This window comes from Flavobacterium akiainvivens, from assembly GCF_001278115.1.
Lineage (GTDB): Bacteria > Bacteroidota > Bacteroidia > Flavobacteriales > Flavobacteriaceae > Flavobacterium > Flavobacterium akiainvivens.
The window spans coordinates 1,060,551-1,118,221 of sequence record NZ_LIYD01000005.1 but is presented as its reverse complement, the minus strand read 5'-3'; the positions used below and the strand labels follow the sequence as shown (position 1 = coordinate 1,118,221).

General features: G+C 43.7%; 52 protein-coding genes and 1 pseudogene (1 of these 53 only partly in view). 29 read left to right on the top strand and 24 right to left on the bottom strand.

The window, feature by feature from the left end; genetic code table 11:
• A protein-coding gene (locus tag AM279_RS05100; protein WP_054406672.1) for a hypothetical protein crosses the window boundary here: on the bottom strand, window positions 1-263 show its beginning. 265 nt of this gene lie to the left of the window's left edge; 263 of the gene's 528 nt are visible here — the first part of the coding sequence; the start codon lies at window positions 261-263; its stop codon lies beyond the left edge, outside the window.
• A gap of 281 nt (window positions 264-544) precedes the next feature.
• Between AM279_RS05100 and AM279_RS05095 the strand changes: the two genes are divergently transcribed.
• Entirely contained in the window at window positions 545-2,362 is a 1,818-nt protein-coding gene (locus AM279_RS05095) for an acyltransferase family protein (RefSeq protein ID WP_160316431.1), read from the top strand.
• Between the two features lie 4 nt (window positions 2,363-2,366).
• Here the strand turns inward: AM279_RS05095 and AM279_RS05090 are convergent, their stop codons facing one another.
• From AM279_RS05090 to fahA, 6 genes are all read right to left on the bottom strand, one after another.
• A complete protein-coding gene (locus tag AM279_RS05090) occupies window positions 2,367-3,509 on the bottom strand; it encodes an aspartate aminotransferase family protein (RefSeq protein ID WP_054406670.1) in 1,143 nt (380 codons plus the stop codon).
• Between the two features lie 87 nt (window positions 3,510-3,596).
• Entirely contained in the window at window positions 3,597-4,574 is a 978-nt protein-coding gene (gene argC, locus AM279_RS05085; RefSeq protein ID WP_054406669.1) for an N-acetyl-gamma-glutamyl-phosphate reductase, read from the bottom strand.
• Window positions 4,567-5,763 carry an argininosuccinate synthase gene (locus tag AM279_RS05080; protein WP_054406668.1) on the bottom strand — a complete coding sequence of 399 codons (1,197 nt, stop codon included), beginning with the start codon at window positions 5,761-5,763 and terminating at the stop codon, window positions 4,567-4,569. The genes argC and AM279_RS05080 overlap by 8 nt, the downstream gene beginning before the upstream one ends.
• A gap of 21 nt (window positions 5,764-5,784) precedes the next feature.
• Window positions 5,785-6,879: a DUF4738 domain-containing protein gene (locus tag AM279_RS05075; protein ID WP_054406667.1), complete on the bottom strand. Its 1,095-nt coding sequence runs from the start codon at window positions 6,877-6,879 to the stop codon at window positions 5,785-5,787.
• A 1-nt stretch (window position 6,880) separates the two neighbouring features.
• Complete coding sequence (locus tag AM279_RS05070) at window positions 6,881-7,576, bottom strand: GNAT family N-acetyltransferase (protein ID WP_074961431.1); 696 nt, start codon at window positions 7,574-7,576, stop codon at window positions 6,881-6,883.
• A gap of 652 nt (window positions 7,577-8,228) precedes the next feature.
• Window positions 8,229-9,512, bottom strand: a complete 1,284-nt coding sequence (gene fahA, locus AM279_RS05060; protein WP_054406665.1) for a fumarylacetoacetase — start codon at window positions 9,510-9,512, stop codon at window positions 8,229-8,231.
• Between the two features lie 122 nt (window positions 9,513-9,634).
• Here fahA and glyA point away from each other — a divergent pair, with 122 nt between their 5' ends.
• The 4 genes from glyA to AM279_RS05040 all read left to right on the top strand — a co-directional run bounded on the left by glyA (window position 9,635) and on the right by AM279_RS05040 (window position 13,343).
• On the top strand, window positions 9,635-10,909 hold the full coding sequence (gene glyA / locus AM279_RS05055; RefSeq protein WP_054406664.1) for a serine hydroxymethyltransferase: 1,275 nt from the start codon (window positions 9,635-9,637) through the stop codon (window positions 10,907-10,909).
• 202 nt (window positions 10,910-11,111) lie between these two features.
• On the top strand, window positions 11,112-11,684 hold the full coding sequence (locus AM279_RS05050) for a TetR/AcrR family transcriptional regulator (RefSeq protein WP_054406663.1): 573 nt from the start codon (window positions 11,112-11,114) through the stop codon (window positions 11,682-11,684).
• Window positions 11,685-11,728: 44 nt separating this feature from the next.
• The gene (locus AM279_RS05045; protein ID WP_054406662.1) at window positions 11,729-12,472 is read left to right on the top strand and encodes a putative quinol monooxygenase; all 744 of its coding nucleotides are present in this window, start codon (window positions 11,729-11,731) and stop codon (window positions 12,470-12,472) included.
• 13 nt (window positions 12,473-12,485) lie between these two features.
• Window positions 12,486-13,343 (top strand): aldo/keto reductase, encoded by an 858-nt coding sequence (locus tag AM279_RS05040; protein WP_054406661.1) that lies wholly within the window; start codon window positions 12,486-12,488, stop codon window positions 13,341-13,343.
• A gap of 237 nt (window positions 13,344-13,580) precedes the next feature.
• Here AM279_RS05040 and AM279_RS05035 read toward each other — a convergent pair whose 3' ends face one another.
• From AM279_RS05035 to AM279_RS05025, 3 genes are all read right to left on the bottom strand, one after another.
• A complete protein-coding gene (locus AM279_RS05035) occupies window positions 13,581-14,012 on the bottom strand; it encodes a leucine-rich repeat domain-containing protein (RefSeq protein ID WP_054406660.1) in 432 nt (143 codons plus the stop codon).
• 54 nt (window positions 14,013-14,066) lie between these two features.
• Window positions 14,067-16,496, bottom strand: a complete 2,430-nt coding sequence (gene pheT / locus AM279_RS05030) for a phenylalanine--tRNA ligase subunit beta (protein ID WP_054406659.1) — start codon at window positions 16,494-16,496, stop codon at window positions 14,067-14,069.
• Between the two features lie 90 nt (window positions 16,497-16,586).
• Window positions 16,587-17,645, bottom strand: coding sequence for an NAD(P)H-dependent flavin oxidoreductase (locus tag AM279_RS05025; RefSeq protein ID WP_074961451.1), 1,059 nt, complete (start codon window positions 17,643-17,645; stop codon window positions 16,587-16,589).
• A gap of 94 nt (window positions 17,646-17,739) precedes the next feature.
• Between AM279_RS05025 and AM279_RS05020 the strand changes: the two genes are divergently transcribed.
• Window positions 17,740-20,244: a M14 family zinc carboxypeptidase gene (locus AM279_RS05020; RefSeq protein WP_054406657.1), complete on the top strand. Its 2,505-nt coding sequence runs from the start codon at window positions 17,740-17,742 to the stop codon at window positions 20,242-20,244.
• A 3-nt stretch (window positions 20,245-20,247) separates the two neighbouring features.
• Here AM279_RS05020 and AM279_RS05015 read toward each other — a convergent pair whose 3' ends face one another.
• Window positions 20,248-21,024, bottom strand: a complete 777-nt coding sequence (locus AM279_RS05015) for a hypothetical protein (RefSeq protein WP_054406656.1) — start codon at window positions 21,022-21,024, stop codon at window positions 20,248-20,250.
• Between the two features lie 130 nt (window positions 21,025-21,154).
• On the opposite strand from AM279_RS05015, the gene dnaK reads away from it, so the two are divergent.
• From dnaK to AM279_RS04990, 5 genes are all read left to right on the top strand, one after another.
• A complete protein-coding gene (gene dnaK / locus AM279_RS05010) occupies window positions 21,155-23,050 on the top strand; it encodes a molecular chaperone DnaK (protein ID WP_054406655.1) in 1,896 nt (631 codons plus the stop codon).
• 313 nt (window positions 23,051-23,363) lie between these two features.
• Window positions 23,364-23,807 (top strand): helix-turn-helix domain-containing protein, encoded by a 444-nt coding sequence (locus tag AM279_RS05005; RefSeq protein ID WP_236688493.1) that lies wholly within the window; start codon window positions 23,364-23,366, stop codon window positions 23,805-23,807.
• Complete coding sequence (locus AM279_RS05000; protein ID WP_054406653.1) at window positions 23,804-25,063, top strand: site-specific integrase; 1,260 nt, start codon at window positions 23,804-23,806, stop codon at window positions 25,061-25,063. Before AM279_RS05005 ends, AM279_RS05000 begins: the two co-directional genes overlap by 4 nt.
• The gene (locus AM279_RS04995; RefSeq protein ID WP_054406652.1) at window positions 25,060-25,809 is read left to right on the top strand and encodes a hypothetical protein; all 750 of its coding nucleotides are present in this window, start codon (window positions 25,060-25,062) and stop codon (window positions 25,807-25,809) included. The genes AM279_RS05000 and AM279_RS04995 overlap by 4 nt, the downstream gene beginning before the upstream one ends.
• Before the next feature lie 107 nt (window positions 25,810-25,916).
• Window positions 25,917-26,273 carry a helix-turn-helix domain-containing protein gene (locus tag AM279_RS04990; RefSeq protein ID WP_054406651.1) on the top strand — a complete coding sequence of 119 codons (357 nt, stop codon included), beginning with the start codon at window positions 25,917-25,919 and terminating at the stop codon, window positions 26,271-26,273.
• 272 nt (window positions 26,274-26,545) lie between these two features.
• Here AM279_RS04990 and AM279_RS04985 read toward each other — a convergent pair whose 3' ends face one another.
• Together AM279_RS04985 and AM279_RS04980 are read right to left on the bottom strand one after the other, a co-directional pair.
• Window positions 26,546-27,229, bottom strand: a complete 684-nt coding sequence (locus tag AM279_RS04985; protein WP_054406650.1) for a DUF421 domain-containing protein — start codon at window positions 27,227-27,229, stop codon at window positions 26,546-26,548.
• Complete coding sequence (locus AM279_RS04980; protein WP_054406649.1) at window positions 27,226-28,956, bottom strand: FAD/NAD(P)-binding protein; 1,731 nt, start codon at window positions 28,954-28,956, stop codon at window positions 27,226-27,228. Before AM279_RS04980 ends, AM279_RS04985 begins: the two co-directional genes overlap by 4 nt.
• A gap of 192 nt (window positions 28,957-29,148) precedes the next feature.
• On the opposite strand from AM279_RS04980, the gene AM279_RS04975 reads away from it, so the two are divergent.
• From AM279_RS04975 to AM279_RS04915, 13 genes are all read left to right on the top strand, one after another.
• Window positions 29,149-30,690, top strand: coding sequence for a DEAD/DEAH box helicase (locus AM279_RS04975; protein ID WP_054406648.1), 1,542 nt, complete (start codon window positions 29,149-29,151; stop codon window positions 30,688-30,690).
• A gap of 8 nt (window positions 30,691-30,698) precedes the next feature.
• The gene (locus AM279_RS04970) at window positions 30,699-32,066 is read left to right on the top strand and encodes a DUF2252 domain-containing protein (RefSeq protein WP_054406647.1); all 1,368 of its coding nucleotides are present in this window, start codon (window positions 30,699-30,701) and stop codon (window positions 32,064-32,066) included.
• Between the two features lie 148 nt (window positions 32,067-32,214).
• Window positions 32,215-32,871 carry a DUF6766 family protein gene (locus AM279_RS04965; protein ID WP_054406646.1) on the top strand — a complete coding sequence of 219 codons (657 nt, stop codon included), beginning with the start codon at window positions 32,215-32,217 and terminating at the stop codon, window positions 32,869-32,871.
• Window positions 32,872-32,873: 2 nt separating this feature from the next.
• Window positions 32,874-33,377, top strand: coding sequence for a CinA family protein (locus tag AM279_RS04960; RefSeq protein WP_054406645.1), 504 nt, complete (start codon window positions 32,874-32,876; stop codon window positions 33,375-33,377).
• A gap of 92 nt (window positions 33,378-33,469) precedes the next feature.
• Entirely contained in the window at window positions 33,470-34,024 is a 555-nt protein-coding gene (locus tag AM279_RS04955) for a YciE/YciF ferroxidase family protein (protein WP_054406644.1), read from the top strand.
• 542 nt (window positions 34,025-34,566) lie between these two features.
• The gene (locus AM279_RS04950) at window positions 34,567-34,908 is read left to right on the top strand and encodes a hypothetical protein (RefSeq protein WP_201782531.1); all 342 of its coding nucleotides are present in this window, start codon (window positions 34,567-34,569) and stop codon (window positions 34,906-34,908) included.
• A 2-nt stretch (window positions 34,909-34,910) separates the two neighbouring features.
• Entirely contained in the window at window positions 34,911-36,047 is a 1,137-nt protein-coding gene (locus AM279_RS04945; protein ID WP_054406643.1) for an alpha/beta hydrolase, read from the top strand.
• Between the two features lie 177 nt (window positions 36,048-36,224).
• Complete coding sequence (locus tag AM279_RS04940; RefSeq protein WP_236688492.1) at window positions 36,225-37,271, top strand: PQQ-dependent sugar dehydrogenase; 1,047 nt, start codon at window positions 36,225-36,227, stop codon at window positions 37,269-37,271.
• 4 nt (window positions 37,272-37,275) lie between these two features.
• On the top strand, window positions 37,276-38,235 hold the full coding sequence (locus AM279_RS04935; RefSeq protein ID WP_054410143.1) for a beta-propeller domain-containing protein: 960 nt from the start codon (window positions 37,276-37,278) through the stop codon (window positions 38,233-38,235).
• Window positions 38,236-38,251: 16 nt separating this feature from the next.
• Window positions 38,252-38,704, top strand: coding sequence for a hypothetical protein (locus AM279_RS04930; protein WP_054406641.1), 453 nt, complete (start codon window positions 38,252-38,254; stop codon window positions 38,702-38,704).
• Between the two features lie 19 nt (window positions 38,705-38,723).
• Window positions 38,724-39,473 carry an SDR family oxidoreductase gene (locus AM279_RS04925; RefSeq protein ID WP_054406640.1) on the top strand — a complete coding sequence of 250 codons (750 nt, stop codon included), beginning with the start codon at window positions 38,724-38,726 and terminating at the stop codon, window positions 39,471-39,473.
• A 14-nt stretch (window positions 39,474-39,487) separates the two neighbouring features.
• Window positions 39,488-41,713, top strand: coding sequence for a hypothetical protein (locus tag AM279_RS04920; protein ID WP_054406639.1), 2,226 nt, complete (start codon window positions 39,488-39,490; stop codon window positions 41,711-41,713).
• 10 nt (window positions 41,714-41,723) lie between these two features.
• Window positions 41,724-42,452 (top strand): DUF72 domain-containing protein, encoded by a 729-nt coding sequence (locus AM279_RS04915; protein WP_054406638.1) that lies wholly within the window; start codon window positions 41,724-41,726, stop codon window positions 42,450-42,452.
• Window position 42,453: 1 nt separating this feature from the next.
• On the opposite strand, the gene AM279_RS04910 is transcribed toward AM279_RS04915, so the two are convergent.
• The 6 genes from AM279_RS04910 to AM279_RS04885 all read right to left on the bottom strand — a co-directional run bounded on the left by AM279_RS04910 (window position 42,454) and on the right by AM279_RS04885 (window position 48,348).
• Window positions 42,454-42,909 (bottom strand): hypothetical protein, encoded by a 456-nt coding sequence (locus tag AM279_RS04910; RefSeq protein ID WP_143090328.1) that lies wholly within the window; start codon window positions 42,907-42,909, stop codon window positions 42,454-42,456.
• Between the two features lie 48 nt (window positions 42,910-42,957).
• The gene (locus tag AM279_RS04905) at window positions 42,958-45,123 is read right to left on the bottom strand and encodes a catalase (RefSeq protein ID WP_054406636.1); all 2,166 of its coding nucleotides are present in this window, start codon (window positions 45,121-45,123) and stop codon (window positions 42,958-42,960) included.
• Between the two features lie 27 nt (window positions 45,124-45,150).
• Window positions 45,151-45,633, bottom strand: a complete 483-nt coding sequence (locus AM279_RS04900; protein WP_054406635.1) for an ankyrin repeat domain-containing protein — start codon at window positions 45,631-45,633, stop codon at window positions 45,151-45,153.
• A gap of 73 nt (window positions 45,634-45,706) precedes the next feature.
• A complete protein-coding gene (locus AM279_RS04895; RefSeq protein WP_054406634.1) occupies window positions 45,707-46,264 on the bottom strand; it encodes a 2'-5' RNA ligase family protein in 558 nt (185 codons plus the stop codon).
• Between the two features lie 69 nt (window positions 46,265-46,333).
• Window positions 46,334-47,128 carry an SDR family NAD(P)-dependent oxidoreductase gene (locus AM279_RS04890; RefSeq protein ID WP_054406633.1) on the bottom strand — a complete coding sequence of 265 codons (795 nt, stop codon included), beginning with the start codon at window positions 47,126-47,128 and terminating at the stop codon, window positions 46,334-46,336.
• A 50-nt stretch (window positions 47,129-47,178) separates the two neighbouring features.
• Entirely contained in the window at window positions 47,179-48,348 is a 1,170-nt protein-coding gene (locus AM279_RS04885; RefSeq protein ID WP_054406632.1) for a zinc-dependent alcohol dehydrogenase, read from the bottom strand.
• A gap of 264 nt (window positions 48,349-48,612) precedes the next feature.
• On the opposite strand from AM279_RS04885, the gene AM279_RS04880 reads away from it, so the two are divergent.
• Both AM279_RS04880 and AM279_RS04875 read left to right on the top strand, forming a co-directional pair.
• Entirely contained in the window at window positions 48,613-48,798 is a 186-nt protein-coding gene (locus tag AM279_RS04880) for a DUF3606 domain-containing protein (protein ID WP_054406631.1), read from the top strand.
• A 47-nt stretch (window positions 48,799-48,845) separates the two neighbouring features.
• Window positions 48,846-50,273 carry an MFS transporter gene (locus tag AM279_RS04875; protein WP_054406630.1) on the top strand — a complete coding sequence of 476 codons (1,428 nt, stop codon included), beginning with the start codon at window positions 48,846-48,848 and terminating at the stop codon, window positions 50,271-50,273.
• A 229-nt stretch (window positions 50,274-50,502) separates the two neighbouring features.
• On the opposite strand, the gene AM279_RS04865 is transcribed toward AM279_RS04875, so the two are convergent.
• Window positions 50,503-50,919, bottom strand: a complete 417-nt coding sequence (locus AM279_RS04865) for a DUF1810 domain-containing protein (RefSeq protein WP_054406628.1) — start codon at window positions 50,917-50,919, stop codon at window positions 50,503-50,505.
• 1 nt (window position 50,920) lies between these two features.
• Window positions 50,921-53,599: a DNA ligase D gene (gene ligD / locus AM279_RS04860; RefSeq protein ID WP_054406627.1), complete on the bottom strand. Its 2,679-nt coding sequence runs from the start codon at window positions 53,597-53,599 to the stop codon at window positions 50,921-50,923.
• A 102-nt stretch (window positions 53,600-53,701) separates the two neighbouring features.
• Here ligD and AM279_RS04855 point away from each other — a divergent pair, with 102 nt between their 5' ends.
• Both AM279_RS04855 and AM279_RS04850 read left to right on the top strand, forming a co-directional pair.
• Entirely contained in the window at window positions 53,702-54,100 is a 399-nt protein-coding gene (locus AM279_RS04855; protein ID WP_054406626.1) for a hypothetical protein, read from the top strand.
• A gap of 19 nt (window positions 54,101-54,119) precedes the next feature.
• Window positions 54,120-54,599 carry a DUF4385 domain-containing protein gene (locus AM279_RS04850; protein ID WP_054406625.1) on the top strand — a complete coding sequence of 160 codons (480 nt, stop codon included), beginning with the start codon at window positions 54,120-54,122 and terminating at the stop codon, window positions 54,597-54,599.
• Between the two features lie 33 nt (window positions 54,600-54,632).
• Here the strand turns inward: AM279_RS04850 and AM279_RS04845 are convergent, their stop codons facing one another.
• The 3 genes from AM279_RS04845 to AM279_RS04835 form a co-directional block, all read right to left on the bottom strand.
• Complete coding sequence (locus AM279_RS04845; RefSeq protein WP_054406624.1) at window positions 54,633-55,052, bottom strand: response regulator; 420 nt, start codon at window positions 55,050-55,052, stop codon at window positions 54,633-54,635.
• A 108-nt stretch (window positions 55,053-55,160) separates the two neighbouring features.
• A complete protein-coding gene (locus AM279_RS04840; protein WP_054406622.1) occupies window positions 55,161-55,778 on the bottom strand; it encodes an alpha-ketoglutarate-dependent dioxygenase AlkB family protein in 618 nt (205 codons plus the stop codon).
• Window positions 55,765-56,925 (bottom strand): exonuclease domain-containing protein, encoded by a 1,161-nt coding sequence (locus AM279_RS04835; protein ID WP_054406620.1) that lies wholly within the window; start codon window positions 56,923-56,925, stop codon window positions 55,765-55,767. Before AM279_RS04835 ends, AM279_RS04840 begins: the two co-directional genes overlap by 14 nt.
• A 244-nt stretch (window positions 56,926-57,169) precedes the next feature.
• Here AM279_RS04835 and AM279_RS20605 point away from each other — a divergent pair.
• Window positions 57,170-57,671, top strand: a pseudogene (locus AM279_RS20605) (hypothetical protein); the annotation flags it as partial.

The following is a 57,671-nucleotide window of genomic DNA, read 5'->3' as shown; positions in this document are numbered from 1 at the left end:
TTTTCCAGTTTGCCCGGTATAAATCCTTTTAAACGAATTACTTTTTCGGTAAAATCTTCTGGTTCTTCCCTAAAAATATCATCAATATTGCTGTTTCGAATTAAGATGTAACCATCAATTATATAATCTTGCGGGTTGTATTGCAACAGTATCCATTCTTCAGAATAATCCAAAAGAAACCCCGAAATACTACTCTCCCGGTCTTTAAACTCAATTGTTATTATTGAGTATAAGTACGTTTTAAGTATGTTGTTTAATTCCATTATTAGCCTTGGTTTAAAGCCCAAATCCTAACACCTTGTAGCTGTTTTTCAAAACGATGGTTACAAGGCCGTTAAAGCCTTTTAAATCATTTACCAAGGTGAAGTTTTTCATTGTGTTTTATACTGCAAAATTAGCATGCCAAATATACTTTGTTTTACGGGTATTTCCGCAGGTTTTTACCGATTAATTAGCCACATTAACCATAATTTATAACCTGTTTTTTGTTACCGGCAAAGCTGCACCAAATTGTGTAGCTTTGCCGGTAACAAAAAAATTACCCGTGGAGTACAGGAAAGATATACAGGGATTACGTGCCCTGGCTGTGATTTTTGTTTTGGTATTTCATATCAATCCGCTATGGCTGCCGGGCGGGTTTATAGGGGTAGATGTTTTTTTTGTAATATCGGGTTTCCTTGTTTCGTCGATTATCCTTAAAAAGCTTGAAGCGGGTACGTTTACCTTTACTGACTTCTATACCGGCAGGCTTAAAAGAATTGTACCGGCCTATTATTTTATGCTGCTTTTTACATGTATTGCCGGTGCGATGCTGCTTATAGGAGATAATGTAACTACCTTAAAAAGAGAGCTTGCACATGCCATGTTGTTTAACAGCAATTATGTTTATGCCCAACAGGATTCTTATTTCGGGATGTCGGTACAGCAGGACCCGCTGCTGCACACCTGGACCATTGCCATAGAAATGAAGGTTTACCTCCTGCTGCCATTATTGTTGTTTTGGGTAAAAAGGAAATTGTTGGTACCTGTTATTACCTGTGTTAGCATACTATTGCTGCTTTATGGCACTTACCTGATTGAAATAGATAATGCTTCTGCCCAGGCATATTATGCTTTGCTTGTGCGTATACCTGAATTTTGTGTGGGTGTGCTGCTGGCCTTGTTGCTAAAAGGCAGGGGTATTTCCGGGAGATTTAAAACATATTCCGGTATATGCGGACTGGCTATTTTGTTTTTGTGTGCTTTTTTGTTTAGTCATGAAACACATTTTCCAGGGTTGGCAGCCCTGTTGCCCTGTATAGGTGCAGTATTGCTACTATTGGCAAATGATGGGCCTGTGCACAAACTGTTGTGTACTAAGCCGCTGGAGTTTACAGGTACACTGTCTTACTCCCTATATTTATGGCACTGGCCCATTATTGCATTTGTAAGGTATTACTATGATGTAAATGAATTTCCTGTAATACAGACACTTCTTATAGTTGTGGCTACTTTTGCAGTCGCATGGGTTTCATACACTTTCGTAGAGCGTTTTTTTATGAAAAAAACGGCAGCGTTTTGGTATGGAATTATTGCACCCGGCATGGTGCTGACAGCATTGTACTTTTGCATGCCGGCCCTGAATAAAAGGATTTTAAATATTCCACAGGAATATACCGGCCCGGTAATAGGCCTGCCATCAAACAATTCGGTTTTTGTGGAAACTTTTGGCGATAAAAGTAAGCATCCCCAAATATTTTTGACGGGTAACAGCCACGCCCTGAGTATGAAACCGTATCTTGACTACCTGGGCAGGAAAAGGCATTTTTCGTTCAGGACACTTACATCATATTCGTATCCGCCTATTGAGGGTATAACCCGAAAAGATGCTTTGCAGGGTGGGAGGTATGTTGATTATATAGAATCACTGCCGTTAATACCGGTGGCCAATAAGGAGATTGAAAATGCAAAGATTATAATTATAGCGGTAAATGACTGGGATGTGGTGCCAACATTATGTACAGCTATAAAAAGTACGGCGCTTAAACTGAGGAAAGACCAGCACCTTATTTTGCTAACCCCATTTCCTGTTTTAGATAAAAATCCTTTACACGTTAACAGGAGTATAGTGAAGGATTATGATAAAGCACAGGATTACAAAGTTATATACCGCAAACCAACCCCATGGATTAGACAGCTGGCAGCCACTATGCCAAATGTGCACCTGCTGGACCTGGAAAAAAACAGCATTTTTAATGATGCGCCCTTTTATAACGATACCCTTATGTATTATGATAAAGTGCACCTAAACCACTATGGTGCAGAAGTTTTGGCAAAGCATACAGAAAAGCAGCTAATGGATTTGCTGGATGCTTTGCCGTAATAACTTATTCTATATCAATGGCATCTAATGCTTTTTTAAGCCCTGCAAAAAACACATCTGCATCGGCCTTTGTAATAGAAAGGGGAGGGAGGATGCGCAGCAGGTTCTTTTGGCTGGCGTTGCCGGTAAAGATATACTCGTCGTAAATAAGCTTTTTGCGAAGCTCGGTTACATCAAAATCAAACTCAAGGCCCAGCATAAGGCCACGGCCTTTTATGTTTTTGACCTGCGGAATTTCAGCTGCTTTTTCTTTAAAGTAAGCGCTTACTGTATTTACGTTATCAATAAGGTTTTCTTTTTTGATAATGTTAAGTACCGATAGTGCTGCCGCACATGCCAGGTGGTTGCCACCAAAGGTAGTGCCCAGCAGGCCGTACTTTGCCTCAAACTTAGGTGATATCAATATACCGCCGATAGGGAAACCGTTGCCCATGCCTTTAGCCAGCGAAATAACATCGGGCGTAATGCCGTGCCACTGGTGCGCAAAGAATTTACCCGAACGGCCGTAACCGCTTTGTATTTCGTCCAGTATCAGCACAATGTCATTATCATTACAGGCTTTTTCTATGGCTTTAAAGAAATTTGTTGTGCCCTCGTCAAGCCCGCCAACGCCCTGTATGCCTTCTATTATCACACAGCATACATCGCCTTTGGCAATCTCGGCGTTAAGCGCGGCTTCGTCGTTGAGGGGTAAAAATACCACTTCATGTCCTGCGTTAAGCGGAGCGACTATTGACGGGTTATCAGTAGCTGCAACGGCTGCCGAAGTACGCCCGTGGAAGGCTTTTTTAAAGGCTATAACCTTCTTTTTCCCGTTGTGGAACGATGCCAGCTTCAGCGCATTTTCATTGGCCTCAGCGCCCGAATTACACAAGAAAAGGGTAAAATCAGGGTAGCCCGACTGCTGTGGCAGCTTTACGCCCAGTTCTTCCTGCAATGGGTTTTGTATGGAATTAGAATAGAAACCTATTTTGGCCACCTGATCGCTTACGGCCTGTACATAATCAGGGTGCGAGTGCCCGGCAGAAATAACGCCGTGGCCCCCGTAAAAATCAAGGTATTGTTGCCCTTTATCGTCCCATACTTTTGCGCCCAGCGCATTTACCGGGGTTATGTTGTATATGGGGTATACGTTGAATAAACTCATACTTTTAAGTTTATGGTTTGTTGTTTATGGTTTATAGTTGCTTACTCCAACTCCCCCTTTGGGGGCTGGGGGGCTTGTTAGGGGGGCTTAGAACCCCGCTGCCTTTAGTTTCAACCCTGTTATTTCTTCAAGGCCAAACATCAGGTTCATGTTTTCAATCGCCTGTCCGCTTGCGCCTTTTACCAGGTTGTCTATAACCGATGTGATGAGCAGGTAGTTGCCGTGCTGCTCAAGGCCGATGAAGCAGTTGTTGGTTTGCAACACCAGCTTCATGTTTATGGCGCCGGTGGTGACTTTTACAAACGGTTCAGCCTTATAATAGTCTTCATACAGCTTTACAATGCTATCGAAATCAGCCGGTAGTTTTGTGTATAGCGTGGCGAAAATGCCGCGCGCAAAATCGCCGCGGTTGGGTATAAACAGTACTTCGTTATCAAAACCGGTTTGCAGTTGTTGCAGGCTTTGTACGATCTCGCCCAGGTGCTGGTGGTTAAACGCCTTGTAGTGGCTCATGTTGCCCATGCGCCAAGGGTGGTGCGACGTGCCCGACGGCATAACCCCTGCGCCCGTACTGCCTGTAGTGGCGTTTATGTGTACAGTATTGTTCAGCAGGCTGTTTTTTGCCAATGGCAGTAATGCCAGCTGTATAGCGGTGGCAAAACACCCGGGGTTGGCTATGTATTGTGCCGTTTTAATAGCGTCGCGGTTCAGTTCCGGAAGGCCGTAAACAAAGGCTTTACCGTTAAACTGTGCATCTGCCGTAAGGCGGAAATCATTGCCCAGATCGATTATTTTAGTCCCTTCTGAAAACACATTAGCCTGAAGGAATGCCAGCGATTTGCCGTGACCCAAACAAAGGAACACCACATCAACATCGGGGTTAACGGTATCGGTAAAATTAAGGTCGAGCTCGCCCAGCAAATCTTCGTGTACCGATGCAATGGGGCTGCCCGCATTTGTAGTGCTGTACACAAAGTTTATTTGCGCCTGTGGGTGGTTGGCCAGCAAACGCAAAAGTTCGCCAGCTGTATACCCTGAGCCGCCTATAATGCCTATTTTAATCATACTGCTCGTTGTTTACGTGTGCGTATATGTTTTGCGCGTTGCCCACAATTTTAATAAAGCCCTTGGCATCATCTGCCGTCCAGGCGTTGTTAACCTCGCCATACTGGCCAAAACCGCTGTTCATAAGGTCGTGTGCCGACTCAATGCCATCAAGCGAGAAGTGGTACGGCTTAAGGCTTACGGTAACGGTGCCGGTAACGGTTTTTTGTGTGTCTTCCAAAAACGTTTCTATGTTGCGCATTACCGGGTCAAGGTATTGCCCTTCGTGGAACAGCATGCCATACCAGTTGCCCAGCTGCTCTTTCCAGTACTGCTGCCATTTGCCCAGCGTGTGCTTTTCAAGCAGGTGGTGCGCCTTTATGATGATAAGCGGTGCAGCGGCCTCAAAGCCCACACGGCCTTTGATGCCTATAATGGTATCACCCACATGGATGTCGCGCCCAATGGCAAAGGCTGATGCCAAAGCCTCAAGCTTTTGTATGTTTGTGGCAGGCTTGTCAAACTCATTGTTTAAACCCACAAGCTCGCCTTTTTCAAAGTGAAGGGTTGCCTTTTCAGGCTCTGTTTTTTGCAGTTGCGACGGGTACGCCGAATCGGGCAGGGGCTGGCCTGATGTAAGGGTTTCCTTGCCGCCTACGCTGGTGCCCCAAATACCTTTGTTTATCGAGTATTGGGCTTTTTCCCAAGAATATTCCACGCCGTTTTTCTGAAGGTATTCTACCTCTTCCTGGCGGGTAAGCTTCAGGTCGCGTATTGGGGTAATGATTTCCATTTCAGGCGCTATGGTCTGGAACACCAGGTCAAACCTTATCTGGTCGTTACCGGCACCAGTACTGCCGTGAGAGATGGCTTCGGCACCCACTTTCTTGGCATAGCGCACGGTTTCCAATGCCTGGAATACACGCTCTGCACTAACCGAAAGGGGATAGGTATTGTTTTTAAGCACGTTGCCAAAAACCAGGTATTTAATGGCTTTTTCGTAGTACTTGTCTATAATATCAAGGTTAAGGTGGTTGGCACTGCCCAGTTCGTAGGCGCGCCTTTCTATGGCCTGCAACTCTTCTTCGCCAAAGCCACCGGTATTGATTAAAATGGTATGAACTTCATACCCCAGTTCGTTCTTCAGGTACTTAAGGCAGTAAGAGGTATCAAGACCCCCGCTGTATGCCAAAACCACTTTTTTACTCATGTCTGTATGTATTATAAAAATTTATTTTTGTTGCTTAACCAGGCGTATGGCCTTTGTAACGGTGTCCATTGCAAAGGTTTGTTCACTGGTTTCGGTATTAATGTCAAATGTAACCTCGTTATCGGGGTTTGTTTTTGCTTCCCGTAAGGTTGTAAACGGTACCGTAAAGATACCCAACGGATTGCCCCGAGGTATTACCGTTATGTTATCAAGCCGGTCGTCGAGCATGATGTAGGTGCGGGTGGTTTTTTCGGTGTATGATGGTACCACATAACCCAATAAGTCATAATAACCGGTGTACGTAAAGGCTTTAAGCACCTTACCCTGGCTGTCTATCAGGCGGGCGTTGTCTTTTGCGTCGCCTTCTTCCGGGTCGTATACCACTAATATGGTAGTATCGTTAATCAGTTTAACATGCGCCAGGGATTTACCTCCGTCAAACAGATCTACAGCCTTGCCATCGGTATTTAGTATTTTGGCACAGGTTAAAACAAAGGCATTGCTGGTGGGGACTTCAATTGTACCATCAGTCCCGCCGCCACCGTAATTATTGTTGAATGATTTTTCAATTACTTTACCATCCATGCCTATCATGATGAAACACTGGTCGCCAATATCAGATTCGGGAATCATAAAATCAAGGGTAAACATCAGCGCCTTAAAACCGGGGTGATACCCATGAAAATAAGGCAGGTCTGTCACACCCTGTAACAGTGCGTCTTTACCTATCTGGCCATCAAAGTCTTTTTTAGTAAAGTTTTTGGAAAACAGGGTTTTATTATCTTTACTTAAATTGATGGTATAGGTAATATCATATCCGGTATAGTCTGATTTACGTACTTTGTTATTTACCGTATCATGCCAAATGACCGTTTCCGAAAGCTTTTTAAGCGTGTCCATAACGGCACGGCATTCTATTTTATAAGCACTGCCATTTATGGTAATCAGCGTGTCTTTGCGTACTGAAAACGGCTCAAGATATGTAGCTACATTGTTGTCATAAACCGTATCTGCTTTTGTAGTGGTGTCGCTGCCAACAACAGCTGAAACAGCCTCCTTTTTACAGGCTGTAAGGCACGCAAGTATAAATAGGCTATATGTAACAATGCGTATCATCTTAGCCTTTGTTTTTAGCGTTTATAAACAAAAAGAGCTTCTTGTCTTCGCCTTTTTTAGGAGGCACATCGTCTTTATCTTTTTTAAGGAACAGCGCCTGTTTAATGCTCTTAAGGCGTGCCAGTACCTTTTTGTTGAATTCATACTGGGTTTCCTCTTCCTTCTTTTTACTTGCAGGGTCGTACAGCATACCGGTGCACAGGCACATTTTGTACTCTTTGCGCTGTAGTATGTCATAATTGTTACAGCCGCTGCACCCTTTCCAGAATGATGGGTCATCAGTCAGTTCGCTAAAAGGCACGGGTTTGTAGCCCAGCTCTGAGTTTATCTTCATAACGGCCAGGCCGGTAGTGATGCCGAATATCTTGGCGCCCGGGTATTTTTCCTGAGAGTAGTTAAATACCTTTTCCTTGATTTTTTTAGCAAGCCCGAAGTTGCGGAAGTCAGGATGCACAATAAGGCCGGAGTTTGCCACAAACTTGCCGTGGCTCCAGCTTTCTATATAACAAAAGCCTGCAAAGCGCCCATCGCCAATGGCAATAACAGCATCTTTGTGCTTCATTTTTTCTATGATGTACTCCGGTGTGCGCTTGGCTATGCCCGTGCCACGCTGAATGGCAGACTCATACATGGTGTCTACAATTTCCTGGGCAAACTTATAGTGCTCTTCTCCGGCAATTATAATAGATATATTCATTTCAGCTTAAGAAATAAAGTATATAAAATTCAATAAAATAATAGGATAGTTTCGTAGAGTACAGGCAGGACGGACCCACCCAAAGTATAAGCAGACCGTTACGGCCTGAAGCGCCTCGGGCTCAGGAAAGAATTAAGGTTGCTGATGTAAGCAAGGTCCCCAATTACAGACGATATAAAAACAGTTGTTGTTTTCAATTCAGTTTTCATACTTATTAATGGTTGCAAATGTAAAGTATTTGACAAAAAACATGCCCAATTTTTTGCTAAAGAATTACAGTTTTGCAAATACCCCACTAAAATGCCCGTGTGAGAATAAAATACAGAATATTTTTAATAAAAAACGCCCCAAAAATGGAGCGTTGATAATTTTTTATGTGAATTATTTTTTTGTTTCGCAAAGATGCGCAAAGAAGGCACAAAGCTTCGCAAAGGTTTTTGTGGAAACGGGCACGGCCTGTTTCACGTTATGTACGTATTTAAAAGATTGCCGCGCTCCGCAGGCTCCGCTCGCAATGACGGAACGTGAAGAAAACAATGTAAACTTCGAGAACCTTTGTGCCCTCTTTAAGAGATTCCTCAACTCCGCTGCGCTTCGTTCGGAATGACAAACCGCACCCCATAAAAAAGGCCCCCGTTAGGGAGCCTGTATTTTACTTCTTAGAAAATGGCGGTAATAATTTACTGCATACCTCGCCGAAGCCTATGCGGACCGTATCATTTTGACAATACCCTCTCATAATGACAGTATCGCCGTCGTTTATAAACTTGCGTTCGGTGCCGTCTTTAAGGGTAAGCGGGTTCTTGCCACCCCAGGTAAGCTCCAGCATTGAGCCAAAACTATCCTCAGTAGGGCCAGAGATGGTGCCGCTGCCCATTAGGTCGCCACTGTTTACACGGCAGCCGTTTATGGTGTGGTGCGCCAGCTGCTGCGCCATGCTCCAGTACATATATTTAAAATTACTGTTGCTTATTACGGTTTCCTCAGCTTCTTCAGGCTGTATGGCTACCTGAAGGTTAATATCAAAACTATGTGCGCCTTGTTGTTGCAGGTATTCCAACGGTTTAGGTTCCTGTGCAGGGCCTTCTACACGGAAAGGCTCTAACGCATCGAGCGTTACAATCCACGGTGATACAGACGATGCAAAGTTCTTGGCAAGGAATGGCCCCAGGGGCACGTATTCCCATTTTTGTATGTCGCGGGCGCTCCAGTCGTTAAACAGCACCAGGCCAAAAATGTGCTCCTCAGCTTCTTCAACAGAGATTGGCTCGCCCATAATGTTGGCATCGGTTGTAATAAAAGCCATTTCAAGCTCAAAGTCCACTAAACGAGACGGGCCGAAAACCGGCTGTGTTTCGCCGTTAGGCAGCGTTTGCCCCATTGGGCGGTGTACCGGTATGCCAGATGGAATTATGGTGCTTGAACGCCCGTGGTAGCCTACAGGAAGGTGCAGCCAGTTGGGCAGCAGTGCATTTTCCGGGTCGCGGAACATCTTGCCCACGTTTGTAGCGTGCTCTTTGCTGCTGTAAAAATCGGTATAATCGCCTATAAGCACCGGCAGCTGCATTTCTACATCTTCAATATTAAATATAACCACCTCGCAGTGTTCGGCGTTATTTTTAAGGGTGGTGTTCTTTTCGTCAAAAAGGTCGGCAATGCGGTTGCGCACCAGTCGCCATGTTTTTTTACCGTCAGATATAAAGTCGTTCAGCGTATCCTGCATAAACATATCATCGGTAAGCTCAATGCCCTCAAAGTAGTTTAGTTGTTGCAGGGCGCCCAGGTCTATGGCATAATCGCCTATGCGGGTACCTATGGTAACCACATCATCTTTAGTTATAAACACCCCAAACGGAATGTTTTGTATAGGGAAATCGCTGTCTTTGTTTACGTTAAGCCACGATTTGCGTGAAGGATCATTTGCAGTAAGAGGCATGGTTATAAGCTGTATATTGTAAATTAGTTAATTGTTTTATCGGTTTGCCAAATATACTTTTGTTAGCGTATTTACAAAACGTTTTTTGTACTTTTGGCAGCAAATTAACGAAAAATAATACAATGCAACGCGACGAACAAATTTTTGACTTAATCCTTGAAGAACAGGACAGGCAGATACACGGGCTTGAGCTTATAGCCTCTGAGAACTTTGTGAGCGACCAGGTAATGGAAGCCGCAGGAAGCGTACTGACCAACAAATATGCCGAGGGGTATCCCGGAAAGAGGTATTATGGCGGTTGTGAAGTGGTAGACGTTATAGAGCAAATAGCCATAGACAGGGCTAAGGCACTGTTCGGCGCTGAGTATGCAAACGTGCAGCCGCACAGCGGTTCTCAGGCAAATGCTTCGGTTTTCCATGCATGCCTAAAGCCGGGTGATAAAATTCTTGGTTTTGACCTTTCTCACGGTGGACACCTTACACACGGCAGCCCTGTAAACTTTTCGGGCCGCCTGTACAACCCTGTATTTTATGGTGTAGATAAAGAAACCGGCCGCCTTGATTATGATAAAATCCAGGAGATAGCTACAGCTGAGAAGCCACAAATGATTATAGCAGGTGCTTCGGCCTACAGCCGCGATATGGACTTTGCACGTTTCCGCCAGATAGCAGACAGCGTGGGCGCCATACTACTTGCAGATATATCGCACCCTGCCGGCCTTATAGCCAAAGGCCTTATGAGCGACCCAATACCACACTGCCACATTGTTACTACCACTACCCACAAAACCTTGCGCGGGCCAAGGGGCGGTCTTATACTTATGGGTAAAGATTTTGAAAACCCATGGGGCCACACCACGCCAAAAGGCGAAATCAGGATGATGTCGGCCCTGCTTGACCTTGCTGTTTTCCCGGGTAACCAGGGTGGGCCGCTGGAGCATATTATTGCTGCTAAAGCTGTTGCATTTGGCGAGGCGCTTAGCGATGAGTTTTTCCACTATGCCATGCAGCTGCAAAAGAACGCTAAAGTTATGGCTGAGGCATTTGTAAAGCGTGGTTACAACATTATTAGTGGTGGTACAGATAACCACATGATGCTTATTGACCTGCGTAACAAAAACATTACCGGTAAAGAGGCTGAAAATGCACTTGTTAAGGCCGAAATAACCGTTAATAAGAACATGGTTCCGTTTGATGATAAGAGCCCGTTTGTAACATCGGGTATCCGTGTGGGTACTGCGGCTATTACAACCCGTGGCCTTGTTGAAGAAGATATGGAAACCATTGTTGCCCTTATTGACAAGGTTATTACCAATTACACTAACGAGGAAATCCTTGAAGAAGTAGCAGACGAAGTAAACGAAATGATGAGCGAAAGGCCGATTTTTGTTTTTTAGTTTAAGGTTTAAAGTTTCAGGTTCAAAGTTGAGCTTCACTCGGAATCTTTAAGATATGAAATCCTCCTTCGGGAGGATTTTTTTATTGGAATAAAAATAGGGTAGGTGTGGTTGGTATTTTGAATAAAGTTGGAAAACTGAAAAATCAGAATATTACATTTTATTTTGGAACGAATGGTTTAATATGTATATTTGCACCGTTATGCCAAGAAACAAGGAATTTGATTATGACGAAAAGCTGGTAGCAGCGCGCAACCTTTTCTGGAAGAAGGGGTATAATGCCACGTCTATGAACGACCTTGTGGATACTATGAAAATTAACCGTAGTAGTATATATCTTACCTATGGCAACAAACACGACCTGTTTGTAAAATCGCTTGGCAATTATATGCAGAAGAAAGACAAGCAATACCGTGAGGCCGCCGCAAAAACCAACGACCCATTACAGGCCGTGCGCAATATTATCATGTCGGTTTGCAATGCAGCCATTGATGAAGGCAACTGCCTGTTTACCAATTCGGTTTTTGAGCTGGCGGGCAGCGATGAGCAGGTTGGCAAACTGGTTAAGCACCAAACGGAGGGCGCTGTGGTGCTGTTTGAATCGCTGTTGCAGCAGGCTAAGGAAAACGGAACCTATACATTGGCCAAGACCCCGGCGGAAATGGCGCTGTTTTTAGTTTCGGGGCTGGTATCTATCTACAACACACAGATTATTTTTTCGGATAAAAAACTGACAGAGCAGACAGCCGAAATTTTGATGGCTTCTTTTGACTGATATTTTTTTATCTTATTTTGGAACGAATGGTTTAAAATAAAAATATGATACAAATTAAAAAATGTAAACGAAAAAGGCTTGTTAACTGCTTATGGCTGATTGGAGTAGCTTTATGTATTGTGGGTTGTAATAACAGCAACACGCAAACCGAAAGGTCTGAAACTGCTAAAACAGATACTGTTGCGGAAGTCTATGTGGAGCTTGGATTCTTCGGGCCTGTAAAACCCGAAAAATGGGCGGTGCTGTTAGCGGCCGTGCAAAACAACGTTACCCATTCGCGCAGGGAGGCTGGAAACCTGGCGTTTAACTTATACCTACCGGAAAATGACACCTTGCAGCCCATTTGGTTCGAGCGCTTTCAAACATACAAAGCGCACACCCTGCACATGCAGCAGGATTATTTTAAAAAAGCCATAGCGGTCATAAAGCAGTCGTTAGCGGGGGAGGCGCTGTCTATAGCGCTTAAAGATGTAAAGGAAGTTCCTGCCGTGAATCCTAAAAATAGAACGGCAGCCCATAACAGCATTACCCTTTATACTGTAAAACCCGGCAGCCGGCAGCAGTTTGTAACTGCTATGGCCAATGCTGCAGCTAAATGCAGGGGTTTATCTAATAATGTGGAATACAACCTGTACCAATATAAAAATGAGCCTGAAAAATTTGTGCTTATTGAGGCTTGGTTAAATAAGCCAAAGAATGTGCAGGAGCCTGAAGCTGAATATTTTGCAGCTGAGCCTGTGAGGTATATGGTGAAGGATATATCTGAAAATAAAAACGTAAATCATTAATCTTTAAATAAATATGAAAACAGTTACATTAAACAACGGTGTAGAAATGCCGCTTTTGGGCCTGGGTGTTTTTCAGGTAAGCAACCCTGAAGAATGCGAGCAGGCGGTTATTGCGGCCATACAATCTGGCTACAGGCTTATAGACACGGCTTCTTTTTATTATAATGAGGCGGCTGTGGGCAATGCCATTAAAAAAAGCGGTGTGCCCAGGGAGGAGCTTTTTATTACTACCAAGCTGTGGGTTTCTGAGGGTGGTTATGAAAATACCAGGGCTGCCTTTGAGCGCTCGCTGCAAAAATTAGGGCTGGAATACCTTGACCTGTACCTTATACACCAGGCACTGGGCGATTATTACGGCTCATGGCGTGCTATGGAAGAGTTGTACAGGGAGGGAAAGATACGCGCCATAGGGGTAAGCAACTTTTTCCCTGACAGGATGATAGACCTTATTGCCCATAACCAGGTTGTTCCGGCAGTAAACCAGATAGAGGTAAACCCATTCTTTCAAAGGGAGGCGGAGCATGAGCTGTTACAGAAAAACGGTGTGGTAACCCAATCGTGGGCATCGTTTGCTGAGGGTAAGAATGATTTCTTTAACAACCCGGTACTTACTGCCATAGGGGCTAAGTACAATAAATCGGTTGCACAGGTTACGCTGCGCTGGCTTATACAGAGGGGGATAGCTGTTATACCGAAGTCGGTTCGCGAAGAGCGCATCGTTCAGAATAACGATGTTTGGGATTTTGAACTGACTGGCGAAGACATGGCTGCTATTGCCACGCTTGATACCGGCAAAAGCGCATTTTTTGACCACCGCGACCCGGAGACGGTTGAATGGTTAACCAACCTGAAAGTTGATATTACCAAATAACATTTTTAAAAATTGACTTAACTGTAAGTTGGCGTTTTAAACAAAGTCCAAAATGTAAAAATTCACGATATATCGTGAATTTTTTTTGCGCCATTAAGTGATGCGAAGAAAATCTGGCTATGATTTTTTAGATGTTGTAGTATTTTCTTTTAATCAAATTTTAAGGTCTCAGGCCTTGGTTTTTGAATTGAATCTTGAAGTCCAAAAGTGAAATATTAAGCATTTTTGGGTTATTTTTTAGTCTATCATCAGGCGGGTTTTGGGTAGCTTTTCTTTTACCGTTTGCTTTATATATTCAATATATTCATCGCTAAACAGGTTATCGCTTAAAATAAGCTCGGTAAGGTTGGTAAGTGTAAAAATTTCATCAGGAAGCACCTCAAGGCTATTACCTGCAAGGCTTAATGATTTGATTTTCTTTAAATTACCAATTTGCCTGGGGATTTCATAAAAGCCATAATCGGTAATGTACAGTTCTTCTATATTTCTCAGTTTGAATACATCTTTTGGAAATTCATCAAATTCTTCGCCACTCAAATTGCCGTTAACAGCCAGTGATTTAACCTGTTCGGGTGCTTTCAGTGCTTCAGATAAGGCTTCACACTTAATGCATTGTGCATTACTAACTGCAAAAAACAATAGTAAGGGAAGGATAAAACGTACTGTCATTATATGTAGAATTAAAAAGCCGGAGCATAATGTTCCGGCTTTGTGTTTTAAGTATTATCGAAGCGTAGCCCCGGTTTGTTTCTCAAGGTTTTGCTTAATCTTGGTTATAATCTTGTCAATTTGCTCATCTGTAAGCGTTTTAGAGCTGTCCTGCAGCACAAAGCTTACCGCATAAGACTTCTTACCCTCGGGCAGGTTTTTACCCTCATATACGTCAAAAAGGCTAATGTCTTTAAGCAAAGACTTCTCTGTTTGCCTGGCTATAGTGTAAATTTCCTCAAAACTTACATTGTTGTCTACAAGCAGGGCGAGGTCGCGCCTTACTTCCGGGAATTTAGATATCTCGGTATATTTTATCTTACCCGAAACCAGCTTGCTTATGGCGCCCCAGTTAAAGTCGGCAAAAAGCACATCCTGTTTAATATCAAAATGCTTCAGCACCGGTTTGCGTATGGCGCCTAACTCTGCAACAACCTCAGTGCCAATAGTATAGGTAATGCCTTCAGAAAACACATCATTTTCAAGCGGCTGTGTTTTTACTTTCTCTTCAAGCCCAAGCCTTGAAAGTACTGCAGTAACATAGCCCTTAAACATAAAAAAGTCAGAACCTTTTTGAGGTTGTGTCCAGCTTTCAGCCAGGCGGTTACCGGTTACAGTAAGTGTAAGGTGCTTTTTCTCCTCATAGCTGCCCGGTAGTTTATGGTAGCTTTTGCCAAACTCAAACAGCTTCAGGTCAGCACGGCGACGGTTTATGTTAAATGATACAGCTTCAAGTGCGCTAAACAGCAGGCTTTGCCTCATGGCGCTAAGGTCGCTGCTTAACGGGTTAAGCATTAGTACATTAAATTCTTCTTTCAGGTTTTCGCTAAGCGCAACATAATCAGGCGTTGTAAGGCTATTGGCCATCATTTCATTAAAGCCAAGTGCCGTTAATTGGGCAGCGGCAATATTTTGCAGCTTATGGTCGTCAGTACGGGCTGAATTGGCTATCGAAGCATTAAGCTTTTGTGTAAAGCCAATGTTGTTGTAGCCATACACACGCAGGATTTCTTCAATAACATCAATCTCGCGGTTAACATCTACACGATAAGCCGGGATTACAAGCCCAAGCCCTTTTTCAGACATTGAGTTTACCTTAATATCAAGCGATACCAGTATTTTTTTAATTGTTTCTTTTGGCAGTTCCTGGCCTATAACACGGGTAACGTTATCAAAGCTTACAAATACCGGGAAATCCTCAATTTTTTTAGGGTAAATATCTTCGGCATCGCTGGTAATTTCACCACCGGCGGTTTCCTGAATCAGTATGGCAGCACGCTTAAGGGCATATTGTGTAATGGTAGGGTCAATACCCCTTTCAAAGCGGAAAGAAGCATCGGTGCTTATACCATGCCTTTTAGCCGTTTTACGCACGCTAACCGGGTTAAAATAAGCACTTTCAAGAAAGATTGAAGATGTGGTTTCACTAACTCCTGAGTCTTTACCTCCAAGTACACCGGCTATGCACAGCGGGCCTTTTTCGTCACAAATCATCAGGTCTTCTTCATGCAGTGTGCGTTCCACATCGTCAAGCGTGGTAAATTTAGTACCGGCTTCAACAGTCTTTACTATAATTTTCTGGCCTTTTATTTTGGCACCATCAAAAGCATGTAGTGGCTGGCCAAGCTCGTGCATTACATAGTTGGTAACGTCTACAATGTTATTTTTTGGTGTGATGCCTATAGCTTTCAGTCTGTTTTGAAGCCATGCAGGAGACGGTTTTACCGTAACACCGCTTATGGTTACACCACAGTAGCGTGGTGCCAGCTTGTTGTCTTCAACTTTAATGTCTACCTTAAAAATACGCTTATCTACACGGAAGTTACTAACTGATGGTGTTATAAGCTCTGTATGAACATTTTTTTGTGTAAGCCCGGCACGCAGGTCGCGCGCTACACCCAGGTGGCTCATAGCATCGGCACGGTTTGGCGTAAGGCCTATTTCAAAAACCTCGTCATTTTCTATATTGAAAAGCTTGGCAGCCGGAGTGCCGGGAGCAAGGTCATCTTTAAGTACCATAATACCGTCATGGCTTTCGCCAAGGCCAAGCTCGTCTTCGGCGCAAATCATGCCGTGGCTTTCCTCACCGCGAATTTTTCCTTTTTTAATCTGGAAGGCATTGCCCTCTTTGTCATATAGCGTAGTGCCTATGGTTGCAACAGGCACTTTTTGGCCTGCAGCCACATTTGGCGCACCGCAAACAATTTGTACCGGAGGGTTTCCGTCACCCAGGTCTATTGTGGTAACGCTCAGCCTGTCGGCATTAGGGTGTTGTATGCGGGTAAGTACATGGCCCACAACTACGCCCTGAAGGCCGCCTTTAAGCGATTCATATTTATCTACACCTTCTACCTCAAGGCCCAGGTCGGTCAATAAGGCCGATGTTTCTTCAGATGTCCAGTCAAGTTTTATAAATTGTTTAAGCCAGTTGTAGGAAATGCGCATTTGTATCTATTTTAAGTAGCGCAAAGATAAAAATTGTGGAATAAAAACACCGACTAAATTATACTTAAAGCATAATGTTATAAACTACCGTTAGCCAAGGGATTCAAAACTGTGTACCATGTCTGTAAATATTTGGGTAGCGGGCTTTTGTTGTGCGCCACCGGCAGCCTGCCCTGCCCAGAGGTTAGTGTAATCAGCATTGTCCGCTTTTTGCGATGCTACCCTAAGCGGGGTAGTAAGGCTGTTCATAATAGGGTAAGGAGGGATTACAAGTCCTGAAAGGGTAATCTCATCCATCATTTTATTGCTAATACCGCGCGCCCATCGCCCGGAAAAAACTCGTGTTAACTGGGTTTCAGTATCAATAATGTTGGCAAGCCTGTTTTTGTAAGCCGGTATTGCCAGGCTTTCATTACAGGCTAAAAACACACTGCCTACCTGTACTGCCTGCGCCCCCAATACTAAAGCGGCCTTAATTGTCCTGCCGTCTTTAATAGCCCCTGATGCAATAACCGGAACTTTCACAGCATCTACAACCTGTGGAAGCAATGCCATTAAGCCAATCTGTGGCAATGGCTCGTTTATAAAACTGCCGCGGTGCCCTCCGGCTTCAATACCCTGAACGGAAATGGCATCAACGCCTGCTTTTTCTAATAGTATAGCTTCATTGACCGATGTGGCAGTACCAATTAAAAATACATTGTTAGCCTTAAGTGTATCAATACTTTCCCGGTCAGGTATGCCAAAAGTAAAGCTTATAATGCTTATATTTTCTTCCAAAAGAACGTCAATTTGTTCTTTATATGAATAGAATTTCAGGCTGTTTATATCGGGCTCATCAAAAACGAGGTTGTTTTGAGTGGAAAGATCTTTTAGGAAACTAAGCATGGATGTAGCTTCGGTTGTATTAACTTCCGGAATGTCATGAACAAAAAGATTAACCGCAAAGGGTTTATCAGTCAGCTGTTTGGTTTGTTGTATTAGCGCTTGTGTCTTTTCCGGAGAAAGCCCGCCTACAGGTAACGACCCCAGCCCGCCTGCATTGCTTATAGCTGCAACCATTTCAGGAGTTGTAATGCCCAGCATAGGCGCCTGTATTATAGGGTATTGAATCTTTAGTGGTTTTAATAAGGACGTTGGCCAGGTCATCTCAGCAGTATTTGTATCAAAATTACTTAAAAAATAGGGTAGGGCGGGGCTTAAAATCATAAAATCCTTACATTTGGTTTTTACTTAAATACTGATGAAGCATTTTTTTGCCAGCCTGTCACTGCTTATATCCTTAAGCATATCTGCACAACTTAAAAGCCCTGCCGAGTTTTTACCCGAATACGGAAAGCACGTTACTTACTACCACCAGCTTGAAGCTTATTTTGCACAATTACAGCAAAATACAGATATGATGCAGCACGTGGTGTATGGGCAAACCTATGAAGGGCGCGACCTGCATACATATATAATTTCGACTCCTGAGAATATAAAGGATATTGATAACATCAGGAAATACCACCTGCAACAGGCGGGTTTGGCATCAGGCACAGCTACGGCTACTAGAGGCAATAAGGCCATTGTATGGCTTAGCTTTAATGTGCACGGCAATGAACCGGCTGCTGCCGAAAGCGCTATGAACGTGGCCTACCAGCTTATAAATCCGGCAAATGCCGAAACTAAAGAATGGCTTAAAGATATTGTTATAATACTCGACCCATGCCTAAATCCTGATGGTTACTCGCGCTATGGCAACTGGCTGCACAGCATTACCGGCCAGCAGCTGCACCCCGGCCTGGCCGACAGGGAACACATGGAGCCGTGGCCCGGCGGTCGTGAAAATCACTACGCTTATGACCTTAACCGCGACTGGGCCTGGCAGATACAAAAAGAAAGCCAGCAGCGCATTGCCCTCTACAACCAGTGGATGCCTATGGTGCATGTAGATGTGCACGAAATGGGATATAATGAACCTTACTTTTTTCCACCGGCGGCAGAGCCTATGCACGATTTTATTACACAGGCACAAAAGGATTTCCACACGGCAATAGGCGAGGTTACTGCTAAAAAGTTTGACAATAAAGGCTGGAGTTACTATACCCGAGAGGTGTTTGATCTATTTTATCCAAGTTATGGCGATACATACCCCACATTTAACGGTGCTGTGGGCATGACATATGAGCAGGGCGGTATTGGTGCAGGCCGTGCCGTAGCCCGGGAAAATGGAACCGTACTCACACTTCAGGACAGGATAGACCACCATTCTACAGCTATATTGGCAGCCGTGGAAACAGCTGCATGGCAGCGTGAAAAGCTGGTTAAAAACTTCAGGTTGTATTTTAAAGATGCACGGGAGCATCCTAAAGGTAAATACGAGGCTTATGTAGTAAAATCGGGTGGTAAAACTGAAGAGTTGGCCGCTATGTTAACCCGTAACAATATTGCCTTTGCCTATGCCGATGAAACAAAAAAACTAAGTGGCTACAACTATCAAGCCGATAAGGATAAAGATTTTACACTTGAGCCTAATGACCTTATTATTAAAGCCAGGCAACCTAAAGGTGTTTTGGCGCAGGTGTTTTTTGAGCCGGAGCAACGCCTTAGTGACAGCCTGAGTTATGACATTACAGCCTGGGCATTGCCGCATGCTTTTGGTGTACAAAGCTATGCCCTGAAACGTGATATTTCGGTTAAAACCAAAACAAGCCCTAACTATAAAGGTAAGCTTGAAGTAGACAGGGTGTATGCCTTTTATATTCCCTGGAATGGCAGGCAATCGGTAAAAGTTTTGGCACAACTGCACAAAAACAAGATAAGGGTACGTAGTGCACACAAAGCGTCGTTTTACCGTGGGATTAATATTAAAACCGGCGACCTTATTGTTTTAAAAGGAGATAATACTCATATTGATAATTTTGAGCAAACCCTTAAGGTGTTGTTAGATAGCAAGCCTGACTACGAAGCAATTGAAAGCGGTTTTTCACTTACCGGAGCTGATTTGGGCAGTGAGGCCTATCCGCTGCTGGAAGAGCCTAAAGTATTGTTGCTGTCGGGCAGGGGCATTAGCTCAACCGATTTTGGTCAGGCATGGTTCTATTTTGATGACATGATAAATTATCCTGTTAGCATTGTGGACATTGCCAACCTTAGCAGGATTAGTTTTTCTGACTTTAATACCATTGTACTGGCAGAAGGCTGGTATGATCTTAACGATGCGCTAAAGGCACGTATTGACAGCTTTATAGACGGTGGCGGAAAAGTAATAGCCATTGGTAGTGCCCTTGACATATTTACTGATAGGGCCGGTTACAGCCTTACAAAATATGCCACCGAAACAAGCCGTACTGCTGAGCAGGAAGCTGAAGATGCTGCCGAGCTTGATGCCCGCTTTTATAATTATGAAAGCTATATAAGGCGCGAGCTGTCATCAAGTGTTTCGGGTGCTATTGTAGAAAATGTGCTTGATGCTTCGCATCCACTTAGTTATGGTCTTGGCGATAAGTACTTTAGTATGAAAACATCAACCACATATTACCAGCTTTTAAAAGGGGCCAGCAATGTAATTTATGTGCCACAGGGCTATAAAAGTTTTGGTTTTATTGGTAGCAGCCTTAAAAAGAAACTGGGTAATACGGTAACCTTTGCAGTAGAGCAAAAGGGCAGTGGCAGTATTATTTACATGGCAGATAACCCTCTTTTCCGTGGTTTTTGGGAAAATGGCAACCTGCTTTTTGGCAATGCTGTTTTTCAGGTGAACTAAATTTTATTCAGTTTCATGGTTAATTACGGTTACTTTTTCATTTTTAAGCACAAAAGTACCGTTGCGGTAGGTAAAGGTACCATGGCGTAGGGTGTCTATATCTTTGCCGTACCCGTATGCGTAGTTGTTTGCGTAGCAGTATTCAAGTTCTTCGGTTTTACTGTTAAACCTAATGTATGGAGTGTCTTCTTCCGGAAAACTCTCAAAAACACCATTTTCCTGGCAAAATTGAAAGTTACTGTTATGATAGGGTATATCTGTCACAGTTAAAGAATCGCCTGAAAAGGCTACCATTTTTGCTGACATACATTCAACAGTAAGTACCGATGCCGGTCGTCCCCAGCTGTTGTCAGTTACAAGGTAATTATTATCAGCTATTTTGTGTATAGATGTAACTGTATTAATATTAGCCGGATAGCTCTTCATTTTGCCATTAGCATTGTACCGTATCCATGAATACCAGCTGGCGTTGCAGTAAGCGCCGCAGGATTCGGCCTCAAGGGTAAAAATTCTGAATTTGCCGTCGGGTGCACTTGCCACGGTTTCATAAACATCGCGTATGCCCAACTCCTGCATCAGGCTGTCAGTGTTCAGAGAATAGTCAATAGAATCTGTATTTTCGTGTAGCATCTCATACACATATGATTTTACAATCAGCGAGTCATGCAAATCTTCAACCCGGATATTGTGCAGTTTTTTTTCAGTACATCCTGTCAGTAATAAGGTTGTTGCAAGTAGCAAAAGGCAGCGGGCAAAAGGCATGGTTTTATATTTTGTCACTAATTTATAATTTATTAAAATCTTAAAATGTCATCTTGTCATATTTTCGCTGTCATTAGCCTGTTGGCACAATCATTGACTATATGTGTGCAAACATAATATTCAAAAACGAAAATAAACTATAAACAAGATGAGTAAAATAATCGGAATTGACTTAGGAACTACTAACTCGTGCGTGGCTGTAATGGAAGGCGGCGAGCCTGTAGTTATTGCTAACGCCGAAGGTAAAAGGACTACGCCATCGGTTATCGCATTTGTAGAAGGTGGAGAGATTAAAGTGGGCGACCCTGCAAAAAGGCAGGCGGTTACTAACCCTACCAAAACTATAGCTTCTGTTAAACGTTTTATGGGTAACAAATACTCAGAAAGCGCTAAAGAAGCATCTAACGTGGCCTATAAAGTAGTAAAAGGCGATAACGACACCCCGCGTGTAGATATCGACGGACGCCTTTATACTCCACAGGAACTGAGCGCCATGACGCTTCAGAAAATGAAAAAGACAGCCGAGGACTACCTTGGACAAACTGTAACTGAGGCAGTTATTACTGTACCGGCTTATTTTAACGATGCGCAGCGTCAGGCTACTAAAGAAGCCGGTGAAATTGCAGGCCTTAAAGTAAGGAGGATTATCAATGAGCCTACTGCGGCCGCTCTTGCCTATGGCCTTGATAAAGGTGGTAAAGACCAGAAAATTGCAGTATATGACCTTGGTGGTGGTACATTTGATATCTCTATCCTTGAGCTTGGTGATGGTGTGTTTGAAGTACTTTCTACTAATGGTGATACACACCTTGGTGGTGATGACTTTGACCAGGTAATCATTGACTGGCTTGCTAATGAGTTTAACAGCGAAGAAGGTGTAGACCTGCGTAAAGACCCAATGGCACTTCAGCGTTTAAAAGAAGCTGCTGAAAAGGCTAAAATTGAACTTTCTGCTTCTGCACAAACTGAAATTAACCTTCCATACATAACTGCTACGGCTTCAGGGCCTAAGCACTTGGTTAAGCCGCTTAGCCGTGCTAAATTTGAGCAATTGGCAGATGAGCTTGTAAGGCGTTCTATGATTCCTTGCGAAAAAGCACTTAAAGATGCAGGTATCAGCAAAAGCGATATAGACGAGGTTATCCTTGTAGGTGGTTCTACACGTATCCCACGTATACAGGAAGAAGTTGAGAAATTCTTTGGCAAAAAGCCTTCTAAAGGTGTTAACCCTGACGAGGTTGTAGCTATTGGTGCTGCAATTCAGGGTGGTGTACTTACTGGAGATGTTAAAGATGTACTACTTCTTGACGTAACCCCACTTTCTCTTGGTATTGAAACTATGGGCGGTGTACTAACCAAGCTTATTGAGTCTAACACAACCATCCCTACCAAGAAATCTCAGGTATTCTCTACAGCAGGAGACAACCAGCCAAGCGTGGAAATCCACGTGCTACAGGGCGAAAGGCCAATGGCTACCGATAACAAAACTATAGGCCGTTTCCACCTTGATGGTATTCCACCTGCACCAAGGGGTGTACCTCAAATTGAAGTTACTTTTGATATTGATGCTAATGGTATCATCAAAGTATCGGCTACAGATAAAGGTACCGGGAAGTCACACGACATCCGTATAGAGGCTTCTTCTGGCCTTACACAGGAAGAAATTGACAGGATGCGCCAGGAGGCTGAGGCTAATGCTGAGGCTGACAAAGCTACAAGGGAAAGGGTTGACAAGCTTAACGAAGCTGATGCCATGATTTTCCAGACTGAAAAACAATTGAGTGAATTTGGCGATAAATTGTCTCAGACTAACAAAGATAACATTGGTGTTGCCCTTACTGAGCTTAAAATGGCTTACGAAGCTAAAGATGTAGCTTTAGTGCAACCGGCCCTTGACAAGATAAATGAGGCATGGAAAAATGCTTCGGAAGAAATGTACAAGGCACAGGCAGAAGGTGGTGCACAAGGTGCCCCACAAGGCGAGCCACAGGCTCAACCTGAAGGAGACAATGTTCAGGATGTAGATTTTGAAGAAGTCAAATAATGACTGATTAACATCAGTTAATAATAAGTATTAAACCGCTGTAAACGAAATGTTTACAGCGGTTTTTCTTTTTTGTCATTTTTTGTTTCTGCTGTTTTTTAATCATTTTTTACCATATATTTGTACCATATTTGTACCGGCACTTAAATGGAGACAAAGTGGCACTTATGTCTACTTATAGTACCTTAATGAGGAGACAAAGATGATAAAACGAATAAATAAACAATGTTTTAACTGTGGGGAGGAATTTCTGCCTAAGACCGTGGCTTCTGTTTACTGCTCGCATATATGCAGCAAAAAAGCATACAAACAGATGAAGCGGCTTAAAAATGAAGCGGAGATCAAAGGGATGGCCGATAAAATACCCGAGAGCAGGGCATTTCTTTCTGTCCCTGAGGCTGGCATGCTTTTTGGCATTTCAAAAAGAACCCTCTATAGGCTTGTCGAGCAGGGAAAAATTCCTTCAGTAAATCTTGGAACCCGCCTTGTAAGGATCGACCGCAGCGTTATGGAAGGGATATTCGGCCCAGCACGCAATCTGCGGCAGTCTGAGAGCGTACCGAAGAAAAAATTATACAGCCTTGAAAAGGAAGACTGTTATACCATTGGCGAAATAGCCGAGAAATTTCAAATATCTGAAAGTTCAGTTAACACCCATATCAGGAAATATTCAATCCCCACCAGACAGATCGGAAAATATGTATATGCTCCAAAAAGCGAAATTGATAACTTGTATAACGGAAATAATTTTATATGAAACAATTAGCAAAAACCAAGGTGACTGTACGTCTTCGAAAAGCAGAAGACCGAAAGGAATGGTATGTTTACATAGAAAGTTATCCTGTCCAAGTTTTCGGAAAGGATTCTCCGCAAAGGGTCCGTGAATATTTAAACAGATCAGTAACAACTGTGGAGTGGGACAAAAAAAGAACTGCCCGTACAGATGCAGGGGGCATTAAATCCTATAAGCCAAGACGCAGCGACAACGGAATAATCATGTGTAGAAGCGAAAGCGACCGCGAGATAATGCTGTATGCTGAAGGAGTGCGTAAAATACGGCAGAAAGAATACGACAACATAGATTTGTTCAGTGACTCTGAGGCTCTATTGGCTGAACAGAAAGAAAAAGGCAAAGAGGATTTTATTAAATACTTAGCTGATACTGCGGCTAAAAGGCATGCGCGAAGTTCAAAATCTATTCAGATTAATTGGAATCGGACCAAAGAGATTATAAAAAGCTATTCATCAGGCAGTCTCGTGTTTTCCCAGATTAACAGCAGAATGGCGGAAGATTTTAAACTGTTTTTGCTGGCTGCACCGCTCGGAGGAGGCAAAAAGGGAACCATTTCGCGCAACACTGCGGCAACATATTTTTCTATATTTAAAGCGGCTTTGAAGCAGGCCTTTATCGACGGATATTTAACCGTTGATTTAGCTTCAAAAATAAAGGGCATCCCGGAGCAGGAATCAAGACGCGAATATCTTACAATAGAAGAATTGAACGGGTTGGCATCAACGCCGTGTGAAAAGGATGTCCTTAAAAGGGCAGCGCTTTTCTCAGCGCTTACAGGTTTGAGGCATTCGGACATTCAGAAGCTACGCTGGAAAGAGATTAGTGTGGAAAACGGTATGGCTAAACTGCATTTCACTCAGAAAAAGACAAAGGGAGTCGAATATATGCCTATTTCTGAGCAGGCTTTTCAGCTCTGTGGAGAACCACGACATCCCGACCAGCTTGTTTTTGAGGATCTTACAGACCCATCGTGGATTTCAAGGCCTCTTAAAAAATGGGTGGAGTCTGCAGGTATTAAAAAAAATATTACCTTCCACTGTTTCCGCCACACGTTTGCAACATTGCAGTTGTCGAGTGGAACAGACATTTATACAGTCAGTAAAATGCTGGGTCATACCAATGTAAAGACTACCCAAATCTATGCAAAAGTGATAGATGAGAAGAAAAACAGAGCTTCGCAGGCAATTCAGTTGGAATCTTTAAAGAAGAAAGCGCCATGAAAATAAAATACTTCGAATATATTACAGTTTATCTGTCTGTTTTTTTGGTCTGTATTTTTATAGGCGTGATGGTAAGATCTGTGCTGATTGAAATAGGTGTAGATGAGTACACAGCAGGTGTGTTCTTCTGGATCAGCAGTGGATTTGGAATATTAATATTTGCAATTCTAAGTTTATTATTTAACGATTTGGCCGAGAGATTACTGAAGCGTTTTTTAAAGGCTAAAAAAAACGAATCGCCAGTAAACCCAATTCCGAGTGAAGGCTTTGAGAAATTACAAGTGAAGCGGCTGGATGCTTTGGTTGAACCCGAATTGGCTGAAAATAAAAATTCAGACATCGATATTGAACTGATAAGGGAGGAGCAGCAAAATATAGTCAAAAATCAAAGACTAGCGAGAATTGATAGTGCCATCCGTTATGCACAAAAGCAATTTGCACTATATACTTCGGACGATGATTTGAAACAATTGTGTGAGAATCTGATAATATATGCTGAGAACTTAAATTTCGAAAAGATTAAACCGGTAAAGGTAAAAGATTTGTCCAATCTCGATTTGTATCATTTTGGTTGGAATATCTGGAATTTTTTTAAAGTCAGCAGGCAGGAAAGAGCCGCAAAATTTTTAAAACTGAGTTTTGCTAACGCATTAAAAGATGTTGAAGAGAACAGTATCAAAACACATCTGAAAGACGATGAACAGAAGGGGCTTATAAAGATACTAGCAGATTTTAGAGATTTTTAAAAGCAAATCATTGTGAAGCACCGTGTTTTTCAAGTGTTTCCGCTGTGATGGAATACACAGATGAAACACTTTTTTCATTTGCACCTTAACTATTAAAAACGATAGGTATGGACGTAAATGAAATCTCTTTTGAGAACCTGCCCAAAGCAGTAGCACACTTAGTGAAAGAAATTGGCGAGATTAAACTTCTGATTCAGAATGTTCAGGTATATGAATCTAAAGAATTAAGTATTCCTATTGGTATTGAAGAAGCAAGCCGGCTGATAGGAAAGGCAAAACCTACAATTTACGCTCTTGTAAGGCAGAGAAAAATTCCCTCCTATAAATATGGCAAAAAACTGTATTTTTTTAAAGAAGAACTTTTAGAATGGATTTCGAAAGGAAAAAAGAAAACAATTCAGGAAATTGAATCTGAAGTATTGAAATATAATCATAATCGAAATAAAGATTATGGCCGAAAATAATAGTTATAGCATTAAATTACAGCATGCTTTAAATGTTCCTTTGCCTTGAAAAATTTCAACCGTTTGCACTTTAATACCTATAATTTCTCTACCAATATTACTACATATTTCTTTGACCAGGTTTTGTTAAGAACAAATGTAAAAACTTCATACCAGGAAATACATTCAAAAAAAGCAATGAAACTTTACTTCGCTTGCACTGCACAATGTGTTATCGCGTTTCGATGGATAATTTTCCTTATCAAAATCCAGTTAACTGGGTGTATACATGGCTATGTAATCCTTAGTTTATCAATTGCCGGCACCCATTCCTTTTGGCCACAGCGGCTGCATTTGCTACTTTGCGCCAACTCCTCGCAATTCCCACAGTTAGTACAGGCATACTTTCCATGGCTGGTAATATCCTCTGATTTTTTATTGTATAGTTTTGGCAATACTGGCAACCCAGGCTTGACCTTATCATCGGGATAAAAAAATATGCTGAGCTTGCCATTAGTTTCAAGTATTGCGGTTTCGACCTGCCCGATGTGCGACACGCCCTCATTCCTTAGTTCTGCAAGGAATTCGTCCTTTGCGAAATTATGCGATTTACGGCTTACCATAACAAATTGGCCATCTTCTATAATGTACATCGGGTCGCCTTCCACCAGACTTTCAAAATTCTCATTCTTCCCGGCATAATAGGTAATGATACGGTACAACACAATGATCACGGAGAAAACAAGCAGTGACGGTAATATCGGATAATCGTTACTGAGCATGGGATCCCCGGCTGCCGAACCCAGGGCAATTATTATGGCGACCTCAAAAATCGAAAGCTGCCGTACACCTTTCTTGCCGCTTAAGCGCAAAAAGGTAAGCACCAGCAGGAACATGATTAGCGTCCGGAAACCAATCTCTAAAGATTGTTGCCAGTCCAGGCCGTTGAGGAAAATGCCTTCCCAATCAAATTTCATACGCTTATTTTTTTAGATTGTTGTTCAAGGTGTCCCGCAATACGAAGTGACGCTTCCTCACAAAAGTCCAGGCCCGAATAATCCGGGTTAAAACCACCGATGTAAGGCACCGCCATAACAAATAACCGCTCATTACCCGCGCTGTCAGGACCGACGATTTGGAAATTATCGTTGATGCTGATTCCGGGAACTTTGAGGACATAATGCCCTTCTTCCTTTTTTACATTTTTTGTTTTGTCATTGAACAATTTCTCGCCTTCAGCATCTGACCTGAAATGCAATGTTGCCGGGGTAATGACCTCGCCCGAAAGCAGGCTTTTGAAAGGGAAGTCTTCAAACGAGAGGTGCGGCTGCCCCACACAATCGACAAATGTTTTAAAGGAAGCGGAACATTCTTTATCATCCTCATTGCAGTAGTAATACGTTATACCGCCGTTGTCGTTAATTTCGATATCGCTTTCCTGGCCAACCGATACAATTTCCAGTTTACGGGCATTATGCAACGCAAGCAGTTCCCGGCATGATGTCTGCGGGACAAAAGCAATCACAACCGAAATTAAGGGCATCAGCTTTTTTTGGAGCCTGAGCATATCTTCGGCCGAAAGGTACTTTGCTGGATAGTTCATTGCAAAGCTCAACACGGCAAGCAGTTCTTTCCAATACACCGACTCCCGCTTTTGTATGGACTGTTCGGCTTCGGCATACTCCCTGCGAAGGAGTTCAAAGGGATCTGCATTTTCACGGAAACCCATCACAAGATCTACGTATTCTTCAATACTGAGATCTCTAATACGCTCGTAAAAGTCCGCGTCTTTCTCCTTGAAAAGGTCTTTATAATCTTTTTCAAAAATAAAGTCAAGTGAAAGGAAACCGTTGTTTTCCCGTTTATGCTGTTCGATTTCTTCAGGTGTCAATAGCGAGTCGTTTTGCAGGTGCGAGTCTTCCAGGTGGAAGCGTACCGCCGGGAGTAAGCCATTCCTGGAATGCATCACCATTTTAAAACGCTTGGTGCCTTTCAAAGGAATATATTGCAGCATCCCGTCGCTACCCTCCACAAATTTTTCGTTGCTCCGTGCCAGTGTACGTATCGCATCTATTGCTGTCAGGGATGACCCCCTGATAGCAACCGCATGGTTCAACTCAAGCTTTAGCTTGGCTGGCGGGTAAGGGCTGTCAAAATATCCCGGTACGTTGCCTTCATGTTTTTTAGGCCAGTTGTGCCCGGTACAAATAATGGCCGCATCAAAGGGCTCAACCTGCTCGCCCTCGATTTCGATGAGTACCTGTTGTAATTCCGGCCTGTCAATGATATCGGTTACCGAAGTGCCGAGGTGCAACACGACCGTAAAGCCCGCTGCCCGGGCTTTATCGCACAGCAACCCAAATTGGCTTTCCAGGTACTTGCCAAAAAGCAGGCGTGGCAATACCTTATATTCATTGAAATTGCGAGAAGTAATATGGTAAGGCTGAAGCACGGCGTTGTCCACGGTATCGACCCAATCCTGCATCGAGGTTACAATTGTAGGTATTTCATTAGCCGATACATTGGTGATGTGCTCCCTGTTCGCGCCCTCGCTGCTATACGGCATCCCGGCTCCAACCTGCGATTTGCGCTCAAAAATTTCAATGGTTATATTTTTATCGCCTGATTCAATAAGCCTTTTAAACATGAACATACCGCTGGGACCCGCGCCCAGGATTGCAATCCTTCTATTTTCTGTTTCCATTATAGTCGTAGGTAATTTCCGTTGTATACTAAGTTAGCATGGAGACGGCTGAAAAATTTGTAATAAAATATTAAATAAACCGATGCTGCATAATTTTAATATATTCCTGCAAAATTTCACATCAATATTTATAAATTCTTTACCATTTCCGCATATAGCTAATTACTACATTAGATTTCTTAATTATCAATTATGGAAACCATTACTGTAGAAGCTCCTATTGCACCTGCCAACAGAAATACTAAAAAATTATACCACTACCAGGAATCAGACATTACTACGCTTTTTGAAAAAATCGGGGAAAGTACAACACCGCAACGGCTCCTGTACCAATTGCCTACCGGTGGAGGGAAAACTGTGATATTTTCTGAGATTGCGAAACGGTATATTAAAAAGTTTCATAGGAAAGTTGTAGTACTTACGCACCGCAAAGAACTTTGCCGCCAAACGGCAACAACCCTTAAAAATGCCGGGATAGCCAATAAAGCCATAACCAGCACCGTAAAATCTGTAAACCGGAAAGACCAATCGCTGTGCTATGTTGCCATGGTTGAAACTCTGAAGAACAGGATTAAGTCAGGACAAATGGATACCGACAGTGTAGGCCTCGTAATAATCGACGAAGCCCACCACAACTCATTCCAGAAACTACTTGGTAAGTTCAAAAATGCAACTGTTATTGGGGTTACAGCCACTCCTTTCAGCGCGGATATCAATTTGCCGATGAAAAAAAACTACAGCGAACTGATTGTCGGTGCGCCTATAGGCTCACTTATTGAACAGGGCTTTCTGGCACGCCCTAAAACCTGGCGGTATGACGTGGAACTCAACTCACTCATAACTGGCCAGCACGGGGACTATACCGTCAGCTCTTCCGATGCCCTTTACTCCGCCCCAGCCATGCTGGAGCTGCTCTTGCATGCGTACCGCGAGCATTCCAAAAACAAAAAAACACTGATTTTCAATACCGGTATATTTACTTCTAAAGCAGTCTGCCAAATGTTTACCGATGCCGGATACGACTGCAGGCACCTGGATAACAAGACATCCCCCACAGAGCGGGATGGCATTTTAAAATGGTTTAAAAAGACCAAAGGTGCAATACTTACATCAGTCTCTATACTGACAACCGGGTTTGACGAGCCTTCGGTACAGACCGTTATACTGAACCGTGCCACCAATTCGCTGACCTTATACCACCAGATGATTGGCCGTGGTTCGCGCAGGCTGCCGCACAAAAAGACTTTTAACATTATTGACATTGGCAATAATACTGACCGTTTCGGTGAATGGAACGCCCCGGTGGACTGGAAGTATGTCTTTGAAAACCCGGACCAATACCACGAAAGCATGAGTCATCATACGGAATATGAAAGCCATACTGTACCCCCTGAAATGCGTTCCAAATTCCCCAATTCCCTTGAAGTATCATTTGATGTACAACAGGCGCATCACATGGCAACAGAAAATGGGGAGAAACCCAAAACAGTAATCCGCGATTCCATCCGCCAGCATGTCCTGATGTGCGCCGATAATGCCGAAACCATTTCAGAGGCACTGCACCTCAGTGAAGAACTGGATAAGGAAATCAACTGGAGGGTAAAGCAATATGCCAAATGCCTGGGCAAGGTCACAAAGAATTATACCGAATGGCTGGCGGGTGATTACAAAGCCAAACTCAGGGTGCTGATACAAAAAATAATGCACAGGCGTGAAAGGCTTGCTGCCAAATAAGAAGGAGTATGGAAAATGCTACTAAAAATAGTACAGCCGTTTCTTCAAAACAAACGCGCCACAAAATCGGTAAAGCACAAAAAAAGCTTTTCCCTATAGCATCATTAAACATTATTGAGTCAGCATGCCGGCCAAACCCTATAAATATCTTAAAAGAAAGCAGTAAGGGCAGGATACAGAGCCTTTTGCCGCTCCGCTATGAGCGCATGTCGGCCTCGCCGTTTTCCTTTTACAGGGGCAGCGCCGCCGTGATGGCCTCAGACCTGTCGTTAGCAACTTCGACCAACCTAAAGCTCCAGGTTTGCGGCGATTGCCACCTGCTGAATTTCGGAGGCTTTGCAACCCCAGAAAGGAAACTGGTTTTCGACATTAACGATTTTGACGAGACGTCAACGGCGCCTTGGGAATGGGACGTAAAACGCCTTGCCGCAAGCTTTGCCATTGCTGGTCGCGACAAGGGCTTTACCGACCTCCAATGTAGTGAAGCTGCCTGGACGGCGGTAAACAGCTATCGGAAGCATATGGCAGAATATGCCGAAATGTCGGCACTTCAGATATGGTACGCGCAGATAAGCCTGAAGGAACTGATACACTCAGGCAAAATCAAGGAGATGAAACAGTTTGACCCCAAGGAAATTAAAAAAGCCATCAAGCGAATACCCCATCAAAAAGAGTTTGCCAAGCTGACCCACAACAAACAGGGGCGTCCTGTGATTAAAGACAACCCGCCCCTGATTTTTCACGTCCCAAAAGAAAAGCAGGCTGGTTTCTTTGCCGAAGCGGAAAATGCTTATTGTAGGTACCTGCGCTCGCTTTCCCATGATAAAAAGACATTGCTGAGCCGCTACAAGTTACAAGATGTAGCCATGAAGGTGGTTGGCGTGGGCAGCGTGGGTATGTTTTGCGGCGTACTGCTGCTAATGTCTGCGACGGGTGATCCGCTGTTCCTGCAATTTAAGGAGGCACACCAAAGTGTGCTGGAACCCTATGCAGGGAAAAGTAAGTTTAAATATCATGGACAGCGGGTGGTGGCAGGCCAGAAACTCATACAGTCGGCCACCGATATTTTTTTGGGATGGACAACGGATGTTGCCGGCCGGCAGTTTTACATACGACAACTGCGCGATGCCAAGGTAAAGCCATCGCTGGATACCATGGACCATGATATTTTCCTGCGGTACGCCAAATCCTGCGGTTGGGCGCTCTCCCGCGCTCACGCACGAACCGGGGATGCGGCCATCCTAAACGGTTATATGGGACAAGATGACCTGTTTGAAGATACGATTGCGAAATACGCCATGTCTTACGCCAATCAAAACGAAAAAGATTATGCGTTGCTGTTGCATGTCCTTAAACAGGGACTGCTTCCCACATAAATCATTACCATTGCATAGGGCTTAACGTTCTACTTAATCTATATATATTATCAGGTAAGACATAATACTAATGATATCAGTTTGTTTAGAAAAAAGTTAAGTTACCAAGATACTTGTATTGTAAATTTTAAAACAAAACTATAACGCCATGAAGCGCTTTTTAAGAAATAATGGGCTATCCCTTGCTTTTTTTGTGCTATTCATTCTTTCCATTGTTGGTCAGATAATTTTTGGTTTTAAGGAATATAATAAGGAATTAACGCAAGAAGGCGTTACAAGAGTCAATCTTCAGGAATACCTCGCAACAGGCCATTTTATTGAATCTACTTTCGAGAACTGGGAAAGTGAGTTTTTACAGATGGCTTTGTTTGTGGCATTAACAATCTATCTCCAACAAAAAGGTTCATCTGAATCAAAGGATTTTGACAGAGAGGAAGAAGTAGACCGAAAACCGGACCCCAATCGTGAAGGGGCTCCGTGGCCTGTAACTAAAGGAGGCTGGATTCTTAAATGGTATCAAAACTCATTAACTTTATTACTTACCGTACTATTCCTGTTAAGCTTTGCCGCGCATTTTTTCGGCAGCCTGCGGGACGAGAATATGCAAGCGCTGTTAAAAGGACTGCCGCAAAAGTCAGCCTTTCAGTATGTATCAGACTCAAGGTTTTGGTTCGAGTCATTTCAAAATTGGCAGAGTGAGTTTCTGTCAGTATTTGCTGTAATTGTACTTTCTATATTTTTTCGACAGAAAGGCTCATCACAATCTAAGCCCGTTGATGCACCCAATTTTAAAACAGGAGAATAAAAATGGCCATAAAAATAGTACTGGAGTGTGCGCAACAAATTGCCGCACATGGATATAAGATAGCTTTTGTGGAAAGTGCGACCGCGGGAAGGATGTGCGCAGAATTTTCTCTATCACCGTTATCGGGCAAATTTCTTCATGGAGGGATTTCCTGCTACGAAGTTTTTATTAAGGAAAATATACTAAAGGTGCCCCACGAACTCATTGAAAAACATACCCCGGAATCCGCTGAAGTTACAGCTGCGCTCGCAAAACATTCTATGCAGCTTTTTAAGTGTGACATTGTGGTTGCCGTCACAGGTCTGGTATCCTTTGGAGGAAGCGAAACCGAGGAAAAACCAGTAGGAACAATATTTATCCATATGTTGTTTCCTTGTGGCTGCATAAGCGATAGGAAAGTTTTCAGCGGTAATCCCGAAGATATCGTGTTACAAACCGTACAACACGCCGCAGAACTCATAATTCGTAAACTGGAAAGTATGGGATCCATCCCACAACATACGTGATTTTATAATTTCATTATCAAATGTTTAATTATATTTTATAAGTCAACCACTTAAAAAAAATTTAATTTTAAAATAAATTAAAATCTATTACTATGGAAAATACACCTCAAAAACCCCAACAGCAAACCCGAAAAGTAGCAGCAAAATCTTCTGCGGCTGCCGGATTACGTGAATTATTTATCGATGAACTTAAAGACATTATTTACGCAGAACGTGCCCTTGTCAAAGCGCTGCCAAAAATGGCTAATAATGCAACAGACGCTGCTTTAAAAATGGCGATTGAAGAGCACATTGCAGTAACCGAAACCCAGGTGGAACGTCTGGTCCAGGTGTTTGAGATATTAGGCGAGTCCAATCGCGGGGTAAAATGCGATGCTATGGAAGGGCTTTTGAAAGAAGGTGATAGTATTTTGGAAGAAACAGAGCCGGGTCCGGTACGGGATGCCGGTATAATCTCAGCTTCGCAAAAAATTGAGCACTATGAAATTGCCTCTTATGGTACACTCGTGGCCTTTGCTAAAATCCTGGGAGAGGAAGAAGTAGCCGCTCTTCTACAACAAACACTGGATGAAGAAAAAGAGGCTGATGCTAAACTCTCGGAAGCGGCCTATAATAGCATTAATATCGAAGCATCTGAAGAAGAATAGTACAATTCCAGGATATAAAAAGGGTGGCGTTAGAGCTGCCCTTTTAAACATTATATAATTATTCCTTTCAGTTGATAACCATTTAAGCCTTTACGATATTGCATATCTAGAGGCGGGAGGATAACGGTACCAATATGTCGGCCCAGCCTGAAAGATTAATTCTAAACAGCCTGAATTTTTCAATCAAACTTTACCCAAGAAATCTTAAACCATACAGTTTGATTTTTAAATTTTATAGATTACTCTTAGCAAAATTCCTGAAAAATCAATCGCGTTGTTTTCTTTAAATAAAGATGCAGGAATTATCTTGTAAAATAATGATGCAAAGTTTACAATATCTTTAACCTCACCTTAAATCAGTGCTCTGATTGTGCATTGTAAATTTATGTTTTAATAAAACTAAAAATCAACATTGTATCAACAATAGTATTACTACAAGTAATTCTATAATTCACGGCTTCAGTGCACTATCATCACTGTGCAGCCTATGATGGCGGACAACCTTGAGAGTAAACAAATGCGTAAACCAAAACTCCATTATTATGTCAGTAATTCAAAACGACCATTCCGAAGGGCCTGTGGCAAAGGCTATAGAAAACCAAACTTCTAAACTGCCGTCAGATGTTTTCCTTTGGGCTGCTCTTGGCTCAATGGCGGCATCAGCTACCCTAAAATGCTTGCGTAAAGACAAAACCGCCTTATTTGTAGGTCAATGGGCTGCACCGTTCTTACTGCTTGGTATTTATAATAAAATTGTAAAAACCGAAGGCCACGACATCCAATCGAAACCATCACAAGCGCCTGCTATAACTCAAACAGGGCAACACCCCATCAGCGATTTTGCAGAACCGGAAGCTGACAGTAACCTAAACCAACCTCAATAATTATGAAAAACCTAAGTATTACTTTAAGCATGGTTTATATAGGCCTTGCACTGACTGTAACATCATGTGACAAGAAGCCTAAAGATGCCGACCTGGAGTCAAAGGAAGAAATGAATGACAATATTGTTTCTGAAAATAAAGACGCGCAACTAAAACCTGCCGGGCCTGCGCCGGAATGGGGAACATCTATAAAACCTGAAATGCAGGTGGTAATAGAAAAGCTTGCTTCATTGGGTGGAAAACCTATTGAAAACCTTGATGCTAAAGAAGCCCGCCAGCAACCTACACCCACCGATGCTATAAAGGCAGTAATGGCAGACCATAACATGGCAATGCCCGTACCGCTTTGTGATACTATAGGTAAACAAATCCCGGTTACAGGAGGGACAACCCATGTGCGTATTTATACCCCTAAAGAAGGTAAGGCTCCCTTTCCTGTTGTGGTGTATTATCATGGCGGTGGATTTGTGATTGCTGACATCGAAGTATACGGTGCCGGGGCGCAGGCGCTCTGCGAAAAAACAGGTGCCATTGTGGTATCGGTTGAGTATCCCAAAGGGCCGGAGAAAAAATTCCCTGCCGCACATACGGTTGCTTTTGATGCCTACCAATGGATATTAAAAAATGCTGCTTCTTTCAATGGCAATCCGGCTAAAATTGCTGTAGCCGGCGAAAGTGCCGGTGGTAACCTTGCAGCCAATGTGAGTATGATGGCACGCGATAAAAAAATTCAGGTACCGCTTTACCAGGTACTTGTGTATCCTGTGGCCAATAATAATATGAACGCTGAGAGCTATGTCAAGTATGGCAATGCAAAACCGCTTAATAAGCCAATGATGGAATGGTTTGTAAAAAACTATCTTGGAGACGCTTCTAAAGCTGACGACCCGCGTATAAGCCTTGTTAAGGCAAACCTTAAAGGCCTGCCAAAAACATTAATAATAGGTGCAGAAATTGACCCATTGCAAAGTGAAGGTAAACTTCTTGCCGATAAGCTTAAAGATGCTGGTGTCGAGGTAGATTATAAGTTGTATGACGGTGTAACACACGAGTTCTTTGGTATGGCAGCCGTGGTGCCGCAGGCTAAAGACGCTCAGGAACTTGCAGCTAAGAAATTAAAATCGGCCTTAGGCCTGTAATATAAAATCACAAAGGCTTTCACTTACATGAGAGCCTTATTTAATTTAGAGCTTATGATTTTTAAAATAGCTATAGTATGTTCAGCACTGCTATGCGTATCTACAGCATTTTCCCAAAAGGGAATTCCTCCTAAAGAGGATACAGAAAAAACAGTCCATACCAGTTACCCAACACACATGGAATATTCACCGAGCCTTGCTGCAAGCCTTAAAACAGCGGCAGGATGGACATTAACCGCTGCTGCGACAGGCTTAGGGAAACCGCGTATGCTTTATGTTGGCAGTAAAGGGCAGCTGTATGTAACCCGCCGTGATGCGGGAGACGTTTTAATGCTTACCGATAAAGACAACGACGGAAAGTTCGAGGATATGATCCGTGTGGCTGATTTTCCAGGGGTGCATGGCATTACCGTCAAAGATAACCATATGTACCTGTGCAACAGTAACCAAGTGTTGCGTTATGCCGTGAATGCCGATGGCACATTGGGCAAAGTAGCCGATACCCTTATTAAAGACCTTCCAAGTGGCGGCCAGCACCCTAACCGTACGATGGATTTTGGGCCTGATGGCAAGCTGTATATCTCTGTGGGTAGTGTTTGTAACGATTGTAAAGAAAGTGATAAGGAAACCGCGGCGCTGCTTCAGGTAGATCCTGTGACCTGGAAACGCACTATATACGCTTCCGGACTGCGCAATACTATCGGGTTTGACTGGCACCCACAAACCAAAGAATTATGGGGTATGGATAACGGCGGGGATTTTAGGGGCGATGACTGGCCTCCTGAGGAGTTGAACCATATTGTGATGGACGGTAATTACGGGTTTCCGTTTGCTTACGGTAAACAGGAAGTAGATCAAACCCGGGAAGACCCTGTGGGCAATACTAAGGAAAATATGGCTAAGGCATCACATCCATCTGTAATAGAATTTCCTGCACATAGCGCGCCTATCGCTTTTACATTTTTTGAAGGCGGCAGCAATAAGGGCAACGCGCTTGTTTGCTGGCACGGCTCGTGGAACAGGGAAAAGCCTTCAGGCTACAAGGTCGAGCTTATAAAGTTTGACAGTAAAGGAAACGCTACCGGAAGCGAAGACTTTTTGAGTGGCTTCCTTAAAGGTGACGAACGCTTTGGCCGCCCTGCCGGTGTAGCCATTGCGCAGAACGGCACGGTATATATTTCAGACGATGCTAACGGTGTTATTTATGCCCTTAAACAAAAGTAAAACAATGAAAAAATATATGTTTATCGTTTTTCTGAGCATTACAGTAATGGCACAGGAACCCACAAAACGGATTGAATTTGAAGCGCCGGGATCCTATCCCGAAGGTATTGCATTTGATACGGCTGCCAAGGTATTTTATATCTCTTCCGCACGTTTAGGAACTGTAGGAAAAGTGACTAAAGATGGAAAATATACAGAACTTTATGCCGATAAAAGCCTTAAATCCACCTATGGGGTTAAACTACATCCTGATGGTAAACGATTATTTGTCTGCGCGGGCGACGCGAACTACAGCAAATTCAGTACACCGGATACCAAAAAGAAAATGGCAAGGTTGCTGATAATCGACATAAAATCCGGTAAAAAACTGTCTGATATAGATTTATCCCAGCTTGTTCCCGGAGAGCATTTTCCAAACGATATTGCGTTTGACGATAAAGGCAATGCCTACATAACTGATAGCTATGCCTACGCAATATATAAGATAGATAGTAAAGGCAATGCGGCAATATTCAGCCAAAGCGAATTATTGAAGTCTGCCGGCGTAGGACCTAATGGCCTGGTATACCATCCTTCAGGATACATTATGGTAGCCAACAATGGTTCAGGGGCACTGGTTAAGATAGATCTTAAAAATCCGGCAACAGCGTCTAAAGTCAAAATTGATCAATTCTTTCCCGGAGCCGATGGCTTGTTGCTAAATGTCAACAATACACTAACCCTGGTTCAAAACGGGGGAGTAAATAAAGTATTTAGAATTAAGTCGGACAATAATTGGGCGACGGCGCAGGTTGTAGCGTCAACTTCTACAGAAGACCGATTTGCGTATCCTTCAACCGCTACGATGGCTGGTAATGATACATGGGTGATGAATGCTAACTTCAGTGAAATAGCAGAGGGTAATAATGTACCCTCTAAAAAATTCTCCATCCAGCAAGCTGTGTTTAAACCTTTAGTAAAATAACGCTTAAATAAAAATTATGAGTAAGATAAAAAATATAGTTGCCGGATTAGGCGGAGCTATTGCACTCAACCTCCTGCATGAAAGCTTAAAGAGAAAGGATAAAGATATGCCCAGGGTTGATGTGCTGGGCGAAGAGGCATTGCAAAAATCATTGAATTACTTCGGCATGTCCATAACGAATGAAGATACACTGTATAGAGCTACCCTTGCGGGCGATATAATAAGCAACGCATTATACTATGCCACTATTGGTAACGGAGGGCCACAAAATGTATTTCCTAGGGCCTTGGCATATGGCCTTGCGGCCGGGGTTGGGGCTATAACGCTGCCCGAACCATTAGGCCTTGATGAAAAGCCCGTTACTAAAACAAATAAAACAAAGGCATTGACAGTAGGCTATTACCTGTTTGGGGCTTTAATTACTGCCGCTATTATTAAGGCTGTTTCTAAAAATGAGAGTATAAAATAGTCTATTTAAATTTTGAGCAATGGACAAACTAAATGAGTATTTACCGCAGTCGGTAAAAGATAAAAAAATACTAATCACAGGAGCCACTACAGGAATTGGAAGGGCAACGGCATTGTTGCTTTCCGAACTTGGCGCACACGTAATGGTTGTGGGGCTCAACGAGCAGCATTTGGAGGATACCCTGAAAGACTTATACAAAGTGGCAAAGGGTGAGGTATTCGATGTAATAGCCGACCTAAGTACCGCGGAGGGCATAGGCCAGGTGTTTAGCAAAGTTGACTCGGCTTTTGATACATTAGACATACTGGTCAATAATGTTGCGCTTCCTTTTGGCAGCATTACAGAAGGCAATTATGAAGGCTGGCAGCGTGTTGTAAATACGAACCTCCTTTCCTATATGGCCTGCTGCAATAATGCCCTTACACGCATGCGTAATGCGGGGCATATTGTGAATATAGGCTCTATGAGCGCCGATGTTAGGGAGGAGTCCGGATCTGTTTACGTGGCTACCAAATCGGGCATACAGGGATTTTCCGAATCATTACGCAAGCAGGTTAATAAAGACGGTATTAAGGTTACCCTTATAGAACCCGGCGCGGTAGATACCGATATGCAGGATTTTCCGACAGAGGAAAAACTACAAAAGGTAGAATCGCTGGAAATGCTTACGGCTGATGATATAGCTGCAAGTGTACTGTACTGCCTTTCACAACCCCAAAGGTGTGATGTTGTAAACCTGAAGATACGTCCTCACCTGCAACTTATCTAACTAACCTAGGCAGCATGAACCCTATTTCTGCATGGACTGCCACAGCGCAGGATAAACTGGAAAACGGCACCCTTTTGTTCAAAAAGGAAATTAAAGGGTATAAGCTGAAAGCTATAGCAGCCGATTTCTGCCTCTGGTTTGCGGTAGAATGGAGTAATGGCGCACGGATTGCCTTCAGGGCAGCCTTTGCGGCTAATGATACCCTCATTGTAGAAAGCGTAATGGAGAATGCTGATGGAGCAACTATAATGCTATCAGGAAATACAGGCAACATAAAGGTTAACCTTGGATTTCCTGAAACAGCAGAAGCAGTTTTTAGGTATACCACAACTATAATACCTGCATTTGACCTTATCATACCCTATTGGCCGAGGGATATCATGCCTCTATATAAGGGCAGCGGTAAAACACAAAATACAAAAGGTACCGTGCATGCCAGCCAGGTAGGCACACGTTCAGGTACTTTATTTTTTACCCTGGAAAGGCCTGAGGCAGGCTCTGTATTCTATTTCCAGAACCTTACTGCCTTAAATAAATTCTGTGAAGCTACCGAAACCTCGGCAGGCGACCTTGTGGGCGGGGTCTGGCCGGAAGTGGGGTTTAAACTGCCTGTTACCAATGTTGAAAAGCCGTTAAAGCAGGGGGAGGACTATATAATATCAGATGCTTTTGTACTGCTCAGTGATGAGATGCCGGGCGATAATTATCAAATCTCCCGGCAATTCCTTGAACATCTCGCTGCTATTTACCTGTTGATACCCAGACCTGAAACCGTGTACCACGACTGGCCGGATATTTTGCACAAAGGGCTTAAAGACCTGGATGAGCATAAAGGCTGCTGGAAGTTTGCAGACGGGCGCACTTATCTTAACGCCTATATAAGCGACTATAAAACCCCACCTGAAAGTATGGTGCAGCTTGCCGTGTTATTACCGCTTACCGATTATGACAGCTGGAGTGGCGAAGACCATCACCCTATGATTGAAAGACTGCACAACGGCCTTGAAAATTTTTATGACGAAGAGATAGGGACAATAGTACGCTGGTTGCCCGCCCTGGAAAAGAACCTGGACTGGAGCGAAGAGCAAAAGCACCCTGAAGTAATGGATGCCTGGTACCTTCACCATCCGTTGCTAAACCTGTCGAGGCTTGCCCTAAACGGCAATGCCCTGGCTAAAAAGCTGGTGCTGGATTCTATAGATTATGTAATTAAAGTGGCACACCATTTTGATTATGACTGGCCTGTATTCTACAAAATGGCCACGTTACAGGTTATCAAGCAGGAAACAGCAGAAGGGCAGGGCGGTGAAAAGGACGTGCCAGGGGCTTATGCGCATTTAATGTTACAGGTATGGCAGCTTACCGGCGAAAAGAAATATTTTAATGAAGCGATAAAGGCAGCTAAAAAATTAGATGGCTTAAGCTTTGATATCTTTTACCAGGCTAATAATACAGCGTTCTCTGCCGGGGCGCTTTTACGCGTTTATAAAGAAACAAAAGACCAAACCTTCCTAAACCTGAGCTACCTGTGTATTGCGGCAATCTTTCAAAATGTACAGCTTTGGGAATGCGACTATGGCAATGCGAAGCATTACCCCACTTTTTTTGCTGTATATCCATTAAAAGACGCGCCTTACACCGCAGCTTACGAAGAGCAGGAGGTTTTCTCGGCATTGCACACATTTTTAAAAGAAGCAGATGACGTGGATGAATTTTTGCCATCGGTAAAACTATTGGTTGCCGAATGCCTCAAGTATGTCATCAACAGGGTGCCTTACTATTATCCGCCTATGCTGCCTAAAGATGCTGTAGCCGGAGGCAAAGATGTAAAGACAGGAGAAATTGACCCTAATTTATGGATAGCACTGGAAGACCTTCAGGATGGCTGGAATAAATCAGGCCAGGTGGGGCAGGAGGTATATGGGGCAGGCATTGCTTTTGGCATAGTGCCCCGGCAGTATTTTAAGGTGAAAAAAGGTGGGTTTATGGTATTTAGCGAATATCCGGCAACATCATTCAGGGTACAGGGGCAATCCTTAACCTTCTTTACCCGGGGGGATAGCCGCTTGCAGTTCAGGATAGTGATTATACCCCTCGAAAAAGGAAAATTCTTGCCAAAGACAATGTTATATGCGGGTACAAACCGTTCAAAAGAAGAAATAGCCCCCAAAAACAATACAAAGGATTTCAGGGAATATACCGTATATGGCGACAGTAAGATAAAAATCGATTGGAAATAAGTTATTTACCATGGCAGGAAAAATTTACATAGGCACATCAGGGTGGAGCTATAAGCACTGGATAGGTACGTTTTACCCTGAAGGTACGAAACCGGCACAGCTGTTATCTCTTTACCGCCAATCGTTTAATACGGTAGAGATAAACAGTACCTTTTATGGTGTGCCTGCCAAACAAACCATCATCAACTGGAAAAATGCCGTTGCCGATGATTTTGTTTATGTTGTAAAGGCCAACAGGTACATTACGCATTTTAAAAAGCTGCACGATGCGCAGGAAGAGCTTTTCAATTTTCTGGAAAATGTTTCGGCACTGGAAGAAAAATTAGGCCCTGTTTTATTCCAGTTGCCACCCGGCTTTAAAACGGATACCGTATTGCTGGAGGACTTTTTAAAGCTGTTGCCGAAAGCGTATTGCTACACTTTTGAATTCCGCAACCGAACCTGGTACCAGGAAGAAACATACCGGTTACTGCAAAAATACAATTGTGCCTTCTGCATTTACCAGCTGGCAGGGCATATTTCGCCTATAGAAGTTACGGCCGATTTTGTTTATATCCGCCTGCACGGCCCGAAAGGCAAGTACCAGGGGAATTACAGCGAAGCCGACCTGAGCCTCTGGGCAGAAAGATGCCTGCAATGGTCTGGAAATGAAAAAGATGTATTTGTTTATTTTGATAACGATGAGAAAGGTTACGCGTCCTTTAATGCAAAATGCCTGAATGAGTTGGTTACCCGGTAGTTTAATTTTCTTTATCCAGCAGCTTATAAGTGGTTACGCTAAATAATGTAAACACAATATGTGCAATCAATAGCTGCCTGTAATAACCGTAACGGTAATTATGCGGAGGCCTGTCATGCTGCGAGAAAAGCATTTTCCAGACCGCGATTCCTACCAGACCGCTTAAAATGCCTAAAAGGAGAATTTTATTCCTGGTAGGGCGTGCCAAGGCTTTTTTCCAGATTAGCCAGTACACGGCCATAAAGCCAATGCCTGTGGCATAATGCAACCCCCAACCGGCGGGATGGGCATCTTCGTTGCTTATGGAGGGCAGGTTTTCAGAGTTATCAATCAGCTTGTTTATCATAACCGGCTCTACATATTCTTCATCTTCTTTTTTAGACCTCAGGTAGCTGTACAGCGTCATAAAGCTTGTACCCACAATACCTGCAATTATTATTTTATCAATTGCCTTCATGTTTTTTTGATTAAGAAAGGAAGGCATGGGCCTTCCTTTCGTTATAAATTATTCTGTTATTTTAGGCTCACGCTCCCAAATACGGTGCCTGCCCATCTGGGTAGTAAAATCATCGGTAAACGCTTTTGCAGTACCGTTGTTTATTATAATGCCGGGCAGGCTTTCATCTTTGCCTCCTGACAGTTTGTTGCCAATGGTGGTCCTTTCTATAAGCCCGTTTAAATCGGCATCAAAGCCTATTACTTTGCAATGCCTGTAGGCATCGTTAATAAACTCAATTACATTATCGTTTTCTTCCAATACTGCATTGTTTTGAGACGCCGGCACATATACCGCATCAAACAATACCGATGACGATGAGAAAAACGCAAAGTCAACCTTAATTTCCGTACCCGCATCGCTCTTAATGCTGCCTGCATGGGGGCCAACAATCTTAGCCGCTGCACCTTTTGCCTCCAGGGCTTTTTTAAGCGCGTTCAGTGATTTTTCGCTTACGCCGTCGCCACACAAAAAGGCAACCTGCCGGGTTTCGATACTATCTGTAGTAGTTGGGTTTTTAACCATGCTCAGGGCATCGCTGGGCTGGTAGCTTTTATCAACTGGCTTAGGTTCGTGTTTGTTTGGGTCGGCATCGGCGCCTACGCCATGGTTCATGGGCTTTTCAGGATGTTTAGGCACTGCAATACCAAGGCCAGATGCTACCTTTTTAGCCAGTGTTGCATCTACCTGGCTAAGCAAGCCCAGCATACGTTCGCGTATGGCCACCGTTTCTACCTTGCTTAATTCAAAGCGCAGGGCCTTTATAATATGGTTCTGCTCGGTTTCAGTCTGGCTGTTAAAGAACAGGGCAGCCTGGCTAAAGTGGTCGGCAAAGCTTTCGCTGCGCTCGCGCACTTTGTGTGCCTCAATCCTTTCATAGTGGCTTACAAATCCGCCCTCAGCTTCTTTGGCCTGCGCCGGATAGCCATTGTTTAGCGTATTAGGGCTATAGGCCACGCGGCCCACATTAATTTCCTGCCTCATGTGCCCGTCGCGCTGGTTGTTGTGCATTGGGGCAATAGTGCGGTTGATGGGGATTTCATGAAAGTTAGGGCTTCCAAGCCTTGATAATTGCGTATCAGTATAAGAAAACAGCCTTCCCTGTAGCAGCGGATCGTTACTAAAATCGATGCCCGGTACTACATGCCCAGGGTGAAACGCCACTTGTTCTGTCTCTGCAAAGAAGTTATCGGGGTTGCGGTTTAGTACCAGTTTACCAATTATGGTTACGGGCACGACTTCCTCAGGGATAATTTTGGTAGGGTCTAATAAATCAAAATTGAACTTGTGCTCATCTTCTTCGGGGACTAACTGCACGCCAAATTCCCATTCGGGGAAGTTGCCCATCTCGATATTATCATACAGGTCTCGGCGGTGAAAATCCGGGTCGTTGCCCGAAATTTTAAGGGCTTCATCCCACACCACGGCATGTGTGCCCAGCTTTGGTTTTAAGTGGAATTTTACAAAAGTTGATTTACCCTCGGCATTTATAAAACGGAAGGTATGGATGCCAAAGCCTTCCATCATGCGGTAAGAGCGTGGTATCGCACGGTCGCTCATGGCCCACATAATCATGTGCATGCTTTCAGGCATTAAGGAAATAAAGTCCCAAAAGGTATCGTGTGCCGATGCTGCCTGTGGTATCTCGTTATGCGGCTCAGGCTTTACTGCGTGTATAAGGTCGGGGAACTTCATGGCATCCTGAATAAAAAATACGGGGATGTTGTTGCCCACCATATCAAAAATACCTTCCTGTGTGTAGAACTTAATGGCAAAGCCGCGTACATCGCGTGCCAAATCGGTCGAGCCCCTAAAGCCTGCCACCGTAGAAAAGCGTACAAATACCGGCGTGCGGGTAGTGGTGTCGTTTAAAAAGCCTGCTTTGGTATATTCACTTACATTGCCAAATGCCTCAAAGTAGCCGTGCGCCCCTGACCCGCGTGCGTGCACAATGCGTTCCGGAATGCGCTCGTGGTCAAAATGCGTTATCTTTTCGCGCATTATAAAGTCTTCGAGCAAAGACGGGCCGCGCTCACCGGCTTTTAGTGAGTTGTGGTCGTTATTGATTTTAACGCCGTGGTCGGTAGTAATAAACTGCCCATCGCTGTATTCCCTGTTTTTTTCCAGGTCCTGCAGCTTGGCATTTTCGTTAGGAGGTGTGTTGTTTTTTTTCATTGTAAGTCAGTTTTTGTAAAGTGTGTTTTATGCGGTTAACTGTTGCAGCTTTGCTACAGCTACGCTATTTCCCTGTTGTTGTGCAAGGTCTGCGGCGGTCATGCCCCGGGCGTCGGTAAGTGTAGTGTGGGCACCACTTTCTATTAGCAGGTCAACCAATTCGTTTCGTCCAAACATGGCTGCAAACATTAGTGCTGTTCCGCCATTACCATGCTGGGCATTAAGGTTTGCATTGCGGTTAATAAGTACCTGGGCAACATTTTCATAGCCTTTAAAACAGGCTCCCATAAGGGCGGTATTACCGCTGTTATCGGGCATATTTATGTTAGCCCCGGCATCTAACAGCGCTGTTACGGCTTCAGGCTGGTTGTTATAGGCGGCAATTATAAGCGGGGTAAAGCCGCGCTCGTCTTTTATATCAAGGTCTTTCAGGTGCGAGAAAATCTCTTTGAGCACGGGTACATTGCCCTGTCTTGAGGCAGCAAAAAGTGCGTTTGTAATGTCATCCATAGTAGTTAGTTTTTTTAGCATCCTGAATTTACAAATACCTTTAACGGCAGACACTTAAGGTTTTGCTAAAACTTTAGTTTTCAGCGTTATTAAGAGCGATTTTAAATGAGTCCCTAAAACCAAGGTGCTTTTCAGGCATTAGTTTTCGCAACACATTTACTTCTGTACACAGCCATTGTGCTGAAAAATCCAGGTTTTGCAGATAGGGAAGGAGCTCAGTATACGTTTCGTGCGGTATTTTTTTTGCGAGGCTTATGTGGGGCGACTTTGCAGCAGACTTTAAACATTCCGCAAGTTGTATAATTGGGGCAGGGTTTTCCACATTAAGATATACAGTTACACTATGCCCGTGGTCAAAAACACCCCAGCCGTTTATTATAACAGGAAATGCTTTTTGCCCGGCTAACAGTTGTGCAACTGTGGCGGCAAAATCATCTTCATCGGTCAACTTGTCTGTCAGGGTAATATGGGCAATGGAGTGGAGGTTGCGTTCTGTTATACCGGCAATATTGTTGAGGTCGCGTTTTATTTTTGCAATGGCTGCCTTTACTTCTTCCGGAGGCGAGAGCACTACTAAAAAGGCGTATAACGGCCCAAAAAGCGATGTTTGGTTATAGATGCGTTTTTTCATATGCACTGTATTGGATTAAGGCATATTATAAAACAGGTTCAGGCATTCTTTGCCTGAACCTGAATGATATTATTTATTAAGTGGCTCCTGCTGGCTTTTCATCTGGTCGGCGAGCATGGTATCGGGGGTTACATTGCCCAATGCCACCTGCACTTTATTCTTAAAGCCTGAAACCACTTTGTCCTTGCCGGCCATTAAGGCTTCATAGCCATCTTTGGCTACATCGGCGGGGTCGGATAAAGATGCCTTATCCTGAACCGCTTTGCTTTCGGTCATACCGGCTTTATTAAAAAAATCAGTATCGGTAGCACCCGGCAGCAAAGCGGTTACGGTAATTTCGGTATCTTTTACCTCAGAGCGCAGCGCCTCTGTAAACGATAATACAAATGCCTTGGTGCCGTGGTATACAGCTTGCCATGGGCCCGGTACAGTGCCGGCAATAGAAGCCAAGTTTAATATTTTACCCCCGTTACGGGCAACCATATCTTTTAAAAATGCTTTGGTAAGGATAATGGTTGAAGCGATATTAAGGTCTATGATTTTAAGCTCCTTTTCAATATCGTTGTCCTGAAACAGGCCGTAGGCGCCCTGCCCGGCATTATTGACCAAAACATCAATTTCAATTCCTTGAGCTTTAACTTCATCGTAAATCGAAAACGCTTCATCTCGTACAAAAAGGTCTTTGGCAAGCGTTACCACTTTAATACCATAAGTTGAAAGCTGGCTGGCAGTTGCATCAAGTTCAGATTGATCACGGGCTACGATAACCAGGTTATAGTTATCCTGTGCGAAAAGCTTGGCGAGTTCCAGGCCTATACCGCTCGTGGCACCGGTAATCAATGCATATTTTTTATAGTCTGTCATAAGTATGTTTTTAAATTGTTTTTAAGTTGTTATTCTAAATATAGTGGCGTTTATGCCCACGGGTCCAATACCACCTTTACACACCCATCTTCTTTTTTATTGAAAATATCATAGGCATGCGAAATTTCGGTAAGGGGCAGCCTGTGCGTTATAATATCGTCAAGCACTACCTTTCCCTCGGTTACATAACCTAATAGCTTGTCAATGTGTTTATGGGCGGGAGCCTGGCCTCCCTTAAGGATAATACCTTTATCAAAAAACTGGCCTACCGGGAAATTATCATACGTGGTTGGATATACACCCAAAACGGATACAATCCCCCCGCGACGCACCGCACTCATACAGGCTTCAAGTACCTTGACCGACCCTTTTTCAAGATTAAGTACCGCCTTCGCCCTGTCCATAAAATTACGATCGGGCTCAAAACCTACAGCATCAACACATACATCGGCGCCGCGGCCCTGGGTTAAATCGCGTATCTGTGCAACTACGTCCTTAGGACCATCAGTCCACAAAATAGTATCACAGCCCGCTGCGGCCTTAGCTTTATCGAGGCGGTATTGCACGGTATCGACGACAATTACCCTTGCGGCACCACGCAGCCAGGCACTTTTAGCAGCCATGATACCCACGGGGCCGGAGCCAAAAATGGCTACAGTTTCGCCACCCTTTACCTCTCCCCAGTCGATACCGGTATATCCGGTAGGGAATATATCCGTAAGGAACAATGCCTGCTCATCGGTTAAGTTATCCGGCACCACACGCGGACCAAAGTTTGCATAGGGTACACGTACATATTGTGCCTGCCCGCCGTCATAGCCACCGTATAAATCGGTGTAGCCAAACAACGCGCCGCCTTTTTCAGTTAGCAGACCGCCTTCCGGGCCGTAATGTTCGGGGTTGCTGTGCTCGCAATGGCCGGGTAACTCATGATTACAGAAAAAGCAGCTACCACAGGCAACGGGAAAGGGCACGACCACACGGTCGCCCACTTTTAGGTGCGTCACATTTTTGCCTACCTCCTCAATAATCCCCATAAACTCATGACCCAATACCATGGGGCGGGGTTGTGGGATACCGCCGGAGTAGATGTGCAGGTCTGAACCGCAGATGGCCGTCGTGGTAACTTTTAAAATAATGTCGTCCGGATTTTGGATTTTAGGGTCGTCGATGGTATCACATTTAATACTTCCAGGCCCATGGATTACTGCTGCTTTCATATAATTGGTTTTTTAAATTTTATGCGTAGTTGCTATAGTATATATAGGGAATTAGCATTTTGATAAAGTTACCTTATGTAAATGCCAAAATATTGTAATAAAAAGATAAAGGTTTGGTAATTAATTATTAAGGGGATTAATTGCTTTTGGCACTCACATTCATTCCTTAAAAATTTAATGCCTTAACAGATTGTAATAAGGCGACGTTAAAAGGTTATTTTTTGTCTGACTTATTAATTAATTTTAGATAATAAATTTTTAATCATGAGTGATAACAAGAACTATACAGGAAGCCCTGACCGTGACCGTATTAATACATCAGAAGATTATGAAGTGCGCTATTGGTCGGAAAAATTTGGTGTTAGCAGCCAAGAGTTGATAGATGCTGTTAAAAATTCAGGTAGTAACAGCCCTGAAAAAGTTGAGGAATACCTAAAAAAACAAAAGTAAGGATTGTGATAAGCAATCCTTTTTCATTGTAGTACCGTCACCAAAATATGGAAGAACTTACTTCACCTATTAAGACAGAGAAAAAGTTAGAGAAGAAAAAAAAAGAACGCATTGCCACAAACCTTTTGCCTTGGGTAACGGCTGTCGCCATGTTCATTCAGTCGCTGGATGGTACCATACTGAACACATCCCTGCCGTCAATAGCGCGCGACATGGACTATTCGCCGACAGCGATGCATTCAGTCATTGTAACCTATGCGCTAACGCTCGCCCTATTTATCCCTTTATCGGGATGGCTCGCTGATAAATTCGGGACCAGGACTATGTTTATCATTGCCGTGGCACTGTTTGTAACCGGGTCGTTATGCTGCGCCCTGTCGGTTAACCTAATGACCTTTAACCTCTCCCGTATATTACAGGCAATAGGTGCTTCGATGATGGTGCCCATCGCCCGGCTCGCCATATTGTACCAATACCCGAAGAGTGAGCTGTTGAAAACCATGAACTTCATTACGGTCTTTGGATTGCTTGGAATGGTTGTCGGCCCAAGCCTTGGCGGGTTCCTGTCGGATAATTTTTCATGGCACTGGATCTTTTTAGTCAATGTCCCAATCGGGCTTTTAGGTATTTCACTGGCTAAACGGGTAATGCCTAATTTTAAAAAGGCCGTAGGGCGGTTTGATTTTCGCGGGCTTGTGTACTTTAGCCTCGCACTGATCTCAATAACAATAGTCCTGGAGCTTGTAAGTAAAGGGCTGACCCATTGGGTAGCCATATTGGGTGCACTGCTCCTTTTCAACCTGTTGGCAGCATTCTATTACCTCCATTACAAAAAAACGGAAAAACCAATTATAGACCTCAGGCTGCTTAACATAAAAACCCTTAAGATTGGGCTCACCGGCAGCCTTATTACGCGCTTGGGTATCGGCGGGCTTCCCTTGCTGTTACCGCTTATGTTACAGACGGGTTTTGGGTACTCGGCTTCTGTATCAGGCCTTTTGCTTTTGCCCTCGGCATTGGCTAATGTAGCTATAAAGCCTTTTATGGTACGTATCATAAAAGCATTGGGCTATCGCACAGTACTGATCAGCAATACCATTCTTTTGGGTGTTGTATTAATTATATTGGGATTTGTGGAGCGTGATACACCACTAGGCTACTACATCCTGCTTATGGTGTTTTATGGGTTCTTTACCTCAATCCAGATGTCAGCGATGAATACCATTACACTGGTTGACCTGGATGAGAATACAAAAAGCGGGGGAAATACCATGTTGGTAATTATGCAGCAGCTCTCGGTAAGTTTTGGTGTTTCGGTAGCAAGCCTTATACTTTCTTTTTTCCAGTCCGATGCTTTTGAGATGAACCGGACGCAGCCTTTTCATTACACCTTTATAGCACTTGCGGCCTTTACGATTTTATCGAGCCTTACCTTCAGGAGGCTTAGTAAATCAGACGGTAATGGTTTTGTGTGATTGTAATTAAAACAAATATTTATCCAATACTTCGCCGCCTTTAAATTAGTTTTTGCGCAGGATTGTGTTGGTACGCCGGCAATACTGGACTTCGACAAAGAAATCGTTGACAGCGTACAGAAGGTACATGATATCTTCGCGGTACAGCGTTTTAAGGTGCAGGCCGATCTCCCAAACAATTTGTTGTTGCAGTTGTTCGTCCCTGGAAAGATATTTGTACAGTTTCATTTTAGTAGTACTTCAGTAATTCAAGTGTATTACTATCCGGCCTCCCCTGAAAGTACCTGTCGATAGTTTCCTGAAAAACAGGGTCGGTGTTTTGGACCTGGCCGAATAGCGTCATGCTGGAGTGCAGCTTCAGGTCATCCGGATATCCAAAGATAGCAGAAGCGGTTGTGTCGTGTAAGCCCAGCAAAGCCTTCGTAATTTCGATTAGGCGTTTCCCTAAGACGGGATGATTAAGATATTGTGTTGCTTCCTCTATATCGGATATAGCATAGTGGTTTGCCATGGGACTGTTTCCCAAACCTTTCAGTTGCGGAAAAATAAACCACATCCAGTGTGTGCGTTTTTTGCCGCTTTCTATTTCCTCCAACGCCTGCGAATACACATCGCGCTGCGCATCTGTAAACCGTTCAAGCCCCATATCAGTTTTTTTTATAAAAGGCATCCTGTGCCTGTTCCAGTGCTTTTTCCATATCTATACCTTCTTCCAAGGTCCCTTTAAACAGATCCCCTTCACTTTTAATGCGCTCCAGTGCATTTCTTATAGTAAAATCTTTCATCTTCAGGCCTTTCTTGACTTCATCCCAATGCAGGGGCATGGAAACGGTCGCACCCGGTTTGGGGCGCAATGAGTAGGCACAAGCAATGGTGGCACCGGGCCGGTTCTGTAGAAAGTCGAGGTACATTTTTCCATTACGGTCTTTTATCTTTCTTTCTAAGGAAGTAAAATCAGGGAGCCTGTCATGCACTATCGAGACCAATAAACGCGCAAACATCTGGGATTGGTCGTAGGAATATCTTGCCCCGAGCGGAATATATATGTGTATGCCTGTAGAGCCCGAAGTCTTTACATAACTTGGTACGTTTATTGCATCCAAAACATCCTTGACTTCTCGCGCCGCCTGTATTACCTGCTCAAAAGTCGTCTTGTCTGAGGGGTCAAGGTCGATAACGCAGTAGTCGGGGTTGTCCGGATGTGTTGTCTTGCTGAACCACGGGTTCATTTCAATGCAGCCAAGGGATGCCATCCAGAGCAGGGTAGCCTCATCGTTGCCTACCAAAAATTCCTTATCCTCGCCATCGCTGGTATGGTACGGATAGGTCTTCGCCCAATCGGGCGCTTTGCCCTTCACATCTTTTTGATAAAAGCTTTTACCGTGTATGCCACTCGGGAACCTGTTTAAGGACAAGGGGCGGTCTTTGAGGTGTGGAAGGATATATTCGGCTACCTGGTGATAATAATTGAACATATCACGCTTGGTATAGCCCTCTTCCGGCCAGTAGACCTTGCTCAGGTTGGTAAACTTCAGGTTATGCCCGTTTACTTTTTTTACCTGTGTTTCTTCCTTGGGGTTCAGTAATGTGGTCGCGCTGCTGCGCTTCGGCGGGGCGACTAATTTCTCCTTCCTTCCCTCATTTGTCGTGATAGTGGCGGTCGCTGTGGCGGTTTCCCTTACCACATCCTTGGCTTTTTTATCGCTGCGCATCCCTTCGAAAGAAGGGTGACGGAATACCCCGTCGGCGGTTACTTCGATAAAGCTTACTTCACATACCAACTCGGGTTTTAGCCATGTTGCTTTTGCTTTGGGGGGATTAGGCCTAAAGCGGGAAGGTTTGTTTACATCCGGCTCGGTATCAAAAGGCATCGTATCGATGATAAGGGGTTTGAAGAGTTCCATCATCTCCTTTTGTTTTTTATCACTGAACCCGGTACCCACTTTACCGACATACTCCAACTTTCCTTTTTCATAAACGCCAAGCAGCAGGGAACTGAACTGCTTAGAGGTGCCTTCATTTTTGGTAAAGCCCCCTATCACGACCTCCTGGCGTTGGTTGACTTTAATTTTCAGCCAGTCTTTTGAACGGCTGTCAATAGCATACGTGCTATCCGTTTTTTTTGCCATGATACCTTCAAGTCCCATCTTTTGCGCTGCCTCAAAGAAGTCAATCCCATTAATGTCAAACACTCGGCTGAGGCGCACATGGTCGTCATTGGCAGGCAGGATCTCTCTTAGTATCGCCTGCCGCTCTGAAAGTGGCAGCCCGGTAATATCCTTTCCGTCATACCACAAAATATCAAAGGCATAATACACGAGGTCGCCATCTGCTTCACTGCGCCAGTTCTGCAGGGCACTGAAGTTAGCTTTGCCGTCCTTTCCTATAACCAGGATTTCCCCATCAAACACTGCATTGATACTCCAGGAATCCATAACTGCGGCAATAGGATAATATTTCTCAGTAAAGGACTTGATATTGCGGGATAGCAACTCTGTTTTTCCTTTATTGACATACGCCAGAGCCCGGTAGCCGTCCCATTTTACTTCGTAGCTCCATCCGGGGCTGTCGAACGGTTCATTTACCAATGTGGCAAGCATAGGCTTAACCTCGGTAAGCATTTTACTTTTTTTACCTTTCTTTAAAAGGTCATTCGCCTGCAGTTCTTGTGGTTTCTCTGAGGTATCCACTTTTTTCTCCAGTTTTTCCTGCTGCGACTCCGCTGGTTTCTGCCCGTATATGTTTTTGCTTGTTTTGGCTAACTGTTCCAGTGTTTTTTTTGAAATCACCGACTTATCTTTCAGTGTAATGTCTTTCTCACTGGCATATTTATCATCAAGCTTCATCAGCAACCAGCCATTCTCTCCACGCCCATGCGCCTTTACAAGGGCAAACGCCCCTTTCAGCTTTTCGCCATGCAGCACAAACTTGATCTTTCCACTATGCAACCCTGCCCGCAATTCCTTGTCCTGTTCCTTTTTTGTGGCAGCTTCCGATTCAAAAGGCTCATAAAAACCTTCATCCCAAACTATCACAGTGCCACCCCCATATTGCCCCTGAGGTATAATCCCTTCAAAGTTGCGGTAATCGTAAGGATGGTCCTCGACCATCATAGCAAGCCGTTTTACGTCCGGGTCAACAGAAGGCCCTTTAGGTACCGCCCAGCTTTTCAGCACGCCCTCCATCTCCAGTCGGAAATCGTAATGCAGGTGCGAGGCAGCGTGCTTCTGGACTACGAACCTCAATTTGTTTTCATTGCCCTTGCCTCCAAAAGGTTCTGGTGTTTTGGAAGCGTCCCGTTTTTGTTTGTATTTATCTAATGCCATGGCTGTAAATGCTATAATTCACTTAAAGTTAGCCTAATTAATGCAAATCGTAAATGGGTTTACCATAACTTTAAGTTTACATTCCGTTACGTTTATTGAGATATGACAAGCATTACCACCCAAATTACATGGCTTTTTATACTGGCGATTCCTATAGCCTGTGTAGCCTGGACCGTTACCCAAGAAGAGGTATTCCGCGAACCGAGGGAATACTGCATTACCTGTAGCAAGAATTCCAAAACATTGTTGCGAAGGAAATTCTTTTATCTCTTTACCTGCGAATACTGCTTTAGCCACTACATCACTGCCATTTTCCTGGCATTATCAGAATTTCAGTTGCTCCTAAGCGGTTGGAGAGGCTACCTGATCGCGGGGTTTGCTTTGGTATTTGTAGCCAATTTTTACATGAGTATTTTTGCGCTGCTGCGCCAGGCCATAAAAAAGGAAAAAGTAGAGATTGCGGTATTACAAAAAGAAGGCGAAACGGATCGCAAGCCGTAATTTAATATGTTGATCAAGAATGGAGAAGCCAAGCTACCTAAATTTCGATAGTAATAATTATCCATGGAAACCCGATATTAATTACAGGGAGTATCCGGAATTATACAAGGTAGGCAAAGGTGAGCAGGGTGTTTTGATTTGTGAGCCTTACAAAAGCGAAATAGGCCAGCACTGGAGGTTTAGAAATGTTGAGATTGCTAAAGACAGCAGTGCTAAAATTTATGGCCTCTTTAATGCCTATCTGGATAAAAGGGAATTTGTGGGCGCGGATATGGCACGAAAATATTTGCAGATGGGATACACCCGCGCCAGGCGCTATGCCAATTTTAAGGGCGGCAAAAAATACGACAAGGATAATAATTATGAACCTTTGGAACGAGGTACCGGGGATGTTGAGAAAGCCGCAGCAGCGGATGTGTTCTATAAATTATGGAAAATCGCCGAGTCTAATCCGGAATACCGTGCTTTAAAAAAAGAATGGAAGGTCAAATATGGCTAGCGAGTAGTTTTTCCCACTTAGTCGATTATAGTATTAAACTACCGGAGTTAGGCTATTGTTCCAATAATCGAGGATTTGCTGCACTGTTTTTTTAAGGTCGGAGTAAATTGAGGGCTTTTGAAAATAACCTTGCACCGATAACTCGTATGCCTTATTTACCCAGGCTGCATCATTAGAGGTAGAAAGGAAAATATAGGGAGCGCATTTTTTGGTAAGTTCGCTATTTTCTAAAATAATTTTTCGCAAATCAAACCCGTTCATCATCGGCATATTGATATCGGATATGACAATGAAAGGCTTACTGCTGTGTGCCTTTATATAATCAAGAGCCTCGTAGGCATTGGCAACATACTTCCTGGTGTTTGCAACGTTCAATTCCGTGAACACTTCTTCGATGTAATCCCTGTCATCGGCATCATCTTCAATAATGAGTATGTCCCCTTTTTTTATCATAAGAAAAATTAAGCAGTAAAGTTACTCTAAATCTCAACAATAGTTAAATCTATTAACAGAATATTACATGTTTTAAAAGTACGCACTAAAAACATTTGAATTAAAAAACTAGAATTTTTTTAACTGCCTGAAGGTAAGATTAACCCTTGGCAACATATCTTTTGAAGACTTAGGAATATGGTGTTCCCAATGTGTATTGGTAGTGCCCGACATCAATAGCAGGGTACCATGATGGAGTGGTATTTCAACCTGCCCGATTTCTTTATTGGTTTTGTGCCGAAACTTAAAAGGCCTTGTCTGCCCAAACGTTAGCGAGGCAATATTTGGATTGCGCCCAATCTTGTGTTCTTTATCAGAATGCCAGGCAACACTGTCATTGCCGTCACGATAAAGGTTTAAAAGCACGGCATTGAATTGAAGTCCTGTTTCCTGTTCAACTTTCCTACGCAATGCTAAAAGTTCCGGTGTCCACGGTAACGCATTTTCATCGACTACTTCCTGCTCGCCATACCAGGCGATCATGCGCGGTGATGTAACTATTTTATCATACATCGGGATCTTATATTGCTGCCATGGTGTATTTGACAGCAATACTGTATAATATTCATCAGCTTCCGCTTTCGGGATGAAGCCTTCATAATGCATCAATTCCAAATCCGGGAGGTCAATGTATTTTTTTTGACCGTTGCCTATTGTAAATAAGTCCGTATCGTTAAAAAGTGTCATAATCGTATTCTTGTGTTTTTGCTACAGAAGGCCTGAGCACCCTTGCAGGGAATTTTGCTGCATACCCTTCAATGAGCTGTATAACGTAGGCGTTCCCTTTATATGGGGTCAGGTAATCCTTGATTTGAGAAACATCGGTAATTGCTACGTCCGAAGGTATGTAGCCCATACCATAAAAATGGCCTTTTTCCACCCATACACAACTACGTTCCTCCCGGTTCCTCCCTTTTTCAACGATGGCATAGCTTGGCCTGGAGGATTCCAGGAAATTAATTGCGTTATGTACTGACTCGTTGTGGGTTTCCATATCGGGCAATGCCATAAGGACGCAGTCATTATTTTCGTGGTTTCCCGTCCCATAGTGGCAAAACCTTTGGCTGATGGAAAATTGCGCTGCAAGTTTCAAGAGCACGTTTACCGCGTCATGCAATGAATGGAACATCTCAATATAGGACTGCTGTTTTGTGAGCTTTCCTATAGCGAGATACCGATACCCATTGCGCGCTTCGTATTCGTACAAGCCGAATTTCGGGTCAAACTTTTTCAACGCCCTGTTGTGGATGGGCCAAAGTTTTTTAATCTCGCAACATTCGAGCAGTAACGCCATAAATTCTGATGCACATACTTCAAATGAAATACTGTAAATGTCGCGAAGAAAGTTCTGCCGTTGCGGAGTAATCTTATGGCCTGAGAAATGCTGTGCCACTCGCTTCTTAAGGTTCTTCGCCTTTCCTACATAGACTACCTTCTTTTCCCTGCTGTAGAAATAATATCCCCCTGGTTTTTCAGGCAGCGCATCAAAATCTTCATGGGGAAGGTTAGGAGGGAGGCGCTGGTCCTGGGACGTTTTTCTGATCATCTTGTCGATGATGCCCTCATCATCCCATCCAAGCAATTGCGTTAATAGTATAGAGGTGGCGTTGGCATCCCCTCCGGCGCGGTGGGCATGCGTCAAGGGTATATCCAAAGAACGGCACAGGTTGCCCAAGCTATATGAGGGCAGCCCCGGCTTAATTTTACGGGCTGCACGGACGGTACATAATTTGTTTTTCGCGCTCCATTTTAGCCCCGCCCTGCTGAGTTCATGACGGATAAAAGAATGGTCAAAGTTGACATTATGGGCAACAAAAACGCGTCCTGAAAGCATTTCATAAACCGTTTTGGACAAACCAGTGCAAACTGACCCCTCTTGGCCGATTTAAAAAGACCCCTCTCGCCGGCTGAAACTGACCCCCTTTCGCCGGAGCAAACTGACCCCTGTTGGCCAGTTTAAATTGACCCCTCAAAAAAAGTAGAAAAAGTAGTCTTGTGGCGGGCTTTTGGAACAAGGATTAGTTTAGCGTTTTGATAAACTAATCCTGAGATAGACCATGTCCAATAAGCCGATAAAGATGAATAAATTAAGACAGATTATCCGTCTGTACTGCCAGGGTACAGGCATTAAGACCATCCATGGGATGGTGGGTACCTCCCGCAACACCATCAAGAAGTACGTCCGGGTCTGGAACACGCTGGACATGGATTTTGAAGCCTTTAGCGCCCGTAGTGACAGCGAACTCTCGGTTATCTTTACCACCCCTGTTGCCAAAATCCACAGCAGCCCGCGCATGCGGGAACTGGAACCACTGTTGCCTGAACTCTGTAAAAGGCTTAAAAAGAAAGGTATGACCCGTGAGATCCTCTACAAGGAATATCTCGAAAAACATCCGGATGGCTATAGCCGTTCGAGTTTTAATAATGCCATCCATACGTACCTTCAACTCTCCAAACCGGTCATGCATGTGGAACATAAGGCCGGTGATAAGATATACATCGACTTTGCCGGCAGCAAGCTCAGGGTTGGCCAGGGAGAGGCTGCACGTGAGGTGGAGGTTTTTGTAGCCATACTGGGCT

Coding starts and splice junctions, on each gene's coding strand:
- AM279_RS05045 (WP_054406662.1), top strand. CDS start 11,729: ATGATACAAATTAAAAAATGTAAACGAAAAAGGCTTGTTAACTGCTTA.
- AM279_RS04875 (WP_054406630.1), top strand. CDS start 48,846: ATGGAAGAACTTACTTCACCTATTAAGACAGAGAAAAAGTTAGAGAAG.
- AM279_RS05025 (WP_074961451.1), bottom strand. CDS start 17,645: ATGACCTGGCCAACGTCCTTATTAAAACCACTAAAGATTCAATACCCT.
- AM279_RS04905 (WP_054406636.1), bottom strand. CDS start 45,123: ATGAAAAAAAACAACACACCTCCTAACGAAAATGCCAAGCTGCAGGAC.
- AM279_RS05035 (WP_054406660.1), bottom strand. CDS start 14,012: ATGACAGTACGTTTTATCCTTCCCTTACTATTGTTTTTTGCAGTTAGT.
- AM279_RS04910 (WP_143090328.1), bottom strand. CDS start 42,909: ATGAAGGCAATTGATAAAATAATAATTGCAGGTATTGTGGGTACAAGC.
- ligD (WP_054406627.1), bottom strand. CDS start 53,599: ATGGCATTAGATAAATACAAACAAAAACGGGACGCTTCCAAAACACCA.
- AM279_RS05050 (WP_054406663.1), top strand. CDS start 11,112: ATGCCAAGAAACAAGGAATTTGATTATGACGAAAAGCTGGTAGCAGCG.
- AM279_RS05005 (WP_236688493.1), top strand. CDS start 23,364: ATGAAGCGGCTTAAAAATGAAGCGGAGATCAAAGGGATGGCCGATAAA.
- AM279_RS04885 (WP_054406632.1), bottom strand. CDS start 48,348: ATGAAAGCAGCAGTAATCCATGGGCCTGGAAGTATTAAATGTGATACC.
- glyA (WP_054406664.1), top strand. CDS start 9,635: ATGCAACGCGACGAACAAATTTTTGACTTAATCCTTGAAGAACAGGAC.
- AM279_RS04955 (WP_054406644.1), top strand. CDS start 33,470: ATGGAAAATACACCTCAAAAACCCCAACAGCAAACCCGAAAAGTAGCA.
- AM279_RS05090 (WP_054406670.1), bottom strand. CDS start 3,509: ATGAGTTTATTCAACGTATACCCCATATACAACATAACCCCGGTAAAT.
- AM279_RS05080 (WP_054406668.1), bottom strand. CDS start 5,763: ATGAGTAAAAAAGTGGTTTTGGCATACAGCGGGGGTCTTGATACCTCT.
- AM279_RS04975 (WP_054406648.1), top strand. CDS start 29,149: ATGGAAACCATTACTGTAGAAGCTCCTATTGCACCTGCCAACAGAAAT.
- AM279_RS04940 (WP_236688492.1), top strand. CDS start 36,225: ATGGAATATTCACCGAGCCTTGCTGCAAGCCTTAAAACAGCGGCAGGA.
- fahA (WP_054406665.1), bottom strand. CDS start 9,512: ATGCCTCTTACTGCAAATGATCCTTCACGCAAATCGTGGCTTAACGTA.
- AM279_RS04985 (WP_054406650.1), bottom strand. CDS start 27,229: ATGAAATTTGATTGGGAAGGCATTTTCCTCAACGGCCTGGACTGGCAA.
- AM279_RS04845 (WP_054406624.1), bottom strand. CDS start 55,052: ATGATAAAAAAAGGGGACATACTCATTATTGAAGATGATGCCGATGAC.
- AM279_RS04915 (WP_054406638.1), top strand. CDS start 41,724: ATGGCAGGAAAAATTTACATAGGCACATCAGGGTGGAGCTATAAGCAC.
- AM279_RS04890 (WP_054406633.1), bottom strand. CDS start 47,128: ATGACAGACTATAAAAAATATGCATTGATTACCGGTGCCACGAGCGGT.
- AM279_RS04950 (WP_201782531.1), top strand. CDS start 34,567: ATGTCAGTAATTCAAAACGACCATTCCGAAGGGCCTGTGGCAAAGGCT.
- AM279_RS04895 (WP_054406634.1), bottom strand. CDS start 46,264: ATGAAAAAACGCATCTATAACCAAACATCGCTTTTTGGGCCGTTATAC.
- AM279_RS04980 (WP_054406649.1), bottom strand. CDS start 28,956: ATGGAAACAGAAAATAGAAGGATTGCAATCCTGGGCGCGGGTCCCAGC.
- AM279_RS04900 (WP_054406635.1), bottom strand. CDS start 45,633: ATGGATGACATTACAAACGCACTTTTTGCTGCCTCAAGACAGGGCAAT.
- pheT (WP_054406659.1), bottom strand. CDS start 16,496: ATGCGCATTTCCTACAACTGGCTTAAACAATTTATAAAACTTGACTGG.
- AM279_RS05020 (WP_054406657.1), top strand. CDS start 17,740: ATGAAGCATTTTTTTGCCAGCCTGTCACTGCTTATATCCTTAAGCATA.
- AM279_RS04835 (WP_054406620.1), bottom strand. CDS start 56,925: ATGCTTTCAGGACGCGTTTTTGTTGCCCATAATGTCAACTTTGACCAT.
- AM279_RS04850 (WP_054406625.1), top strand. CDS start 54,120: ATGGAGAAGCCAAGCTACCTAAATTTCGATAGTAATAATTATCCATGG.
- AM279_RS04865 (WP_054406628.1), bottom strand. CDS start 50,919: ATGGGGCTTGAACGGTTTACAGATGCGCAGCGCGATGTGTATTCGCAG.
- AM279_RS04855 (WP_054406626.1), top strand. CDS start 53,702: ATGACAAGCATTACCACCCAAATTACATGGCTTTTTATACTGGCGATT.
- AM279_RS05070 (WP_074961431.1), bottom strand. CDS start 7,576: ATGAATATATCTATTATAATTGCCGGAGAAGAGCACTATAAGTTTGCC.
- AM279_RS04935 (WP_054410143.1), top strand. CDS start 37,276: ATGAAAAAATATATGTTTATCGTTTTTCTGAGCATTACAGTAATGGCA.
- AM279_RS05075 (WP_054406667.1), bottom strand. CDS start 6,879: ATGATACGCATTGTTACATATAGCCTATTTATACTTGCGTGCCTTACA.
- AM279_RS04920 (WP_054406639.1), top strand. CDS start 39,488: ATGAACCCTATTTCTGCATGGACTGCCACAGCGCAGGATAAACTGGAA.
- AM279_RS04945 (WP_054406643.1), top strand. CDS start 34,911: ATGAAAAACCTAAGTATTACTTTAAGCATGGTTTATATAGGCCTTGCA.
- AM279_RS04925 (WP_054406640.1), top strand. CDS start 38,724: ATGGACAAACTAAATGAGTATTTACCGCAGTCGGTAAAAGATAAAAAA.
- AM279_RS04990 (WP_054406651.1), top strand. CDS start 25,917: ATGGACGTAAATGAAATCTCTTTTGAGAACCTGCCCAAAGCAGTAGCA.
- AM279_RS04970 (WP_054406647.1), top strand. CDS start 30,699: ATGGAAAATGCTACTAAAAATAGTACAGCCGTTTCTTCAAAACAAACG.
- argC (WP_054406669.1), bottom strand. CDS start 4,574: ATGATTAAAATAGGCATTATAGGCGGCTCAGGGTATACAGCTGGCGAA.
- AM279_RS05000 (WP_054406653.1), top strand. CDS start 23,804: ATGAAACAATTAGCAAAAACCAAGGTGACTGTACGTCTTCGAAAAGCA.
- AM279_RS04930 (WP_054406641.1), top strand. CDS start 38,252: ATGAGTAAGATAAAAAATATAGTTGCCGGATTAGGCGGAGCTATTGCA.
- AM279_RS04840 (WP_054406622.1), bottom strand. CDS start 55,778: ATGACACTTTTTAACGATACGGACTTATTTACAATAGGCAACGGTCAA.
- AM279_RS05040 (WP_054406661.1), top strand. CDS start 12,486: ATGAAAACAGTTACATTAAACAACGGTGTAGAAATGCCGCTTTTGGGC.
- dnaK (WP_054406655.1), top strand. CDS start 21,155: ATGAGTAAAATAATCGGAATTGACTTAGGAACTACTAACTCGTGCGTG.
- AM279_RS04960 (WP_054406645.1), top strand. CDS start 32,874: ATGGCCATAAAAATAGTACTGGAGTGTGCGCAACAAATTGCCGCACAT.
- AM279_RS04965 (WP_054406646.1), top strand. CDS start 32,215: ATGAAGCGCTTTTTAAGAAATAATGGGCTATCCCTTGCTTTTTTTGTG.
- AM279_RS04880 (WP_054406631.1), top strand. CDS start 48,613: ATGAGTGATAACAAGAACTATACAGGAAGCCCTGACCGTGACCGTATT.
- AM279_RS04995 (WP_054406652.1), top strand. CDS start 25,060: ATGAAAATAAAATACTTCGAATATATTACAGTTTATCTGTCTGTTTTT.